Raw genomic sequence first — 55,552 nt, forward strand, 5'->3', positions numbered from 1 at the left:
CAACCCGCAGCGGGAAACAAGAGTATCGGGCGGTGGTGGCACAGTGGAAAGCGCAACAGGCCGCGAAGCGCCCGAAAACTGCGAAACTCGTCTCTCACGTGGTGCTGCGTGAGTATGTGCAGGAGCGACTCTCCGGCAACATTCGCCGTTCTGACGGAACCGTGGTTGATGGGCCGACACCGGTGCCGTGGAAAGGGTTGAACAAGCCGCATCGGGCGGATCGTCGCTGGTCGCTTGCCTGGAGTCCCGAGCAGATCTCTCACCGGTTGACCATCGATTTCCCCGATGACGAATCCATGCGCATCAGCCCGGAGGCGATCTACCAGTCACTGTTCATCGAGGGTCGTGGCGGCCTGAAACGTGAGTTGGTCACCTGCTTGCGTACTGGGCGGGCGCTGCGCCGACCCCGGGAACGGTCACGGAATACACCCCAGGGTCACGTCACCGCGGACGTCGTGTTGTCCGAACGGCCCGCCGAGGCCGCCGATCGGGCGGTTCCCGGACACTGGGAGGGTGATCTGATCATCGGTACGGGCCGGTCGGCGATCGGGACGCTCGTGGAACGCTCGAGCCGTTCCACTATGTTGGTGCATCTGCCCCGCCTGACGGGATGGGGCGAGCAACCCGTCGTGAAGAACGGCCCCGCGTTGGGCGGCTACGGTGCTGGTGCGATGAACGCTGCGCTGAGCACGTCTCTCACAGCGCTGCCTGTTCAGTTACGCAAGACTCTCACCTGGGATCGTGGGAAAGAGCTCTCCGGACATGCGCAGGTCACGCTTGACACCGGAACCAAGGTCTTCTTCGCTGACCCACACTCGCCCTGGCAACGGCCCACGAACGAGAACACGAACGGGCTGCTACGTCAGTACTTCCCGAAAGGCACCGACCTCTCCCGCTGGTCGGCTGAGGACCTCGAAGCCGTCGCCATCGCGCTCAACAACAGGCCCCGAAAAATCCTCAACTGGAAGACCCCGGCCGAGGTATTCGCCGAGCAGCTACAGTTACTCCAACAACCCGGTGTTGCAACGACCGATTGAACCCGCCCAATTCCGCTCGACCCTATTCCAGGACGCCCTCACCGCCCACGGGCTGATCGGGTCCATGGGACAGGTCGGTGCTGCAGGGGACAACGCGGCTATGGAGTCCTTCTTCGCCCTCCTCCAGAAGAACGTGCTGGACCGAGGCGGCTGGGACACCCGGGACGAGCTGCGGGCCGGGATCATCACCTGGATCGAGCGGACCTACCACCGCCGCCGGCAGGTGCGCCTGGGCCGATTGACGCCGGTCGAGTACGAGTTGATCATGGACCACACGCCCGCAGACCCGGCGTGAAGACGACTGTCACCTATGGGTGCATCAGTCCCGGCCCCACCTCCGCACGCACACCATCATGGGTCGCTGACGCCGAGGTCGCCGTCACGGACAAGGACGTCGCCCGCCAGGTCGCCGAGAACGTGCGCGCCCAAGCCCAGGAACACGGATGGACCACCTCCCAGAACCCCGCAGACGTCGGCGACCAGGGCAACGTCGCCGGCACCCGCCTGCTCAGCTCGAAGCTCGACCCCGAATACGGTGCCGCCGACCTCGCCTACGAGGAAACCGCCAGCGTCGACGACGACACCGGCCGGTTCACACCGCTGCCCGCCTCCACCCAGACCCTCGCGCCCTCCGGGCCGCCCGGCGCCACCTCCCGCAGCGGCCTCACCGATTGACACGCGACGGCCCCCTCACCTCCGTGGAGGTGAGGGGGCCGCGGTCGTCGAGGGCAGGGTATCCCGCCGGGTGGGTCAGGCCTGGACGCGGGCCTTCTGCGCCTCGAAGCGCTCGCGGATGACGGACGGCAGGGAGTCGCCGAACTTGCCGAGCCACTCCTCGATGAGCTCGTCCTCCTTGGCCCACTCGGCCGGGTCCACCTTGAGGGCGTCCTCGAGGTCCTCGCCGGAGATCTCCAGGCCGGTCAGGTCCAGGGCCTGGGTGGTGGGGACGTAGCCGATCGGGGTCTCGGCGGCGTCGGCCTTGCCCTCCAGTCGCTCCACGATCCACTTCAGCACGCGGGAGTTCTCGCCGAAGCCCGGCCAGGCGAAGCCGCCCTCACGGTTGCGGCGGAACCAGTTCACCAGGTAGATCCGCGGCAGCTTCTCCGGGTCCGCCTTGGCGGACTCCTCCACCCAGTGCTCGAGGTACTTGCCGGCGTCGTAGCCGATGAACGGGAGCATGGCCATCGGGTCGCGGCGGACCACACCCACCGCGCCGGCCGCGGCCGCCGTCGTCTCGGAGGAGAGGGTGGCGCCCTTGAGGATGCCGTCCTCCCAGTCGAAGGCCTCAGTGACCAGCGGCACGGTGGTCTTGCGGCGGCCGCCGAAGAGGATCGCGTCCAGCTTCACGCCCTCCGGCGCGAAGTACTCCTCGGCCAACATGTCCGTCTGGTCGATCGGGGTGCAGAACCGGGAGTTCGGGTGGGCGGCCTTGGTGCCGGACTCGGGAGTCCAGTCGTTGCCCTGCCAGTCGATGAGGTGCTCCGGGGCCTCCTCCGTCATGCCCTCCCACCACACGCCGCCGTCGTCGGTGAGGGCCACGTTGGTGAAGATCGAGTTGCCCTTGGAGATGGCGCGCATCGCGTTGGGGTTCGTGGACCAGCCGGTGCCGGGGGCCACGCCGAAGTAGCCGGTCTCGGGGTTGATGACCCGGAACTCGCCGTCCTTGCCCTGGCGGATCCAGGTGATGTCGTCGCCGAGGGTCTCGGCCTTCCAGCCCTCCACCGTGGGGCTGATCAGCGCGAGGTTGGTCTTGCCGCACGCTGACGGGAAGGAGCCCGCGATGTGGAAGGCCTTGCCCTCGGGGTTGGTCAGCTTGAGGATCAGCATGTGCTCGGCGAGCCAGCCCTCGTCCCGTGCCATGACGGAGGCGATGCGCAGCGCGTAGCACTTCTTGCCGAGCAGCGCGTTGCCGCCGTAGCCGGAGCCGAAGGACCAGATGGCCCGCTCCTCCGGGAAGTGCACGATCCACTTGGTGGGGTTGCAGGGCCACGGAACGTCTTCCTGGCCCGGCTCGAGGGGCGCCCCCACGGAGTGCACGGCCGGCACGAAGAAGGCCTGCTCACGGGACATCTTGTCGAGGACGTCCTGGCCGATGCGGGACATGATCCGCATGGACATGACCACGTAGGCGGAGTCGGTGATCTCGACGCCGTACTTGGGGTCCTCGGCGTCCAGGTGGCCCATGACGAAGGGGATCACGTACATGGTGCGCCCGCGCATCGCACCGCGGAAGACGTCCTGGAGGATGCCGTGCATCTCCTCCGGGTCCTTCCAGTTGTTGGTGAACCCGGCGTCCTCCTCCTTCTCGGAGCAGATGAACGTGCGGCCCTCGACGCGGGCGACGTCCGCGGGATCGGAGAAGGCGGCGAAGGAGTGCGGGAACAGCTCCTCGTTCAGGCGGGTGAGGGTGCCGGCCTCGACGAGACCGTCCGCGAGGCGGTCGTACTCCTCCTGGGAACCGTCCACCCAGTGCACCTCGTCGGGCTGCGTGAGCTCGGCGATCTCCGCGACCCAGTCGCGCAGCCGAGCGTAGTCCGTGGGGGCGTGCTCCGTAGCGCGCTCTGCGAACGAGGGAATGGCGTTGTCAGCCATGGTGGAGAGTCCTCCCCTAGGGGTCCTGGGCGTTGTCGTCCTGCCACCCACGCACGCGCACATCCGGGGAGCAGAGCCCGCCCGGATGGTGCGCCACGTCCTTGTGGCCGCACGGTGCCCCCATGATACCCGAGCGCCCAAGCCCTCCCGGCGGGAGTCACGACGGCCCGAGGAGGGCGCGAAAGGCCCGTCCTGACGCCGATTTTGCATTCGGCGCGAACCTCGTGTAGTGTTCTACGAGTTCGAGCCGCCGAGAGGCGGAACGGAAGATGCGCCCATAGCTCAGCTGGATAGAGCGTCTGTCTACGGAACAGAAGGTCAGGGGTTCGAATCCCTTTGGGCGCACAGCGAAGAAGGCCCCCACTCGGAAGAGTGGGGGCCTTCGGCGTCTCCGGGGAGGCCAGGGGCGAGGGGAGGGCCCCGACTCGCCCACGGGGACGGTCCGAGCACCTCCCGTTTCTCGAACGGGAGTGGGGTGGGGAGCCCCCGTTTCTCGAACGGGAGTGCGGGGTCAGGTGCCGGGGACGACAAAGTCAATGAGGGCAGCGTCCCGGCCGTCGAGCTCGGCCCACGGGCCCGGCACCCGGAGCACCTGGAGGCCGAGGGGCGGCAGGTGCTCGGCCATCGCCAGGGAGGCGTCCTGGTCCGACTCCAGGCTCATCAGGCGGATGCCGAGGTCCTGCAGCCACGGCATGTGCCCGACCACCATGAGGGTCCGCACCGTCTCCTCGGTCTCGTTGATCACGGCGAGTGCACCGGCGGCGTCGGCCTCGTAGAGGCGCGCGTCGAGGTACGGGGTGGGGGCGTCATCGCCGAGCTCACGGGCCACCCACACCCAGGTCTGCCGGGTGCGCAGGGCGTCGGAGACGACGGCGGCGTCCGGGGCCAGGCCGTGCTCGCGCAGCCAGACGCCGGCCGCGGGGGCCTGGGCGTGGCCTCTCTCGGCCAGCGGACGCTCATGGTCCGGGGCCCCGGCCGACCAGCCGGACGTGGCGTGGCGCAGGAGGATGAGGGTCTTGGCGTCGCCGCGCACGGCGCTCCTCTCGTCGTCCTCCGCACGCCGGTCAGCACACGGAGGGGGCCGGGGCACCGCTCAGATGGAGTACTCGGGCGCCGCCCACACGACCACCTCGGGGTGGCGGTAGAAACGGTAGCCCTGACCGCGGACCGTGCGCACGGTGGAGGCCAGGCGGCCGAGCTTGGCCCGCAGGCGGCGGATGTGGACGTCGATGGTGCGCTCGTTGGGCACCTCGTCCGAGTCCTTCCAGAGGGCCTCGAGCAGCTCCTCGCGGCACACGGTGCGCTCCCCGTTGTCCACGAGGTAGCCGAGGAGCTCGAACTCCTTGTAGGTGAGGTTCAGGGGCTCGCCGTCGAGCTGGACCTCACGGCGGGAGACGTCGATCAGCACACCGGGCTGGCGGGTGGACACCGGCGCGGGGGCGGAGGCCAGGTCCGGGCGGGCGGCGCCGCGGACGGTCGGGTCGCCGAGCACCTGGCGGACGACCTCGAGGTCGTCGCCCTCGGCGCCGGCCGGGGCCAGAGCGACGGCGGCGTGCGAGCTAGAGCCGGGTACGAGGGCCTCCACGTAGTGGCGCAGCTCGTTGGCCAGGCGGGTGAGGGAGGTGCCGGCGGCAGAGGCGGCGAGCTCGTCCATGCCCACGTAGAGGACGAAGCCGCGGGCCTCGTTCTCACGGGAGACGGCCTGCGGGCCGGGCACGCCGGAGGCGGCGAGCACCGGCGTCGGGGCCGTGTTCGGGGCCGTGCGCGAAGGATCGTCCTGAGCGGTGGCTGTGCCACCGGCCAGGCGCAGGTCTCCACGACGGAGCCCGGAGGCGAATGCCCTGCGCTGCGCGTTGCGCACCGAGATGTGCACGTATCCGGCCGACCCACTCATGACCACCACTCCTCGTTGTCCAGCCAGGAGCCGTCCTTCTCAGAGATGCAGGACGGCGACGTCATGTGACAAGAATGTGACGTGAGCGGTGCAAGATGCAAGGCGATCGAAGGCCTGCGTCCCACATAGTGAGCGAATCTGCGTCCATTGTGGGGAGACTCACTATTTCATCCCTCGCATACCTCGGGGGTGTCGCGATATGCAGCGTCCCGCATCACATCGCGCGTGACGGGCGGCGATGCGCGGCGGGGTGAGAATCATCGGAATAGTTATGCAATGAATATTCCGATCACACGCTCGGGCAGCACCGCAGACGGAACGCCCCCCGCACGCCCAGGGGCGCATCGTCCATCAAGTGGACGGGACGGTGGGGCGGCGTCCCCGCCCCCGCGCTCACTCGGCCAGGCCGTAGAGGCGATCGCCGGCGTCGCCCAGGCCCGGCACGATGTACGACTTCTCGTTCAACCGCTCGTCCACCGCAGCCAGGAAGAGGTCCACCTCGCGCCCCTCCACACGAGCCTCCAACCGCTCCAGACCCTCCGGCGCCGCGAGCAGGCACAGGCACGTGACCCGCGCCGCCCCACGCTCGTAGAGGAAGTGGATCGCCTCGGCCAGCGTGCCGCCGGTGGCCAGCATGGGATCCAGCAGGAACACGTGCCGGCCCGTGAGGTCCGCCGGCAGGCGCTCGGCGTAGGTGACGATGTCCAGGGTCTCCTCGTTGCGGGCCATGCCCAGGAAGCCCACCTCCGCCGAGGGTGCCATCTTGGTCATGCCCTCAAGCATGCCCAAGCCCGCCCGCAGGATCGGCACCACGAGCGGGCGCGGACGCGCCAGCGTGCGCCCGACGGCGGCCGCCACCGGCGTCTGCACCTCCACCTGCTCGACCGCGACGTCCCGGGTGGCTTCATAGGCCAGGAGCATCACGAGCTCCTCCGTGAGCTGCCGGAAGATCATGGACGGGGTGTCCCGGTTCCGCAGGACGGTGAGCTTGTGGGCCACGAGGGGGTGATCGACGACATGAACGCGCATGCCGCCCACGCTACCGCCCGGGTCCACGGCGCGCCCGGCCCGCGCCGCCGGGCGGGCCGGACTCACCCGGTTGCATACCCTGGCCCGGTGAGCAGCCCCCGCACTCCCCCGTCCCCGCCGCCCTCGGCGGCCCAGGAGCACGCGTGGATGGGCCTGGCCCTGGACGCCGCCCGTGCCGCCGGCCGGGCCGGGGACGTGCCCATCGGCGCGGTCCTGGTGGGCGGCGACGGCGAGGTGCTGGCCGCCGTCGGGAACGAGCGCGAGCAGCACCACGACCCCACCGCCCACGCCGAGGTCCTGGCCCTGCGCCGCGGCGCCGCCGCCCGGGCCGCCACGGGCGCACACGACGGCTGGCGCCTGGCCGACTGCACCCTCGTGGTGACCCTCGAACCCTGCCCCATGTGTGCCGGTGCCCTGCTGCTGGCCCGAGTGCCGCGCGTCGTCTTCGGAGCCTGGGACCCCAAGGCCGGGGCCTGCGGCTCCGTGCTGGACGTGGTGCGCGACCCCCGCTTCAACCACACCGTGGAGGTCCGAGCCGGGGTGCGCGCAGCCGAGTGCGCCGCCCTGCTGACCGACTTCTTCGCCGCCCACCGGGACCCGGGCACGATGCCACCGAACGCCTGAACCGAGCGGTTTGGGCCGGACCGCCGGGCTCAGGTAGGCTGTGGCGGTCTGGTGACGTGTCCGAGCGGCCGAAGGTGCAGCACTCGAAATGCTGTGTACGGTAACCCCGTACCGTGGGTTCAAATCCCACCGTCACCGCCAGATGTCCGGAAGCCCGGAGGCCTCGAGCCTCCGGGCTTCCGGCGTTCCGGGGCCGCCGGAGCGAGCGATTCCCCGGGCACAGGCCCCAGCGGGAGGGCTTATCCCGTCCGCCCCCGGTGCCATGATGGATGCCATGTCCGTCCGGGTGTTGGCCATTGGCAAGAAGCACGAATCGTGGGTGTCCGAGAGGATCACCCGCTACGAGAAGCGCCTGAAGAAGCCCTGGGACCTCACCTGGCAGCTGCTGCCCCACTCCTCCCGCCAGGAGGATGCGGCCCGCACCGAGGAGTCGGACCGGATCCTCGCGAAGGTCGCCCCCGGCGAACACCTTGTGCTCCTGGACGAGCGCGGCAGGGGCTTCGACTCCCCCGGGCTCGCCCGGCACCTGCAGACACAGTTCGACGCCGGCCGGGCCGTCGTCGTGGTGATCGGCGGCGCCTACGGGGTGGACGAGCGCGTGCACGCCCGCGCGGACCGCGTGTGGTCCCTCTCGCAGCTCGTGTTCCCCCACCAACTGGTGCGGCTGATCCTCGCCGAACAGGTCTACCGAGCCCAGGAGATCGCCGCCGGACGGCCCTACCACCATGCCTGAGCCGGCGCAGGCGTGGAAGAGCCCCCCGGTGCTTCTGCGAGAGGCGTCCGGGGGGCATTCGTATAGTCGACACCATACCGGAGGGGACGGCACGACACCATGAGCACACCTGCTGAACGCGTTCTCGGGCTTCTCCCTCCGCGCCGGCTCGCGCCCTATCTGCATCGTTCGCAGGATCCGGATGCCGCCCTCGAGTTCTACCGGTGGAGCCACGAGATGGCCTCGGAGTGCTGGACGGTCATCGCCCACTTCGAGGTCCTGCTGCGGCACCGCATCGATCAGGCCCTGCAGGCGCACACCAGGGAGAGCAGGACGGGGATCCCGTGGTTCTTCCAGAGTTCGGCCCTGCCCGAAAGCGCACGAGAGCCGCTGCAGAGACAGGTCGCACGACTGGAATCGGAGGGGCGACTGGACCGGGACCAGGTCGTCGCCGGCATGACCTTCGGCTTCTGGAAGTCCCTGTTCTCCTCGGACGACCTGTGGCGAGAGGCCCTCCACCAGGTCTTCCCGAACCGTTCGGGTCTTCAGCGCAAAGACGTCACCGCCCGGCTGGAGAGCATCCGCAAGTTCCGCAACAGGGTCGCCCACCACGATTCCCTGCTCAACGTGGACATCCCCCACGAGGTCCGTTCCCTTCTCGAGCTCACCCGTTCCATGGACGAGGACTACGCCGCGTGGATAGAAGCGAACTCATCGTGGGCGGACCTCTACAGCGAGTCTCCCCATCAGCCCGCCGACACGGTGGTGGTGGCGGCTCGCGACGCCTGGCCCATCTACACCGCACTATGTGCACAGTCGGGCGAGGCGCCTCCCGCCTACATCTGTCAGCCCGGACGGTTCTTCAAACCTGTGGAGCGGCTCGGCTTCTACTCGGATCAGATGATCCACCAGGAGATCCCCCGCGTGCTCGCCCGGTTCGACAACATCGAGTGGACCCTGCAGAACGCAGGGGTGCTGGCCGCGTCCGCCTCCCGCGACGAGAGGAAGATCGCTCGCCTGATCCAGTGGTCGGCGGGCCCGGGAGCCGTGTACTTCGACTTCGACGAGCAGGACGGCCCCGCCGGGCGGTTCCAGGTGTTCCTGCTCTCCGGCCCCGGCCATCCCCATCACAAGACACTGCCTGCCCCCGTCCCCCACCTCTCGCGAGGGCCGGGCAGCGCTTTCACCCAACGTCAGCGCTACGTCTCCGCCCACGCACTGGACACCGCACAGACCACCGGATCCCTCACGCATGCCTGACACCCCCGACGCCGACGCCGTCCTCGCACGCTTCAGCGAGCCCACCCGCACCTGGTTCACGGGGGCGTTCGCCGGACCCACAGCAGCCCAGCTGGGTGCCTGGGATGCGATCTCCTCCGGGCGGCACGCGCTCGTGATCGCCCCCACCGGCTCCGGCAAGACCCTCTCCTCCTTCCTCTGGGCGCTCGACTCGTTCGTGCGCGAGCCCGCAGACCCGGACGTCTCCGCCACCCGGGTGCTCTACATCTCCCCGCTCAAGGCCCTCGGCGTGGACGTCGAGCGAAACCTGCGGGCCCCGCTGATCGGCATCACGCAGACCGCACAACGGATGGGCACCCCCGTGCCGCGCGTGCGGGTGGGCGTGCGCTCCGGGGACACCCCCGCCGCCGAGCGCCGCCGCCTGCTGCAGGACCCCCCGGACATCCTCATCACCACCCCCGAGTCCCTGTACCTGATGCTGACCTCGCAGGCCCGCTCGGCGCTGTCCGGGGTGCGCACGGTGATCGTGGACGAGGTCCACGCGGTGGCCGGCACCAAGCGCGGCGCCCACCTGGCCGTCTCGCTCGAGCGCCTGGACGCCCTGCTGGAGCGGCCCGTGCAGCGCATCGGCCTGTCCGCCACGGTGGAGCCGGCCACGGAGGTGGCCCGGTTCCTCGGCGGGGTGCAGCCGGTGAGCATCGTCCGGCCGGCGTCCACGAAGCGCTGGGACCTGACCGTGGCCGTGCCCGTGGAGGACATGACCGACCTGTCCGCCCCGCCCGCGAGCGCCGCAGCGGCCGAGGGGGTTGCCGGCCCGGAGGCCGGCGCGGTGGGCGGGTCGATCTGGCCTCACATCGAGGAGCGGATCGTGGATCTGGTGGCCCGGCGCCGCTCCACGCTCGTGTTCGCGAACTCCCGCCGCCTGGCCGAGCGCCTGACCGGCCGGCTCAACGAGATCTGGGAGGCCCGCCAGGAGGCCGCGGCCGCCGCCCACCACCCGGACCTGGCGCCCGGGTTCCGGGATCCGGCCTCCCCCGGACCGCAGGCGACGGGCGCACCTGCCCCAACCGACGACGTCGTCCCGCCCACCGCCGGTGAGCTCGTCGCCGACTGGTTGGGCACCGCCGGCGGGGAGACCCCGGCCGGGGCCCCTGAGGTCCGGCGGGGAACCCGCACCCCGGCGACGGGACCGGCCCAGGTGGCCGGGCAGACCGGCACCGCTTCCGGGACGGTGTCCGACTTCGCCCGCGCCCACCACGGATCGGTGTCCAAGGAGCAGCGGGCGATCGTGGAGGAGGCCCTGAAGACCGGTCAGATCCGCTGCGTGGTGGCCACCAGTTCGCTGGAGCTGGGCATCGACATGGGTGCGGTGGACCAGGTGATCCAGGTGGAGTCCCCGCCGTCGGTGGCCTCGGGGCTGCAGCGGGTGGGCCGGGCGGGGCACCAGGTGGGGGAGGTCTCCCGGGGCGTGTTCTTCCCCAAGCACCGCGGCGACCTCGTAGACACCGCGGTGGTGGCCGAGCGCATGGTCGCCGGGCGCATCGAGGCACTGCGCATCCCGCAGAACCCCCTGGACATCCTCGCCCAGCACACGGTGGCGGCCGCGGCCGTGGAGGACCTCGAGGCCGAGGCCTGGTTCGACCTCGTGCGCCGCTCCGCCCCGTTCTCCGCGCTGCCGCACTCGGCCTACGAGTCCGTGCTGGACCTGCTGGCCGGCAAGTACCCCTCCGACGAGTTCGCGGAGCTGCGGCCCCGGGTGGTGTGGGACCGCGAGTCCGGCACCCTCGCCGCACGCCCCGGGGCGCAGCGGATCGCCGTGACCTCCGGCGGCACCATCCCGGACCGGGGCCTGTTCGGGGTGTTCCTGGCCTCCGAGGGGGCACAGGCCCCCGAGGGCTCCGCCTCGGCCGGGGACACCGGGGAGTCCGCCGCGGACGCCGGTTCGGCCCGCTCGGGCGGGCGCCGGGTGGGCGAGCTGGACGAGGAGATGGTCTACGAGTCCCGCGTGGGGGACGTGATCCTGCTGGGGGCCACCAGCTGGCGCATCGTGGACATCACCGCGGACCGCGTCCTGGTGCTGCCCGCCTACGGTCAGCCGGGCAAGCTGCCCTTCTGGCGGGGCGACGCGGCGGGCCGCCCCGCGGAGCTGGGCGACGCCGTCGGGCGTTTCCGGCGTGAGCTCGACGCCGACCCGGACGCCGCCCGCGACCGCCTGGCCGCCGCCGGCCTCGACGAGTGGGCCCGGGAGAACCTGCTCACCTACCTGACGGACCAGCGCGAGGCCACCGGGCAGCTGCCCACCGAGCGCACGCTCGTGGTGGAGCGGTTCACGGACGAGCTCGGCGACTGGCGTGTGGTGCTGCACTCCCCCTACGGGATGGCGGTGCACGCCCCGTGGGCGCTGGCGGTGGGGGCGCGCCTGGCCCAGCGGTACGGGTTGGAGCCGAACTCGGGGGCGGCGGTGGCCGCGGACGACGGGATCGTGCTGCGCATCCCGCTGATGGACGCCGATCCGCCGGGGGCGGAGCTGTTCGCGTTCGCCCCGGAGGAGCTGGACGAGATCGTCACCGCCGAGGTGGGCGGGTCCGCACTGTTCGCCGCCCGGTTCCGGGAGAACGCGGCCCGCGCCCTGCTGCTGCCGCGGCGGAACCCGGGCAAGCGCATGCCCCTGTGGCAGCAGCGGCAGCGCTCGGCCCAGCTGTTGGACGTGGCCCGCCGCTACCCGAGCTTCCCGGTGATCCTGGAGACGGTGCGCGAGGTGCTCCAGGACGTCTACGACCTGCCCGCGCTGAAGGACCTGGCCGCCCGGGTGGCCTCGCAGGACGTGCGGATAGTGGAGGTCACGACGGCGGCGCCCTCGCCGTTCGCCCAGTCCATCCTGTTCGGCTACGTCGCCCAGTTCATCTACGAGGGCGATTCCCCCCTGGCCGAGCGGCGGGCCGCGGCGCTCTCCCTGGACCCGGCGTTGCTGTCCGAGCTGCTGGGCACCGAGGAGCTGCGCGAGCTGCTGGACCCGGAGGTGATCGCCCGGGTGGAGGCCGAGCTGCAGCGCACCGCCGAGGGCCGGCACCTGCGCGGGGTGGAGGGGGTCGCGGACCTGCTGCGGCTGGTCGGCCCGCTCACCCCCGAGGAGGCCGCCGCCCGCGTGGTGGACGAGACCTCCGGGGGCGGGGCCGGGGACGAGGCGGGTGAGGCCGGTGGGACGGCCGGGGACGACGCCGGCCCGGCCGCCCACCGGGAGGCCGTCGCCGGGCACCTGGCCGACCTCGAGCGCACCGGGCGGGCGTTCCGGTTCCGCTCCAGCGGGCAGGAGCGGTTCGCCGCGGTCGAGGACGCCGCCCGCCTGCGGGACACCCTGGGCGCACCGATCCCCATGGGCGTGCCGGTCGCGTTCCACGAGCCGGTGGAGGACCCTCTCGGGGACCTCGTGCGCCGGTACGCCCGTACGCACGGCCCGTTCACCGCGGCCGAGGCGGGGGCCGCGCTGGGACTCGGCGGCGCCGTCGTGCTGCCGGTGCTGCAACGCCTGGCCGCCGAGCGCCGCGTCTCCCAGGGCGCGTACCGCCCGGACGGGACGCCGGGGGCCACCGGCCTGGACGCCGAGTGGATCGACGTGGAGGTGCTGCGCACGGTGCGCCGGCGGTCGCTGGCCGCGCTGCGGGCCGAGGTGGAGCCGGTGGAGCAGGCCGCCTACGCCCGGTTCCTCGCGGACTGGCAGCACCTGCGGCCCCGCCCCGGGCGGCCCTCCCCCGCCACGCTCGAGGGGGTAGACGGGGTGGCCACCGTGCTCGACCAGCTGGCCGGGATGCCGCTGCCGGCGAGCGCCTGGGAGTCCCTCGTGCTGCCGGCACGGGTGCGCGACTACGCGCCGGGGCTGCTGGACGAGCTGCTGGCCACCGGCGAGTACGTGTGGTCCGGGGTGGGGGCCGGTACCGGCAACGACGGCTGGGTGGCCCTGCACCCCGCCGACGCCGTGGACCTCACCCTCCGGCCTCCGCAGGCGCCCCCCGAGGACGTCCCCGCGGCGCGCACGGCCCTGAGGGAGGCCGTGCTGAAGGTGCTCGCCGGAGGCGGGGCCTGGTTCTTCCCTCAGCTTGTCGAACGGGTGCGGGAGGAGGCCGCCCGCCAGGACGCCGCGCCGGAGGGGGCCACCGACCTGCCGCGCGCCCCCGAGGTGCTCGAGGCACTCTGGGACCTCGTGTGGGCCGGCCGCGTGGGCAACGACACCTTCGCACCCCTGCGGGGCCTGCTCTCCCAGGGCCGCACCGCGCACCGCACCGGCCGTCAGACCCCGCGGGCCCGCACCGCCCGCACCGGCGGTGGACTCGGCGGGGGCCGCGGCCTGGGCGGCCGGCTGGCCGGGGTGCGCGGACGCGGCCGGTACGCCGGGCTCACCGCCGGGGACGCCGGCCCCGGCAGGGGCGCGGCCGGCGTCCCCGTGGGCACCGGCGGGCTCTCCGCGGCCGAGCACGCCCGCGCGGCCGGTCGCTGGTCCCTGCTGCCGGCCCCCGAGCAGGACCCGACCATCCGGGCCCACGCCGCCGCCGAGCTCCTCCTGGACCGCTACGGGGTGATCACCCGCGGCTCCGTGGTCGCCGAGGAGGTCCCCGGCGGGTTCGCCGCCCAGTACCAGCTGCTCACCCGCATGGAGGACGCCGGGCAGGTGCGGCGCGGGCATTTCGTGGAGCGCCTCGGCGGCGCCCAGTTCTCCACCGGCGCCGTGGTGGACCGCCTGCGCTCCTTCCACCGGGACGGCCCGGACGATGACGCCGACACCCCCGCCCAGGCACCGCCCCCGTACGACGCCGCCCCCCGCCTCGACGTCTTCGGCATGCCCATCGCCCCACCCCCCGGCGCGACACCCCGCCCCACGGACCCGGCACCGGCCCCGCCGGCGCTCGCGCTCGCGGCCACGGACCCGGCCAACCCGTACGGGGCCGCCCTCGACTGGCCCGAGCTGCCGCCCGGCCCGGACGGTGTGGCCCCCACGGGGCACCGCCCGGGCAGGAAGGCGGGGGCCGTCGTCGTGCTGGTGCAGGGCCGGCTGGTGCTGTACATGGAGCGCGGCGGCCGGACCCTGCTGGGCTTCGAGGAGGACCCCGCCGTGCTGCGTGCGGCCGCGGAGGCGCTCGTGTGGGCGCTGCGCGCGGCCAGGACGGAGCGGCTGAGCCTCGAGAAGCTCAACGGCGGGCCGATCCTGGGCACGCCGCTGGCCGAGGCGATGCTGGCCGCCGGGTTCTACTCGAGCCCGTCGGGGATCCGGTTCCGCAGCTGAGGCGGCACCGGTGCCCTCGTCCCCGGGATGTCTAGGCTGTGTGTGGAGGGGGGGCAGGGCAGCCGGACCGACGGAGAAGAGGAGACGCATGAAGCGATCACCGTGGGGCCTCGGGCGGATCTGCGTTCTGCTCCTCGCGCTGGGGGTGATGGCGTACACCGTGGGAGGCGTCCTCTCACTGCAGGAGTACCGCAGCATGCCCGAGGCCGTCCGCGCGGATGCCCCGACCGGACCCGTGGCCGCGACCCTGCTCTGGACGGGTGTCGGGCTGTGCGCGGCGGGCGGTGCCGCTCTCTGCGTGCTGCTCGTCCGCCGAGTGAGGAGGCTGAGCCGGTGAGGGCGGACGGTCACGTCGTCTCCTGGAACGAGGAGGAGGGCTGGGGTGTGCTCTCCTCCGAGGCGACCCCCGGCGGGTGCTGGGCGCACTTCAGCGCGCTCGAGGGCGACGGGTTCCGGCAGGCACAGCCCGGGGAGCGGGTGCGCTTCACCTTCGCCGCCACCGGCCCGCAGGGGCAGGACGGCTTCTCGTACCGGGCGGAGAGGGTCGAATTCCCGGACCGGGCCCGCACCGACTGACCGCAGGTCCGGCACCGGTGCCGCCCGGTAGGTTCGGGGCATGCCCGAAGGTGACTCCCTGGTCCGTGCCGCGCACCGGCTGCGCCCCGTGCTGGCCGGTCGCACGCTGGCCCACGCGGACCTGCGCGTGCCCCGCCTGGCCACCGCACGCCTGGCCGGGTGGACGGTGGCCGCAGTGGAGCCGCAGGGCAAGTGGCTGCTCCTGCGCCTGACCCCGCCGCCGGGGTCCGCGGCCGCACCCCACACCCTGGCCTCCCACCTGAAGATGGAGGGCCGCTGGCTCGTCACCGGCCGTCAGGCCCGCTGGGCGGCCCCCGGCTGGCAGGTGCGGGCCGTACTGGAGACCGGAGAGCACCGGCTGCTCGGCGCCCAGCTCGGCCGTCTCGAACTGGTGCCCACCGCCCACGAGGACCGGCTGCTCGGCCACCTCGGCCCGGACCTGCTGGACCCGGCCTGGGACGGCGGCGCGCACGGGGCGCGACTGCTGGCCGAGGGGGTGCGCCGCCTGACCGCCCGCCCCGAACGGCCAGTGGGCCTGGCGCTGCTGGACCAGTCCGTGGTGGCCGGCATCGGCAACATCTACCGGTGCGAGTCGCTGCTGCTGGCCGGCCTGGACCCCCACCGGCCGGTCGGCTCCGTCCCGGACGCCCCCGGGCTGCTCACCCTCGCCCGGGACCTGCTGCGCGCGAACGTCCCCCCGGCCGCCCCCTACGTGAGCTGGCCGCGCACCACCACGGGGGTCCGGGCGGACCCTTCCGGCCCCTACGGGCTGCGGGTGGACGTGGTGGACCGCGGCTTCCCGCCCGGGCTGCCGGGCACCGCCCTCGACGACGCCGGCACCCCCCTCGACGCCACGCGCCCGGGCCCGGACGCGGGGACCGGCGGGGCGGCGGCCCCGGAGGCGAGGCCCGCGCGTCGTGCCCAGTACTGGGTGTACGGGCACCGGAACAGCCCGTGCGGGCGCTGCGGCGGGCCCGTGACCTTCGAGGAGTTCGGCTCCCCGCAGGATGACGAGCGCCAGCTGTGGTGGTGCCGCACCTGCCAGCGCTGACCGGGCCGCCGTCGTCGCCGCCGTCGTCGTCCGCCCCCGGCCGCGAGATCCGCTGCGGAAATGACCCCTCTGAGGGCGTCACAAGCACCCGGAAGGGTCGTTCCTGCAGCGGATCCGCCCCGTCCCGGTCGCCCGACCCGTGGCATCGGTCACGTCAGCCGCTAGGTTCTGGGAGAGCACCGGCCCCGACACCGAGCCGGCCCCCGACACCGAGGAGGAACCACCATGGCCGACCCGTTCCCGAACGACCCCGAAGGCCGCACCGTCGCGCTCGTGCTCGCCGGCGGCCGCGGCAGCCGCCTGGCCCCGCTCACGGACGCCCGCTCCAAGCCGGCGACCCCGCTGGCCGGTCAGTACCGGCTGATCGACGTGGTCCTCTCCAACCTCGTGCACTCGGGCCTGGAGGACGTGTGGATCGTGGAGCAGTACCGCCCGTTCACCCTGAACCAGCACCTGGCCGGCGGCCGCCCCTGGGACCTGGACGGCACCCGCCACGGCCTGCGCCTGCTGCCCCCCGCCCAGGGCCGCACCGAGGAGGGCTTCGCGGAGGGCAACGGCCACGCGCTCGCCCAGCAGGTGCCGCTGCTGCGCGAGTTCGGCGCGGACACCGTGGTGGTGCTCTCGGCGGACCACCTCTACCAGCTGGACCTGCGGCCCGTGCTGGAGGGGCACCGGGCCTCGGGGGCCGAACTGACCATGGTCACCACGGTGACGGACGAGGACCCCTCGCGCTTCGGCGTCGTGCAGGTGGACGACGACGGCGCCGTCACCGGCTACGACTACAAGCCCGAGGACCCGGAGGGCTCGCTGGTGGCCACCGAGATCTTCGTGTTCGACGTCGACGTGCTGGAGGACGTGGTGCAGGAGCTCGTGGCCCGGGAGGAGGGTCGACCGGAGGACGACGAGGAGACCGACGACGACGGCGACCCGGTGGCCAGCTCCCTCGGCGACTACGGGGAGACGATCATCCCGGCGTTCGTGGAGCGCGGGTCCGTGCGGGAGCACCGCCTCGAGGGGTACTGGCGGGACATCGGCACCCTGGACGCCTTCCACCGGGCGCACCGCGAGATCCTCGACGGCACCGGGCTGCGCCTGGACTCCCCCGGCTGGCCGCTGCTGACCAACCCGCGCCCGGCCCCACCCGCACGGATCGAGCAGACTGCCCGGATCTCCGGCTCGCTCGTGGGCGCCGGCACCCATGTGGCCGGGGAGGTCGAGGACTCGGTGCTCGGCCCCGGCGTGGTGGTGGAGGAGGGCGCCCGCGTGCGGAACTCCATCCTCTTCGGCGACGTGACGGTGCCCTCCGGCGCCCTTCTGGACACGGTGATCGCGGACGTGGGCGCGGTGATCCCCGAGGGGGAGACCGTCGGGTCCACGGAGTCCGCCGAGGACATCGTGGTGCTCGTGCCGGACGTCACCGACCCGGACGCCGACGACGAGACCACCGGCCAGGGCGTGCACCACGACTGACGGACCGCCCCGGCACATCTGCTGCAGAAACGACCCCTATGGGCGCCTCGAGCAGCCTCAGAGGGGTCGTTTCTGCAGTGGATCTACGCCCGCCGCGCGTTGCCCGCCGCGCGCCACGCGCGGTGACACAATGACGCCGTGCCCGTCCCCTCCCCGCTGCCCCCGCGCCACGGCGTCAACGCCACCCGCCTGCGTCTGCCCACCGTCGGCCCCGGGGAGACCGTCCAGGGGCATGTCCTCCACCGCTTCGGCCACGTGGACCCGGACGGCATCCGCGAGCGCTTCGCCCGCGGGGAGGTGGTGGACCGGCACGGGCGCCCCATCCCGGCGGACACCCCGCTCGGCGTCCACGAGGACCTCTGGTACTACCGCGACGTCCCCCACGAGGCGCCCCTGCCGGTGCAGCACACGCTCCTGCACCGGGACGAGCACCTCGTGGTGATCCACAAGCCGCACTTCCTGCCCACCACCCCCGGCGGACGCTTCGTGCAGGAGACGGCGCTGGTGCGGCTGCGCAACGAGCTGGGCATCGACGACCTCGTCCCCCTGCACAGGCTGGACCGGGCGACGGCCGGCGTCGTGATGCTCTCCTGCGACCCGGCGACCCGCGGCGCCTACCACCTGCTGTTCGAGCGGCGTGCCGTCACCAAGCGCTACGAGGCCGTCTCCGCGCTCCCCGAGGGTGCCGATCCGCACGCCTGGCTGGGCCGCTTCCCCCTGACCGTGCGCAGCCGCATCCGCAAGGACAAGGGCGTGCTGCGCTCGATCACCGAGGACGTCCCCGTGGCCGCCTCCGGCCGACGCGCCGGGGACCGGGTCCGCACCCGCCGGTCCAACATCCCCCACACCGGGGCGAACGCGCAGACGCGGATCGAGGTGCTCGACGTCGGCCCCTCCGCCGGCACCCTCGCCGGGCGCACGGTGGTGCGGTTCGGGCTCTCCCCCGCCACCGGACGCACCCACCAGCTGCGGATCCACCTGGCCGCGCTCGGGGCGGGCATCGCGTTCGACCCCTTCTACCCGGACCTGCTGGATGCCGCCGACGACGACCTCTCCCGGCCCCTCCAGCTGCTCTCCCGCTCCCTCGAGTTCACGGACCCGGTGACCGGCGAGCACCACGTGTTCCGCTCCCCCGCGCAGCTGCAGGAGCGGCCCACGATCGCCGGAGCCGAGGCCACCGGTTCGGTACCCTTGCAGGGCTGAGACCGCGCACCCGGCGGGTCCGGTCCCGACCGCAGGAGAGGGGAGCTCATGACCACGACCTCCCACAACTCCTCCCCCGACGGCACCCCGCCCCAGGGCCGTGAGGACGCCCGTCCCGACGCCGGCCCCACCCCCACCCGCCGCGCGCGCCCCCGCCGGGCGCTCGCCGCCCCCGGCCAGCTGCCCCCCGAGGCCATCGCCCGCCACACCCGGCTGCTGCGCGGCGAACCGGACACCCCCGAGGCGGCCGCACGTCACCGCCGGGACCTCAGCGACCTGCTCCACCGGCTCTCGGGCGCGGCCGCCGGGCAGACCGCCGCCGCGGAGGAGGCCGCCCGCCGGGCCGAACGCGCCGCGGAACAGGAGCGCCGCCGCAAGGCCGCCCAGCTCGCCCGGCGCCGACGCCAGGAACTGCGCCGCCGCCGGCAGCAGGAGGCCGAGCGCCGCCGTCGTGAGGCCGCCGCCCAACGGGAGCGGGCCGCCGCCGAAGCCGAACGCCGCCGTGAGGCCGAGCGGGAACGCCGCCACCACGAGGCCGCAGTCGCCGCCGAACGGGCCCGGGTGCAGGCCGAGCGCCGCCGCCGCGAGGAGGAGGCCGCCGAGGCCGCCCGGCAGGCCCGCGCCCGGGAACGGGCGAGGATCGCCGCCGAACGGGCCGCCGCCGAGGCCGAGCGCCGCCGGATCGCCGCTGAGGCCGCCCGGACCGCAGCCGAGGCCCGCCGTCGCGTCCACGAGGCCGCCCGCCGATACCCCGCCCAGGCGGCCGAGCGGGCCCTCACCCTGGCCCGCCTGACCGAGGACCGACGTCGGGAGCAGGCGGCGCAGGAGGCCGCCGAGATCGAGCGCCGCTGGCAGGAACACCGCGCCCGGGAGACCCGGGCCCTGCTGCGCGCCGCCCGGGAGCTCGACGGGCCCGAAGTGGTCCCCGCCCCCCAGGACAGGCCCCTGCTCTCCACCCCCGAGGAGGACCTGAGCGACGACGCCCTGCTGGCCCGCGCCCGCGCCGCCCTGCCCGAGTGGAGGCGCCGGGACCGCCTGGCCACGAAGGCCGCCGCCGTGCAGGCCCTCTCCCGCAGGGGCCCGGCCTCCTCCGCCGCGGCCCGCCGCGCCCTGATCCCCGGCCATGCGGCCGAGGGCGGCGCCGCCGACCCCACCGGTCCGGCCACCGCCACCGACCGCCGCCGCCAGCTCGCCGTCACCGGTGCCTGGCTGCTGTTCACGCTCTCCAGCGCCTGGGGCCTCGGACTGTTCCGGTTCGTCCCCGGCCTGGACGCCCTGCACGCCGGCACCTACCGGGCCGCACAGGACGGCCGGTACGGGGCCACCACCACGGTCTTCTCCCTGTTCCCCACGGACCTGCTCGTGTGGCCGGTGCTGTGGGCGGCGCTCGCGGTGCACATGGTGCACCAGTGGCGGCCGGGCCAGGGCGGGGCGGCCCGTCAGCGCGCCACGGGACTGGACGTGGCCGGAGCCATGACGGCGCTGGCGCTGTGGTTCCCGCTGGCGATGCTCGTGCCGTGGGGGCTGGACGTGGTGGTCTGGCTGATGGCCCTGGCCCTGATGCTGCGCACGGTGCGCGTGCTCACGGCCGTGCCGGCCGGGGACCGGCGCACGGCCACGGCGCAGGACGGCCCCGTGGGTGCCCTGTTCGCCGTGGTGCTCGTGGGCGCGCCCACGGTGCTGGCGGCCGTGTTCGCCGCCTGGGGTGTGGACCTGCCCTGGTTCCCGAGCGGCCTGGTGGCCACGGTGCTGCTGCTGGTGGTGCTCGCGGTGCTCCTGCGCGTGGTGCTCACCGGGCGCGGCTGGACGGCACCGGCCCTCACCGCCGCGTGGATGCTGTTGTGCCTGGCCCTGCCGCGGCTGCTGCCCGCCCCGCTGGGGGGTCGGCCGAGCGCGGCGGTGGGCCTGACGGCGGCCTTCGGTGCGCTGGCACTGCTGCTGGCCGTGGTGGTGCGCCGCTCGTGGATGCGCGAGGTGGAACGGGGCGCGGGGAACCTCAGCGGGCGTTGAGGGGCACGGGCAGCCAGCGCCCGCCCTCACGGCGGAGCACATCGGTACGGCCCACCCCGGCGACGCCGGCCACCGCCTCCGCCATGCGGGCGGCCACACCGGCGGCCTCCTCGTCCTCGGCCCGGCGGTGGGAGGGAGGCACCGTGAAGCGCAGCACGATGCGTGGCACCCGTGCGACCACCTCGATGTCCTTCGCGGCCAGCTCGTGGGTGGCCTGCACGGCGGCCTCGGCGGTGTCCATGACCTCCTCCGGCCGGTGGCCGGGCAGCAGGTCTCCGATCTCCAGGCGGGCACGGTAGGAGGGCATGGCGTCAGCGTAGCCGGGCTGAGCAGTCGTCTCCGGTGTGCCCCGGGGGCCGGCGTCGGTAAGAATGGGGGCATGAGCGTGCGCACCCCCGACCCCAATCCGGGATGGCTGTCCGAGGAGGACCTCTACGAGGCCCGGCGTCGGCTGCCGATGGTCTATGTGGAGGCGCTGCCGGTGCGGCTGGATGCCCTCGGCTACGTCTCCGAGATCGGCCTGCTCTACGTGGCGGACGAGGCCGGCCGCTTCCAGCGGACGTTCGTCTCCGGCCGCGTGCTGTACCGGGAGACCATCCGGGCGGCCCTGATGCGGAACCTGGAGAAGGATCTCGGCCCGCTCGCGTTCCCGCAGCTGCCGCCGTCGATCGTGCCGTGCGCGGTGGCCGAGTACTTCCCCGCGCCGTCGGAGACGGGCCTCACGGACGAGCGCCAGCACGCCGTCTCCCTGCTGTACGTGGTGCCGGTGACCGGCGAGTGCAGCCCCCGCCAGGACGCGCTCGAGCTGACCTGGCTCACCCCGGAGGAGGCTCTGGGCCAGGGCGTGCAGGACGAGTTCATCGGCGGCCGAGGGAACCTGGTGCGCCAGGCTCTGGCCCATGTGGGATGGGGGCGCTGACATGGCCGGCATCGGTGGATACCTGCGGCACCTGAAGGCCCAGGAGGTGCAGCCCGGGGACTCGTTCCTCACCCGGCGCGGCGAGGACGCCCCGCCTGTGGCCCGCACCCGCGTGGTGCGGGACGACTTCGGCACTCCCGCGGTGGTGGTGGCCACCCTCGAGGGCGGCCGGGACGTCCGCATCGCCTACGGCTCCGTGATCCGGGTGCGCACGGACCGCCCCGAGCCGGTCTCCGCGGCCCCGGACACCACGTTCTCCCCCGTGGACGCCGGCTCCCCCGAGGCCCGCGTGGTGGCCGTGGGCCAGCGTCACCTGGACGATCTCGAGCTCACGACGACGGCCGCGCGCCTCTCGCACGGGCTCAACCTGCGCTCCGGGTCCCAGCTGGAGGACCTCTACGGCATGGCCGAGCGCATGTACCTGCTCCACGAGGACACCGAGGGCACCCTCTCCACGCTGGGCCTGCTGACCAACCTGCCCTGGGACGGGGCCGTGGGCCGTTGGAAGTCCATCCAGGCGGCGCTCGGGCTGGCCGCGCAGATCCTCCGCGAGGAGGGCGATCACATCACCGCCGCGAACCTCGGCTCCCGGCTCAAGGAGGCCGACGAGGTCCCCTCCGAGCCGGGCCGGGCCGCGCGCGTGCTGGAGGTGCGCCAGCGGCAGCTGGACGAGCCGCAGCTCTATGAGCGGGAGATCTCGCGGGCGTTGCAGGCCCGGGATGTGCCGGCCGAGTACCGCTGGCGCCGGGCCCGGTTCGAGCAGCTGCTGTACCTGCGTGGCCGCGGCGGCTCCCAGACGCTCACGGACGCGGATCTGGACTCGCGGATCGCCCGGGAGCTGGGGACGCTGCGTCAGCTGGCCCGGACCCTGGACGCGGCCGCCTCCTGAGGCCCCGCAGGCCCCTCACTCGGCGCGCCACGCTGCCGGAGGCGAGGGCGGGGTCGCGGGCCGGGTCCGGGGAGCGGCGCACCCAGCGGCGCCACGCCCACGGGTAGAGCACGCACACGATGCCCACGATCGCGCCGATCACCGTCTCCACGGCGCGGTCGCGCAGGGAGGCGTGGGCACCGGCGTCGGCCAGGCTCTGTGCGCCGCCCACGGTGACGCCCACCAGCAGGGTGGAGAGCAGGGCCAGCGGCGTCACCACCGTCTGCGCGATCACGTACTGCCGGGCGATGTAGACCTCCGCGAGCACCTGCAGCACCGCCACGATCAGCACCACCGCCAGCACCGGCGGATCCAGCCACACGATGACCGCGGTGAGTCCGAGCCCCAGGAATGTGCCGATGATGCGCTGCAGGCCACGGTTCACCCGGTAGCGGGTGGAGTGCCCCACGAGGGGGACGACGGCGGCCACCATCGCCCAGTAGTTGTGGTGCACCCCGCGCGGGGCGGCCAGAAGGGTGGCCAGCGCCCCGGCGGCGCCGGCGGCGATCACGTACCACATGGCCTCCAGCAGGATCAGGCGACACCGGGCCCGGTCGGGGTGGTCCGACGGCGGCCGGGCCAGCGGAGAGCGCCGGCTCGGCACGGCACGGGAGGACAGGCCCATGGCCATCGCCCAGACGACCACGGCGGCCGCGGTGAGCATGCCCTCCACGGGTGGGGGCTTGACCGGCACGGAGGAAACGGCCGCGAAGGCGAAGATGTGGAACAGGGAACCGGCCGGGCGCAGGTTCCACATGCCGGTGACCACGCTGGCGGCCCCGGCCACCACGGTGGTGCAGGCCACGAGCGTCCATGGGGCGGCGTCTTCGGAGATGCCGAGCTCCCCGGCGAGCGTGGCCGCGGCCAGCACCACGAGCATGAGCGCTCCCGCCCGCGCCTGGGTGCGCAGGCGGACGCTGTGGGGTTCACCCCGGCCGTAGATCCCCGTGAAGGCCGCGAAGATCACGTAGATCGCCAGGTCCATGCGTTCGGCTGCGAGCAGGAGCAGCAGCGGGGCCAGGATGGTGACCCCCACGCGCAACCCGACCTCATGGCCCCCGTCCGCAGGGCCGATGGTGAACATGGCGGGGAACGGGTTCACATCGGACAGACGCACGGGGCGGGGCTCCCTTCGGAGACGGCGGAGCGGTGGGCGGAGCGGCATCCCATTCTCCCCTGGCCCGGCCCCGCCCACGGAACGGGGGTGTGGCGCATCCGACACCGGCCTCTAGTCTGTGGGGCATGATCACGCCCGACGCCGCCCCCGGGACGCCCTCCCGCCCCTTCCTCCTGGTCCAGACCCGGCCCGAGGACGACGCCGCCCTCGCCGAGCTCGAGGCCCTGCGCCGGCTCGGCGGGTTCACCGAGGCCGAGCTGCGTGTGTTGCGCCTGGACCGCGCCGTGGATCGCCACCGCGCCGACCGCCCCGCGGACGGCGGCCCTGCCCACCGGCCCGCCCGTGACGCCGAGGGGCGCGTGGACTGGGAGGCCGAGCTGGCCGACGTCGCCGGGGTGATCCTGCCCGGCAGCCCGTTCACTGGATCGGACCCGGAGGAGTCCAAGACTGCCGTGCAGCGGGGCGTGGAAGCCGAGCTGATGCGGATGCTGGACGCCGTCGCGGACGGCGAGGTGCCGTTCCTGGGGTGCTGCTACGGCGTCGGGACGCTGGGCCGCCACGCCGGCGGCGTCGTGGACACCACCTACCGGGAGCTGCCCGGGGCGATCGACGTGACCCTCACCGACGACGGCGCCGCAGACCCGCTCCTGGCGGGCCTGCCGTCCACCTTCGCCGCCTATGTGAGCCACAAGGAGGCCGTGCGCGACCTGCCCCCGGGGGCGGTGCTGCTGGCCACCGGCGAAGCCTGCCCTGTGCAGATGTTCCGGGTGGGCCGCCACCGCTACGCCACCCAGTTCCACCCCGAACTGGACCAGGACGGGCTGATCGAGCGGCTGAGGATCTACGCCCACCACGGCTACTTCCCGGAGGGCGAGGCCGAGGCCACGTTCGCCGTCATCCGCTCCCGCGACACCCCCCTGGCCCGGCGGATCCTGGAGAACTTCCGCACCCTGTTCGGCTGAGCGGTGAGCGAGTCAACACTGGAGCGCACGGGAGGAGACGAGACTCTTGCGCATCTGTTACCTGGACGAGTCGGAGCAGCAGCAGGACGGCATCTATTACGTCGGTTGCCTGGTGGTGGACGCCGAGCAGGTGCGGGCGATCGATCGCAACCTGGACCAGCTGCATGAGCAGCTGCTGGCGGATCACCCAAACGATGTACCCGATGAACTCGAGTTCCACGGCCATGCCATGTTCCAGGGCGACGAGGGCTGGTCCGGTCTGGCCCCAGGAATCCGTGCATGGGCCAGTCAGAAGGTTGTCGAGCTCATCTGCAGCCACTCGCCCTGGTTCGGGCTGCAGGGCGTGAAAACCGAAGGACTGCGCCGACGCCCTGGCTGGGAGGATCGCGAACCCCACCTTGTGGTGTCCAGTCAGCTTCTCAACCGGGTCCACCGACGCCGGAGGCTGGTCTCAGGAGGCCTGCTGGTGATCGCAGATGACCATCACCTTCGAGAGGACAGCCGCCTGGCCCATCGGCGCATGCGCTCAGAATCAGTGCAGGGCCTGACGGACGGCCAGTTGGCCGACCTCCTGGACACGATCTACTTCGGTCCGTCCAACCGGAGCCGGCTCCTCCAGGCGGTCGACGTGCTGACCTACTTCGAACAACGTCGGCGGCACGTCCAGGAGATACATCCAGAAGCGAGGCGTCGCATGAAGAACATCGGGACCTCACTGGACACCGTGCTTGCGCACTCCTATGTGTGGGAACCCTGATCCGGACACACGAAACCCCCGCACGGCGGCGGGGGTTCGGTTGGACGGAAGACGCTCTGGAGCGCGTCCCGTCCTGCCATTCTAGCGGCGGATGAGCACTTCGGTCCAGGGGCCGGGGATATTGCCACAAGCGGGGCGATACCCTGGACGGCATGGCGGAGACCAGCACGGAGCACAGCAGGACCGAGGGCGAGCAGGGCGGGGCCGAGGACACCTCGTCCTCCGAGCCCGAGCGCGCCGGCTCCCAGGCCTGGCCCTACGCCGTGGCCGCCCTCCTCTACCTCGTGCTGCCCCTGCTGCTGGGAACCCTGGCCGCCCCGGCCACCGCCACCGTGCTGCTGCTGGTCGTGCTGATCGGCGGACCCCTCGTGCTCGGGGCGCTGGACGCCGTCGTGTACCGGCCGGCCTGGACGTTCGCCGTGCTCACCGGCCTGTTCGCCCTCGTGGGCCTGTGGATCTACACCAACCCGGGCACGTGGATCTACGCGATCGGCGTGGTGCTGCTGACCCGGCTCTCCGGTGCGATCGCCGGCGCCCTCCGCCCGGCCCGGAACCGCTGACCCGTGGAGGTCTGGACCCTCGACCACCCGGACCGCGGCCTGATCGAGCTGCGGCAGGGCTTCGACGCCGAGTTCCTCGCCGCGGACCCGGACTGGCCCGTCCCGGAGGGCGTCACCGCCGACGACTCCTCGACCCCCGAGGACCTCGAGCGTGCCCCCGCCGACGCCTCCCTCCCCACCCGCGTCCGCCGATGGCGGGCCACCCCGCCGCTGCGCCTGGAGGTGCGCGTGGACGGCGCCGTCGTCGGGAGGTACCTGAAGACCGGCTCCGTCGACCTGCCGCTCACCCGTCGCCCCGAGGACGGCCCCATCACCAAGCTGGCCGCGCTGCCCTCGGACACCCTGCGCACCGGAGCCCGCCTGCGGGTCCGGGCGACCCGCCTCGGCGAGCTGGTCGAGGCGACCTACCGGGACGAGGACACCGTGGCGGAGCTGGACCCGCCGGCCGACTCCCGCGGGGCCCAGCGCCGCCAGGCCATGGAGGACAGCCCCCTCAAGCGGGTGGCCTACCCGCTCCTGGGCGGCATCGGCAAGGCCGGATGGGTGATCGCCATGATCCTGCTCATCCCGCTGCTGCGGCGCCTGCTGCCCGACTGGGAGCTGCCCTCCGTGCACGTGCCGCAGGTGCACCTGCCCGCCCCGGCCTTCCAGCAGATCCACCTGCCCGCCCCGACCTTCCAGCAGATCCACCTGCCCGTGCCCGGCTGGCAGCTGCCGGAATGGGTGTTCGTGGTGATCGAGCACAACCGGATCTGGATGCCCGTGGTGATCGGCCTGGGCATCGGCGTCGGCGCGGTGCGCAACCACCGCCGCTCCGAACGGCAGAAGGCCTCATGGGCGGCACGTGATCGGCCCCCGCGGCGCCACTACCCTGAAGAGCATGCCTGACACGCCCGCCGTCCCGACGCCGGGGCCCGCCTCCGGTGCGCCCGCCCACCCCTCGCACTTCGGCTTCGAGGTGACCCACCGGGCCGAGGCCACGGGCGAGGCGGCCACCACCGCGGACGGCGCCGGGCTGGCCCGCACCGGCGTCATCACCACACCCCACGGGCAGATCCAGACCCCCGCGTTCATCCCCGTCGCCACCCAGGCCACGGTCAAGGCGGTGCTGCCGGAGTCCATGGCCGGGCTCGGCGCGCAGGCGCTGCTCGCCAACGCCTACCACCTCTACCTGCAGCCCGGGGACGACCTGCTCGACGAGGCCGGCGGCCTCGGCGCGTTCATGAACTGGCCCGGCCCCACGTACACGGACTCCGGCGGCTTCCAGGTGATGTCCCTGGGCTCCGGGTTCAAGAAGGTCATCGACATGAAGGGCCCCGACGCCCCCTCCGGTGCCGGCGCGGACGACGCCGTCGCCCCCGGCAAGGAGCGCCTGGCCAACGTGGACGACGACGGCGTCTGGTTCACATCCCACCTCACCGGGGACCGCCACCGTTTCACCCCCGAGGTGTCCGTGGGGATCCAGCACCGCCTCGGCGCGGACGTGATGTTCGCCTTCGACGAGCTGACCACCCTGCACAACTCCCGCGGCTACCAAGAGGAGGCCCTCGAACGCACCCGCCGCTGGGCCCAGCGCTGCCTCGACGAGCACGCCCGCCTCACCACCGCCCGGGCGAGCCGGCCGTACCAGGCGCTGTTCGGCGTCGTGCAGGGGGCGCAGTACGAGGACCTCCGGCGCAAAGCGTGCCGGGACCTGGCCGCCATGACCGCCGAGTTCGACGCCGAGACCCGCCACGGGTTCGACGGGTACGGGATCGGCGGGGCGCTGGAGAAAGGGAACCTGGGGACCATCGTGGGCTGGTGCGCCCAGGAGCTGCCCGAGGACCGGCCCCGGCACCTGCTGGGGATCAGCGAGCCAGACGACCTGTTCACCGCCGTGGAGAACGGGGCGGACACCTTCGACTGCGTCTCCCCCACACGCGTGGCCCGGACCGGGGCGTTCTACACGCGCGACGGCCGGTTCAACCTGCCCGGGGCGAAGTACCGGCGGGACTTCGGGCCACTGGACCCCGAATGTGACTGCTACACGTGCGAGCACTACTCGCGGGCGTACATCCGGCACCTGATCAAGGCCAAGGAGATGGTGGCGCACACGCTGGTGTCCATCCACAACGAGCGGTTCACCGTGTCCCTCGTGGACCGGATCCGTGCGTCGCTGGCGGACGGGACGTTCGCCGAGCTCAAGGCCGAGACACTGGGGCGGTACTACGCGGCGAAGCGGTGAGAGGTGCTGAGGGTGACACACCCCTCGCCCATCACAGTCGCCCCGCATGTCCCTCTCACTCGCCTCATCTCAACCCACCCATTCCCACCCCTACTCGCCCCACCCGCTCGCACTCACCACATCCCGCGAACCAGAGAGTACGGCTGGGAATCCCCGCAGATTCCAGCCGTACTCTCTGGTTCGCGGGAGAGGGGTGGGCCGATGCACGCATGGTGTGCGTAGCGCGTGCAGGGAAGAGGAAGAGAAGGAGTGCTTGCGCGTTCCTCTTGCCCCATCGCACCTCACCGCCCCCGCACCTCGCCCCCCTCGCCATCCCTTTCCCCCACCACCCCGCACCCCCACCCACCTTCACCCCTGCACAGGCCGCCCCAACACCTCGCCCCTCCACAGTTCCGCGCTCCCCCGCAGCGCCGCACCGGTCCACGCCGCCACGCTGGGGTCATGCCCTCCTCACCCGGCCCCTTGGACGCTCTGCCGCCGCTGTTCACCGTCGCGCAGGCCCGGGACCTCGGCGTGTCCCGCGGGCGGCTACGCGGCCGTCACGTGCAGGCACCCGCCCACGGTCTGCGGGTTCGGACCGGCGGGGCCGTCGGACTCCCCGACCTCGTGCGGGCGCTGCAGTCCCGGGCACCCGGAACCGTCGCCTCCCACACGACAGCCGCGCAACTCTGGGGCATCTGGCTCCCCCGCGAACTCGAGGGCGGCCCCATCCACCTCTCCCGCCCACGTCAGGCGGGCGGCGCACCCCGGCGCCGCGGCGTCGTCGGGCATGAGATGGATCCGCGTGCGGCCGTCGTGGTGCACCGCGGCATCCCCCTCACGACGCCGGCCGCCACCTGGGCGGCGCTGGCAGCGGGTGGCCTGGGGCTGGACGACCTCGTGGCCGCCGGGGACAGCCTGCTGCAGCGGTACGACGGCCCCGCCGGACAGCGGGAGCCCGGTGCTCACCCCCGCTGCACGGTCGAGGAGCTGCGGGCTCTCGTCGAGGAGGCCCGGGGACGCCGCGGTGCCCGGCGTCTGCGGGAGGCCCTCGACCTCCTCCGCCCCGGTGCGGACTCCCGCCCGGAGACCCTGGTGCGCCTCGCCGTCGTGCAGGCCGGGTTCCCGGAGCCCGCGGTGAACCCCCTCGTGCGACTGTCTGACGGGTCCTGCATGCCGGTGGATCTGGTGTGGGAGCGGGAGAGGGTCTGCATCCAGTACGAGGGCGACCACCATCGCACCGACCCGCGTCAGTGGCGGCGGGACATCGAGCGGGACCGCCGCATGCAGGCCGAGGGGTGGATAGTGCTGCGGGTCACCGCGAGCGTGCTGGGGCCGGTGGGGCTGGCGCGACTGGTCGATGACCTCGCCCAGTATCTGCCGCGAGCGCTCGACACCTGAGCCGCGCCCCCACGCTCATCCCACGCACGCCCCGCGCACTCATGCCCCCGCTCCCACACGCCCCCATCTCCCTCGCGAACCCGAGAGTACGGCTGGAAATCCGCGAAGAATCCAGCCGTACTCTCTGGTTCGCGGGATGAGGGCGGAGTGGGAGAGAGGGGTGGGGAGGGGGCGAGCGCGAGGGGTGGGGTGGGGTGGGAAGGTCAGGCGAGGGATGGGTGGGTGATCAGGCGAGGGGTGGGCGCGCTCGGCAGGGGGCGGAGGTCAGTCGATCTGCAGCTCGCCCATCGGGCCGAAGCCCTCGGCGTCGACCTGCTCGGAGATGATCTGCGGGGTCCGCGCGAGCAGCGGGCGCATGGCCTCCAGGCCCTCTTGGAAGTGTGGGGAGGCCACATGGGCCTCGGCGCCGGAGTCGGTGAAGCCCTCGATGAGCAGGAACTCGTTGTCCGTGCCGTCCACGGGGCGGTACCACTCGAAGAAGAGGTTGCCCTCCTCGCCGCGCACGTCCGCGGTGTACGTCGCGACGGCGTCCATCCACTCGTCGGCGTGTTCGGGCTTCACGGTGAACTTGAGGTTGATGAGGATCATGTGGCCATGCTCGCACCGCGCCTGCGGCCGCGTCCTGCCCTGATGCGCGGTGCGATCAGCCCCAGGCCCATCACGACGGCGGCCCCGCACCGGCCGGTGTGACGCGCCGGGGCGCTCACTACGATGTCCCCCATGAGCTCTCCGCAGACCTTCTCCGCCCCCGCGCTCGCCCTCACGATCGCCGGTTCCGAGGCGACCGGCGGCGCCGGTGCCCAGGCCGACCTCAAGACCTTCCAGGAGTTGGGCGTGCTCGGGATCGTGGCGCTGACGTGCATCGTCTCCTTCGATCCGAAGGACGGCTGGAACCACCGCTTCTTCCCCGTGCCCGCCGAGGTGCTCGAGGATCAGCTTGAGGCCGTGCAGGAGGACTACCGGGGCCGGCTGCGCACGGTGAAGCTCGGCATGCAGGGCTCCCCGGAGACGATCCGCACCACCGCCGCGGCGCTGCGCCGCCAGGAGTGGGACCACGTGGTGCTGGACCCGGTGCTGATCTGCAAGGGCCAGGAGGCCGGCCACGCACTGGACACGGACCAGGCGCTGAAGGCGGAGCTGTTGCCGCTGGCCACGTTCGTCACGCCCAACCACTTCGAGACCGAGCAGCTCTCCGGCATGGCCGTCCGCTCGGTGGAGGACCTCACGGCCGCCGCCCGCCGCATCCATGAGGTCTCCGGGGCGGCGGTGCTCGCCAAGGGTGGCATGCACTTGCCGGGCCCGGACGCGGTGGACGTGTTCGTGGACGCCGGCCACGAGGAGGTCCTGGCCGCCCCGAAGGTGGGTGAGGCGGGAGTCTCCGGGGCTGGCTGCTCGCTGGCGGCGGCGGTCACGGCGGAGCTGGCCAAGGGGGCCGAGCCCCTGGAGGCGGCGCGCCGGGCCAAGGGGTTCGTGGCGGCGGGCATCGCGCAGGCGGTGGAGGGGCGCACCCCGTTCGCGGCCCTGTGGCAGGGCGGTCTGCGCGCGCAGGGCTGAGCACGGGGCTGGGCACCGCGCACGACGGCGGCCGGGCCGCGGCGGTGGAGGCGCGTCCGGGCCGCATGCCAGCATGGGAGGCATGGAGACCCCCGCTGACGACGCCCTGACCTTCCGTCCCCGCGCCTGCGCCCCCGGTGGCCGTGTCTACGGGCTGGCGATGGCCGCCCTGTGGGCCGGGGTGGAGCTGCCGGACCCAAACGCCGGCTCCCCGGCACGCCGGCAGGACGTGCAGCGGCTGGTGGCGGCCGCGGGGGCGGTGTACGGCGGGGCGGAGCTGCGGGAGCAGCTGCGTCAGGCCCGGGTGGCCTCGGGCCGCGCACCCGGGTGGTGGGGCCGCCGGGGCCTGGACCTGGCCGGGCTGGCCGGGGGTGCCGCCACGGCGGGGCTGTCCCTCGCCGCCGCGCCGCTGAACCGCCGGGTGGATGCGTGGGCCGTCCGCGCCCTCGCCCGGCTGGGGGTGCCGCGCCCGCGGTGGGCCCTCGCGGGGGCGAGCGCGCTGCTCATGCTGGCCGCCAACGCTTCCACCCGGGCCGGGGCGCGGCAGGCCGCCGTCGTCGCCGCGCTCACGGGCCCGGAGGCGGAGGGCACCCTGGAGCTCATGGAGGTGCCCGCGGACGCCCGGGCCGTGATCGCCGCCCTCCTGGACCCCTCCCGTCCGGGGGCGCGGCACCTGCCGGGCGGGGCGGAGCTGCGGGGCCAGCTGCCGCATCTGCGCGCCGTGGAGGACAGGCCGGGGGTGACGTTCACGGACTGGCTGGCGCTCGTCGTCGACGAGGACGCACCGGTGGAGCGAGCCGTGCCGCACGACTTCACCTGGCCGGTGCGGGCCCGGTTCGTCCATGAGGGGGAGCGGTTCGAGCTGACCCTGCGCGTGGTGGACGGCGAGCTCGGCGCCCTCGCCCTGGAGCCGCTGGACCCGGCCCGGGACGAGGCATGGGAGGCTCGGGGCACGATCGACCGCTGGCCCACGACGGCGGAGCTCACCTGGACGGTGGACGCCCCCTGATCCAGGGGCCGGGCAGCGCCGGCGCACGCCGTCACGACAGAAACGCGTCATGCGGCGTTCATGAACCGGCCCTCGGCTTTAATGGAGGGCATTCAGCCGATCAGGTGGCAGTGTCCGCCGGTCGCCCGGTCAACGGTGATGCGGATCCGACCGGTGGGCCGCAGCGCCTGCGGCGCCCTCGCCCTCGCACCGGGAGGTCCTCATGCCCGTCCCTGCCCTCACCGGCACCGTCGATCCCAGCTCGACGGACATCCTCGCCCTCGCCAACCACCCCCTGCTCTGGCTGTTCGCCCTCGGGGTCTTCGCGATCATCCTGGTCCAGTCCTTCCTGTACGTGCGCGCCGCCCGCCGGGCCGCCCCGGACCTGGACATCCCCGCCTCCGAGCTGCGGACCGCGTTCCGCTCGGGTGCGATCGCCTCCGTCGGCCCGTCGCTGGCCGTCGTCATCGTGGCGATCTCCCTGCTCGCCCTGTTCGGCACCCCCGCGGTGCTCGTGCGCATCGGCCTGATCGGCTCCGCCGCGTTCGAGACGGGCGCGGCCCGGATCGCCGCCGGGTCCGCGGGTGCCCCGCTCGGCGGGCCCGGCTACGACCAGCACATGTTCGCGCTCGCGTTCATCACCATGTCCCTGGGCGGGGCCGGCTGGATCCTCGCCACCCTGATCTTCACCCCCCTGCTGCGCCGCGGTTCCGCGAAGCTCTCCGAGGTCAACCCCGTGGTGCTCACTGTGATCCCGGCCGCGGCCGTGCTCGGCGCCTTCGCGGGCCTCACCTTCGGTGAGCTCGCCAAGCAGAACCCGGGCACGCCCGTCGTGTGGATCACCACCGCCGTGTCCGCAGGGGTGATGCTCCTGCTGCTCCTGACCGCCAGGACGCTCCGGGCCGACTGGCTCAAGGAGTGGGCCCTCGGCATCTCGATCCTCGTGGGGCTGGCCGCGGCGTACTTCGCGCACGTCGCCCTGGTCGCCCCGGCCGCCTGAGGCGAGCCTCCTCCCCCGCACCCCGCCGCACCCCAGGAGCCCTCCCCATGAGCACCACTGCCCCCGCCGCCCGTCCCAGCGCCGCCCACCAGGCCGCCCTCACCGGCTTCGTCCGCAGCACCTCCCGCACCGGCATGTGGACCATGCTGGCCGGGCTGGCCCTGTCCCTGGCCGGGCCCGCCTGGCTCTTCTTCTTCACCGACCTCGGCGTCACCGCCCAGCAGGTCCTCACCGCCTGGATCCTCGTGGCCACCACCTTCGGTGTCCTGTGGGTCGTGGAGCCGATCGCCTACTTCCCCGTCCTGGGCTCCTCCGCGATGTACCAGGCGTTCCTGATCGGCAACATCTCCTCCAAGCTCCTGCCGGCCGCCGTCGTCGCCCAGGACGCCGTCCGGGCCAGGCCCGGCACGGCCCGGGGGGACGTCGCCGCCGTCATGGCGATCTGCGGCGCCGCCACCGTCCACCTGATCAGCCTGTTCACGTTCGTGGGACTGCTGGGCACCTGGCTGGTCTCGTTCCTGCCGCAGGACGTCATGCTCGTGGTGGGCACGTACATCCTGCCGGCGGTGCTCGGCGCCGTGACCGTGCAGGCCATCTGGTCCTACCGGGCCGCGCGCACCACCGTCACCGCGCTGGCCGTGGGTGCCGCCATCGCCTTCCTCGTGGTGCCGGCGCTCGCGCCCCTGTGGACGCCGTTGTCCTTCCTGGGCACGCCCCTGACGGTGATCCTCACCGTGGTGATCGCCTACCTCGTCCGCCCGAAGGCCACACCCTCCGCGGCCGAGGCCAGCGAGCTGCACTACTGACCCGACCGTCGACCGAACCGACCCTGAGGACACGATGACCGACGTCCGCACCGCCCCCACCCCCCTGCCCGAGTCCCTCCGCCTGGACGAGGAGCTCACGCAGACCCTGCACGAGGAGTACGTGCACCTGCACCGCAACCCCGAGCTGTCCATGCAGGAGCACCGCACGGCCGAGTGGATCGAGGCCCGCCTGGACGAGCTCGGAATCGGGCACGAGCGGGTGGCCGGCACCGGCGTCGTGGGTGTGCTGCGCCACCCGGAGGGCGTGGCCGGGCCCACCGTGGCCTACCGCGCGGACTCGGACGGCCTGCCCGTGCAGGAGGACTCCGGCCTGGAGTACGCCTCCACGGCCCGCGGCACCCTGCCGGACGGCACCGAGGTGCCGGTGATGCACGCCTGCGGCCACGACACGCACGTGGCCATGGGCCTGAGCGCGGCCCGCGTGCTCGCCCGCCACCCCGAGGCCTGGGGCGGCACCGTGGTGTTCGTGTTCCAGCCCGGGGAGGAGACCGCCGCCGGCGCCCAGGCGATGCTCGACGACGGCCTCTGGGACCGTGTGCCGCGCCCCGAGGCCGTGATCGGCCAGCATGTGATGCCCGCGAAGGCCGGCACCGTGCACTACGCGCCCGGGGACGCCATGTGCCTGGCGGACTCGTTCAAGGTGACGTTCACCGGCAAGGGTGCCCACGGCTCCATGCCGGAGCGCTCGATCGACCCGATCCTGCTGGCCGCCCACGCCGTGACCCGCCTGCAGGGGATCGTGGCCCGTGAGGTGGCGCCCGCGGACCGTGCGGTGGTGACGGTGGGGACCTTCCATGCGGGGGTGAAGGAGAACGTCATCCCGGACACCGCGGAGATCGCGTTGAACGTGCGCACCCCCACCCCGGAGGTCCGGGAGAAGGTCACCGCGGCCATCCACCGGGTCCTCGCGGCCGAGGCGCTGGCCTCCGGGGCGCCGGAGCCGGCGGTGGAGCGGTACAACTCGTTCCCGCGCATGCACAACGACGCCGAGCTCACCCCCGCGGTGATGGCCTCGATCGCTGCCACCCTGGGTGAGGACGCGGTGCAGCAGATGGCCCCGCTGATGGGCTCGGAGGACGTGGGCGCCCTGGCCGACGCGCTCGGGGTGCCCCTGGTGTACTGGTTCCTGGGGGGATTCGCGGGCGAGAGCTTCGCGGACAACCCTGCGAACCACACCCCGCAGTTCGCCCCGCTCATGGAGCCGACGCTCACCGCCGGCGTCCATGCGGCCCTGGCGGGCCTGCTGCACTTCGTGGGCCGCTGACTAGACTGGGCCCGCCCCGTCGGCCGCGTGCCTCGTATCCCAGTGCCTGAGTGCTGAGTGCCGTGGCCTGCCGGAGCGTCCCCCCGCCCTCACTCCTCGGAGAAGCCCCATGACGACCCCCGCCCCGGTCACCTCCACCGCCCGCGCCCGACGCCGGGCCGCCCGGGCCGACGCCGGCCCCCGGCCCCGCCTGCAGATGGGGGTGGACGGCTTCCTGGTGGCGTGGCTGCTGCCGAACCTGGTGATGGCGGCGGCGGTGGCGGGACTGTCCTTCCTGCCCACGCTGCAGCAGCTCGGCAGCCTCACCCCCCTGCTGACGGTGGTGGGGGTGGCCGGGCTGGTGGTGGGTCTGCCGCTGTGCCTGCTGGCGAACCACGCCTTCCGGCATGTGCTCAACCAGTGGGTGCATGTGCTCGCCTATGCGCTGGTCGGCATGCTGTACGGCCTCGTGGTGCTCACCCAGGGTGCCGGCGGCATCCTGCCGATGCTCATCCCGGTGATCGGCTTCCCCGCGGCGCTCCTGATGGCCCTGGGGCGGTTGCTGGCCCGCCCGCTGGTGCGTGTGGTGGACGCCGCCTGAGAGCTGCCCTCCGGGCACCCTCCTCCGGGCGGGTTTCCCCGGACACACCGAAGGACGGCGATCTGTGGATCACCGTCCTTCTCACTCGACTCGTGGCCGGGGCCCGCATCCCCTCAGGCATGTCTCCCGGCTCGCGAATCGGCTGTGTGCACCGTCTCTGGGCATCTCTGAGTCTAGAGATCCCCTCGGGGGAGCGACAGTGGACAAAAGTACCGTCCCACCACGCCAAATGTGACGCACCTCACATGTCGGACAGCGGCACCGTCGCCCTGACCTGCCAGACCCCATCCTCCGACGGCCCCACCTCGAGGGTCCCCCCGAACGCCTCGATCCGATCCCGCATGGACCGCAGACCCACCCCCGAGGAGTTCTCCTCGACCCTGCCTCCCCCATGCCCCTGGCCCGGCCCCTCGGCGGGCACCGTGTTGCACACCTCGAGGACCACCGCCTCCGGGGTCGTGGAGGCCCGCAGCCACGCCCGCTCCCCGGCACCGCCGTGCTTGGCCGCATTGGTCACCGCCTCCTGCATCACCCGGTAGAGCGCCGCGCGCACGCCCAGGTTCAGGGCCTCGGGCCCGAGGTCGACGTCGCAGCTCACCTCCATGCCCAGCAGGCGGAGGTCCTCGGCCATCCGCTCGGCGCCCTCACCCAGGCGAGCCACGGTGACGGCGTCGTCCGTCGTCCCTCCGCCGGGCACCGAACCCGACTCGACCACGCCCTCCTGCTGGAGCACCGCGAGCATGCGGCGCAGATCCCGCAGGGCGTCCTGCGCGGAGTCTCCGACCACCCGGAGCACGTCCACCGCGGCCTCCGGGGAGCCCACGTACTGGGCGGTGCGCGCCTGCATCGAGATGATCGTGAGGTTGTGGGCCACGATGTCGTGCAGGTCGCGGGCGAGGATGCGGCGCTCCCGCTCCGCCGCTTCACGCGCCCGTCGCTCGGCGTCCCGGATGCGCGCGGCGTCGCGGGCCTGACGGAGGCGAGAGCCCCGCATGGTCGCCCCCACACCGAGACCAGCCAGGGCGAACACCAGGGTGATCCAGAACATCCCCGCCTCGTCCCAGAGCACCGGCACCAGGCCCACCCAGAGCGCCGTGAACCCCAGCGCTGAGAACAAGAAGGCCCGGCTCTGCGCCGTCGCGAACACCTGGGCCAGCAGGAACGGCAGCACCATGGACACCGTCAGCGGATCCACGGCGATGGCCCCGGAGAGGACCCCCGCCACCACAAGCATCGCGAACCCGACGGTGGAACGCACCCACTGCCCCAGGAAGGCGGCCGTCGCCACAAGGACCACCGCAGCCTGCCCCAGGTCACCCTCGGACAGGAACGCCTGAACATCGGAGACTGCGGAGATGAGCAGGACGGCCGACCCCAGGAACAGGTAGATCCGGTTCACCGCGCAGGCATCCCAGAAGCCCACCTCCCCCGGGGAGCGGCCATCCAGCGGGCACAGCAGCTCCCGGAACAGCGGCCCCCTGCCGGAAGAGCCCCCGGCACGGCTCAGCACAGCAGACCCCACCGCCTGCACAGTGCCGAACGCATGCCCGTGACCATCCCCGTCGGCGCGGCGACCCCCTCCCCCTCCTGCACCCACGGGTCCGCCATGGGCAGCGGTGCCACCACAGCACCCGAAGGGGGTTCGGCAGCCTGCTCGAGCGGGATGGCGACGGCGGCCGGCGCGCCCGCGAGCGCGGCGGCGCCGAGGAGCAGTGCGGCGGTGAGGCGGGGGATGACCATGCGCCGATTTTCACACAGCGAACCGCTTCCCTGCCTGCCGACGACGGCCGGCGTCTACCCTGGGACGGTGGCCGACACCCCTGATCTTCGCGTCCTGATCGCCGACGACCAGCCCCTCATGAGCGGCGCCCTGCGCCTGCTCGTGGACTCCACGCCGGGACTGAGCTGCGTGGGCGTGGTGGGGGACGGCATCGAGGCGGTGGAGGCGTGCGCCGCCGTCGAACCGGATGTGGTGCTGATGGACATGCAGATGCCTCGGATGGACGGCGTGGAGGCCACCAGGCGCATCACCCGGGCCCACCCGGCCACCCGGGTGCTGGCCATCACCACGTTCACCTCCGAGGACTACCTCGTCCCCGCCCTGCGCGCCGGTGCCGGCGGCTACCTGCTCAAGGACGCCGAACCCGTCGCCGTGGTCAGCGCCATCCGGGCGGTGCACCGGGGTGAGTCGGTGCTCTCCCCCGTGGTGGCCCAGAAGCTGTTGGCCTCGGTGGAGAGGGACCGGCCGATCGCCGGGCCCACCCACTGCGCGCCCGGGGACCCGGACGGCTCCGACCTCAGCGAACGCGAGCGGGAGGTGCTGGAGCTGCTGGCCCGGGGCCGGTCCAACCCGGAGATCGCCGCGGCCCTGTGCATCTCCGAGTCCACGGTGAAGACGAACCTGGGGCGGATCATGGACAAGCTGGAGGTTCGGGACCGTGTGCAGGTGCTGATCCGTGCCGCGCAGCTGGGCCTGGTGACCCTCAGCCTGGACTGAGTCTCCGGGGCGGTTCCCGACGCCGGCGCAGGGACGTCAGCGGGCGACGAGCTCGTTGCGCTTCTGGTTGAGGTCCCGCAGCACCTGCATCCCCTTCTCCACGGTGGCATCCGCCTCCTGCAGCAGCTCATCCTTCGCCGGCCCGTAGGCGAGGTCCGTGAACGTGGCGCGGGAGGGGTCGGTGGCCGCGATGTCCTGACGGACGAGCCGGACGGCGTCCAGGGCGTCGGCGTACTCCACGGAGCGCTGGTCGATGGCCTGCACGGTGTTGGCCGCGGAGGTGGGCACCTGCTCCAGGGCGAAGGTGGACTCGAAGAGGCGGTACGGGAGCGTGCACCGCTCCTCCACGCTGTACAGGCCGACCTTCTGGCCCCGGGCCACGGCGTTGGCGTCGGCGATCTGCCGTTCGGTGGAGCGGTCCACGCCCAGGCCGGTGGGGGCCACCATGCCCTCCTCGGCCATCGCCACGTTCACGGTGTCCCCGGCAAGGGTGAACACCGCGGCCCGGGTGCCCTCGGGGGCGCCCTCGTCGCTGGTGTCCACGGTGGCGATCGCACCCTGCGGCAGGCGGTCCCGCAGCCAGGCGTAGGCCTGCTCGCCCATGCAGAACTCGGGGCCCACGCGCATGCCGTCGGGGTTGCGGACCGCGGCCCGGACGCCCGCCATGGTGAGGGTCTCCTGCCGGCCACCGCGGTTCACGACCACCGTGTTGCCGTCCACCACGGTGACGATCTCCACGGTGGAGTTCTGGCGCGCGGTCTCCCGCAGGACGGTCATCGCGCCGAGCCCCAGGAGCACGGCCGCGATGATCAGGAAGGCGAGAAGGCCCTTCTTGGGCACGCGGGCCTGGGCGGCGACGTGGGTCATGGCGGCTTCCTCGGAGAGACGGAGGCGGGGCGCCTCGGCGGCGCCGCCCGGGTGGGCCGGGCGGCGGGACTACGGAGGCCGAGTCTAGCGAAGGCCCGGCGCACCGGTTCCCCTCACAGGGGTCCGGGCCCCGCACACAGGTGGGTGCGGGGCCCGGAGGGGTGGACGGCGGGGCGCAGGCCCCGTCCGACTCAGCGCTTGCGCGAGTAGAACGGCAGGGAAACCACGGTGAAGGGCTCACCCCTGCCGCGCAGGTCCACCTGCAGCTCGGTGCCCTCCGCGGAGACGGCCCGGTCCACACGGGCCATCGCCACCGGGTGCCCGAGGGTGGGGCTCGGGGCGCCCGAGGTGACCTCGCCGACCCGGTTGCCCTCGGCGTCGAGCACCGCGTAGCCGTGGCGGGCGGCGCGGCGGCCCTGACCCTTCAGGCCCACGAGGACCTGCTCGACCTCATCCCTGCCCACGAGCGCGTCCCTGCCCACGAAGTCCGCCTCCTTGGAGGCGGGCACCGCGAAGCTCACACCGGAGGCGTGCGGCTGGTGGGCGGTGTCCAGCTCGTTGCCGTAGAGCGGCATGCCGGCCTCGAGGCGGAGGGAGTCGCGCGCGGCCAGACCGCACAGGGTCAGCTCGACGCCGGCCACCTCCGCCGCCTGCGCCACCGCAGTCCACACGGCCGAGCCGCGGTCGCCCGCCTCGGACGGGGAGGAGGCGGGCAGGAACAGTTCGAAGCCGTCCTCACCGGTGTACCCGGTGCGGGCGACGACGGCGGGCACGGCGCCGGCCGCCGTCGGCAGCTCCAGGCTCACATGGCCGTAGTACGTGAGCCCGGAGAGGGTGTCGGCGTGCTCGGGGGCCAGGTGTGCCAGCACCTGCTCGGCCTGCGGGCCCTGCACCGCCACGAGGGCGGTGGTGGCGGACTCGTCCTCCACGGTGGCGTCCCAGCCGGAGGCCCGCTGGGTGAGGGCGGTGACGACGGCGGCGATGTTGCCCGCGTTCGGCACCACCAGGAACACCGGCTCCTCGCCCTCGGCACCGGAGTCCATCCGGTACACGATGAGGTCGTCCAGCACGGTGCCGGCGTCCGTGAGGCAGAGCGCGTACTTGGCGCGGCCCGGCTTCAGCGTGGAGATCACGCTGGACAGGGCGTGGTCCAGCATGGCGGCGGCCTCCGGGCCGGCCACCCGCACCTCACCCATGTGGGAGAGGTCGAACATGCCGGCCGCGGAGCGCACCGCACGGTGCTCGGCCAGCTCGGAGCCGTACTTCAGCGGCATGTTCCAGCCGCCGAAGTCCGTGAAGGAGGCCCCGGCGGCCTCGTGGACGGGGTGCAGCGGGGAGTTACGCGTGGTCTCGGTCATCTCGGGTCCTCTCAGTGGCTGGTCGAGGCGGTCGCCTCGGCGGAGACGGGGGAGGTCTCGTCCAGCCCCGTGGCGGCGGCCTCCTGGAAGGCCTCGGGCGGCGGGCAGGAGCACACCAGGTTCCGGTCGCCGTAGGCGCCGTCGATGCGGCCCACCGGCGGGAAGTACTTGTCCTCCAGCAGCGCCGGCAGCGGGTGCGCGGCCTGGGAGCGGGAGTACGGGCGGTCCCAGTGGTCGGCGGTGAGCACGGCGGCGGTGTGCGGGGCACGGCGCAGCACGGACTCCTCGACGGTCTCCGGGGTGGTGGCCGTGATCTCACCGTGGATGGCGATCATCGCGTCCACGAACCGGTCGATCTCCCCGAGGTCCTCGGACTCGGTGGGCTCCACCATGACGGTCCCGGCCACCGGGAACGCGAGGGTGGGGGCGTGGAAGCCGTAGTCGATCAGGCGCTTGCAGACGTCCTCGGCGGTCACACCGTGGGCGGCGGTGAGCTGGCGCAGGTCCAGGATGCACTCGTGGGCCACGAGGCCCTCGTTGCCCGTGTAGAGCGTGGGGTAGTGGTCCTTGAGGCGCTGGGAGATGTAGTTGGCCCCCAGCAGGGCGTGGCCGGTGGCCTCGGCGAGGCCTTCGCCGCCCATCATGGCGATGTACGCCCAGGAGATCGGCAGCACGCCGGCGGAGCCGTGCGGGGCGGCGGTCACCAGGTGCTCGGCGTCCGGCAGGTACTTCACCAGGTGCTCGGCCACGGCCACCGGGCCGACGCCGGGGCCACCGCCGCCGTGCGGGATGCAGAAGGTCTTGTGCAGGTTCAGGTGGGAGACGTCGCCGCCGAACCGGCCCGGCTGGGCCAGGCCCACGAGCGCGTTGAGGTTGGCGCCGTCGATGTACACCTGGCCGCCGGCGGCGTGGACCTTGTCGCACACCTCGCGCACGTCGGCGTCGTACACGCCGTGCGTGGAGGGGTAGGTGATCATGATGGCCGCCACACGGCCCTCGTTCGCCGCAATCTTCGCGTCGAGGTCCTCGGCGGAGATCGTGCCGTCCTCGGCGGTGGCCACCACCACCACCTTCAGGCCGGCCAGCACCGCGGAGGCCGCGTTGGTGCCGTGCGCGGAGGCCGGGATCAGGCAGACGTCCCGCTCCCCCTGCCCGTTGTCCAGGTGGTAGCGGCGGATCGCCCACAGGCCGGCGAACTCTCCCTGAGAGCCGCCGTTCGGGGCCACAGAGACCCCCGCGTAGCCGGTGATCGCGGCCAGGCGGGACTCGAGGTCCTCGATGAGGAAGCGCCAGCCCTCGGTCTGGTGTGCGGGGGCGAACGGGTGGATGGAGCAGAACTCCGGCCAGGAGATGGCCTCCATCTCCGTGGTCGCGTTGAGCTTCATGGTGCACGAGCCCAGCGGGATCATCGTGCGGTCCAGGGCGAGGTCCCGGTTCGCGAGCTTGGTGACGTACCGCAGCATCTGCGTCTCGGAGCGGTGCGCGGAGAACACCGGGTGCGTCAGGAACGCGGAGCCGCGGCGCAGCGCCGCCGGGATGCCCGGGGTCGCCGCGGCGCCCTCATGCGGGCCCGCCGGCAGATCCGAGGCGGCCAGGCCGAAGGCCGCGACGACGGCCTCGAGGTCCTCGTCCACGGTGGTCTCATCCGTGGCGATCCGCACAGTGTCCGGGTCCACGAGGCGCAGGTTCACGCCGTTCTCCTCGGCGGCGCGCACGATCGCCTCGGCCTCGCCGGGCACACGCACCGTGAGGGTGTCGAAGTGGGCGTCCGCGTTGAGGACCTCACGGCCGGCGCCGGTGAGCGCCTGGGCCAGGCGGCCGGCCTGGGCGTGGGCGTGGCGGGCGATCCGGGTGATGCCCTCGGGGCCGTGGTACACCGCGTACATGGACGCGGTGATGGCCAGCAGCGCCTGGGCGGTGCAGATGTTGGAGGTGGCCTTCTCGCGGCGGATGTGCTGCTCGCGGGTCTGCAGGGCCAGGCGGTAGGCGGGGCGGCCGGCGTCGTCGTGGGAGACGCCCACGAGGCGACCGGGGAGCTGGCGCTGCAGGCCGTCGCGGACGGCCATGTAGGCGGCGTGGGGACCGCCGAAGAACAGCGGGACGCCGAAGCGCTGGGTGCTGCCCACCGCGATGTCCGCGCCCTGCTCACCGGGCGGGGTGATCAGCGCGAGCGAGAGGATGTCCGCGGCCACGGTGACGAGCGCGCCCGCCTCGTGGGCGGCGGCGATGGCGGCGGAGTGGTCGTGGAGGCGGCCGGAGTCGCCCGGCTGCTGGAGCACGATGCCGCACAGGCCCTTCTCCTCGACCTCGGCGCGCACATCCTCCGGGATGCCCGCGGACAGGTCCGCGACCCGCACGTCCAGGCCCACGGCCTGCGCACGCATGGTCACCACGGAGAGGGTCTGCGGGAAGAGGTCCTGGTCCAGGAGGGTGACGCCGTCGCCGTGCTTGCGGTTGGCCCGGTGCATCAGGAGCACGGCCTCGGCGGCGGCGGAGGCCTCGTCCAGGAGGGAGGCGTTGGCGATCGGCAGGGCAGTGAGGTCCTGCACCATCTGCTGGAAGTTCAGCAGGGCCTCGAGGCGGCCCTGGGAGATCTCCGGCTGGTACGGGGTGTAGGCGGTGTACCAGGCCGGGTTCTCCAGCACCTTGCGGAGGATGACGCCGGGGGTCACGGTGTCGTGGAATCCCTGGCCGATCATCTGAGTCTTCATCACGTTGCGGCCGGCGATCTCCCGCAGGGCCTCCAGGGCGGAGGCCTCCGTGAGCGGGGCCGGCAGGTCCAGGGGAGCCTCCTGGCGGATGTCCGCGGGGACGGCGGCGTCCACGAGCTCCTGCACGGAGCTGCGGCCGAGGACCTCGAGCATGCGGGCGACGTCCTCGCCGCGGGGCCCGATGTGGCGGGCAACGAAAGGAGCGGACGCGGTGTCCCGGGGCTCCGAGTGGGTCTGGGATGTGGTCACGGTGGTACCTCCGAGGGGTCCTGCCGAATGAGGCGGCGTGGGCTGGTCCTCCCCGGTCTGTCATGCGCCGTCGCGTTCCAGAGCGTCATGGCCCCCCACGGTCCGTGTGCCTGAGAGATTCCCGGGGAGGTCTTGCTCCTTCGGCGGCCGGCGGGCGGCGGGCGCATGCCCCCGCTCCGGCGCTCTCCCGCGCGGGGCGCTTGTGACGTCGTCGACGACACTAGTCCACCGGCACCACCGGCACCACCGGATCGCCGGGCCGCGGCCCCTTGAGGCCGGGCCCGGCCGCACCCTTACGGTGGACACGACGGGCGGGGCGTCCGCTCCGCCCGCCGAGACGAGTCGAGGAGGTCCGAGCATGTTCACCCGCAGCCGAGCCGACGTCGAGAAGGTCCAGTGGGGCGGAGGCACCAGTGAGCGCCTGGTCACCGCCGACGACGGGATGGGGTTCGCCCTGGCACACACGGTGGTGGCCGCCGGGTCCTCGTCCCGGCTGCAGTACCGCAGCCACCAGGAGGCCTGCTACTGCATCCGCGGGAACGGGTCCGTGGTGGAGCCGGACGGCACCGTCCACGAGATCTCCCCGGGCACCGTGTACGTGCTGCCCGCCCACGAGAAGCACGAGCTGCGCGGCGGCACCGAGGACATGCACCTGGTGTCCGTGTTCAACCCGCCCCTCACCGGGGACGAGGTCCACGAGCTCTCCGAGGACGGCTACTCCAGCTACTGACGGCCGACGACGCCGGCCCCACCCCCGTCAGACGAACGCCGAGACGCCGGTGAGGGCGCGGCCCACGATCAGCGCGTTGATGCTCTGGGTGCCCTCATACGTGTAGATCGCCTCGACGTCGCCCATGAACCGGGCCATCTCGTAGGAGGCGACGATCCCATTGCCCCCCATGGCATCCCGGGCCAGGGCCGCGGACTCACGGGCCAGCCGAGTGGAGGTGGCCTTGGCGGCGGCGGCGTGAACCATCTCCAGGGCGCCTGCATCCTGGAGGCGCTGGACCTGCATCATCAGGCCCTCGCAGGCGGCCAGGTTGCCGGCCACCTGGGCGATGGCGGACTGGACCAGCTGGAACCGGGCCAGCGGTCGGCCGAACTGGGTGCGCTCCAGGGCGTAGTCCCGCAGTACGCGCAGGATGCCCTGCTGCACGCCCACGCCCTGCCAGCCGACCCACGCGCGGGAGTCGCGCAGCATCTCCCGGGTGGCGTCGAAGGAGCCGGCACCGGGGAGCAGGGCGTCGGGGCCGAGGCGGACGTCGTCGAACACCATGTCCGCGTTCTGCATGATCCGCAGACCGAGCTTGCCGGTGATCTTGGTGGCGGTGAAGCCGGGGGTGTCGGTGGGCACGAGGAAGCACTTGACCTCGCCGTCCGTGGTGTCCCGGGCCCACACGAGGGCGACGGCGGCCACTGTGCCCGCACCGATCCAGCGCTTGGTGCCCCGCAGGATCCACCCGTCCCCGTCCGGGGTGGCGGTGGTCTCCACGCCGCCGGCGATGTCCGAGCCGTGGTCCGGCTCGGTGAGGCAGAACGCGCCGAGCGCTTCGAACCGCCGCAGTGCGGGCACCCAGCGTGCCTTCTGCTCCGGGGTGCCGAAGCGTTCGATGGAGCCGATGTTCAGCTCGTTGTGGATGCCCACGAGTGCGGACAGGGAGAGGTCCACCCGGGCGAGGGCCACGTGGGCGAGGTTCTGGAACAGGCGGGACGCGCCGAGGTGGTCGAGTTCGCCGAGGCCCACCTCGGCCAGGCCGGGCAGCAGCTCGACCGGGAGGGTCTCGGTGTTCCAGGGCTCAGCCAGGTGGGGGCGGACGTGCTCCTCGAGGTGCGCCTCGATCCTGGCGAGCCGCTCCTGCTCGTCCGGGGGAAGCAGGGAGCGCAGGTCGAACAGGTCCACATCCGGCAGCGCCGGGGTGCCGGGGGCGGCCGGGGCGGAGCCGTGCCCGGGGCGGACGGTGACGGTGTCGATCGAGCCGGTGGTGGCGGCGGTCTCGGGCGAGGGGGTCATGCGACGGCTCCTTCGGCAGAGGCGGGGGCGACGGCGGAGGGCGCCGTGCGCTGGTCGAGGCGGATGGGGCTGGTGGGGTCGGGGAGACGAAGAAGTCTCTTTACCGACTATCGGATGTCCACGTACATTGACAGTGTTCCACATCACATTCCACCAGACCAGGGAGGCCTCGCCCCGAGGCCCGCAGCACCCCCAGGAGGACCGATGACCGACGCCCCCACCACCACCGCCGACGCCTCCGTCACCGCCCGCCTCCGGGCGGCCCGGGACCTGCTCGTGGACTGCCAGGAGGACTACGAGCGCGCCCGGTCGGAGTTCATCTGGCCACGCTTCGAACACTTCAACTTCGGCCTGGACTGGTTCGACCGCCTCGCCGAGGACCCCGCCCGCCGGGACACCCCGGCGCTGATCATCTCCGAGGCCGGAGGCCCCTCCCTCACCCGCACCTTCGCCGAGCTCGCCGAGTCCTCGAACCGCCTGGCCTGCTGGCTGCGCGAGCGCGGCCTGCGCCGCGGCGACCGCGTGATCCTCATGCTGGACAACCAGGTGGAGCTCTGGGAGTACATGCTCGCGTGCATCAAGCTGCGCGCCGTCATGGTGCCCACCACCACACAGATGACGACGGCGGACCTCACCGACCGCGTGGAACGCGCTGAGGCGCGCTGGGTGGTGGCCTCGGCCGAGAACCTGGCCAAGTTCGCCGGCGTCGGCCAGGGCCTGACCCTCGTGCACATCCCGGGCGTGCACGCCGAGGGCGAGGCCCGCCGGGCCCCCGAGGTGGCCGGGCACACTGTACTCTCCGGGGACGAGGCCCGCACCGCCCCGGCGGAGTTCGTCCCCGAGGGGCCCACCGGCGCGGACGAGACACTGCTGCTCTACTTCACCTCCGGCACCACCTCGAAGCCGAAGCTCGTGGAGCACACCCACACCTCCTACCCCGTGGGGCACCTCTCCACGGTGTACTGGATCGGGCTCGAACCGGGCGACGTGCACCTGAACGTCGCCTCGCCCGGCTGGGCCAAGCACGCCTGGTCCAACTTCTTCGCCCCGTGGATCGCGGAGGCCACGATCTTCGTGCACAACCCGGGCGGGAAGTTCGACCCGGCCCGGCTCATGGCAGACATGGACCGCTTCGGCGTGACCTCCCTGTGCGCCCCGCCCACGGTGTGGCGCATGCTCATCAAGGCGGACCTGTCCCTGCTGCAGACCCCGCCGCGCAAGACGATCTCCGCGGGTGAACCATTGAACGCCGAGGTCATCGACCAGGTGCACCGGGCCTGGGGCACCGTGATCCGGGACGGCTTCGGCATGACCGAGACCACCCTCCAGGTGGCGAACACCCCGGGGCAGAAGCTCGTGATCGGCGCGATGGGCCGCCCCCTGCCGGGGTTCGACGCCGTCCTGGTGGACCCGCTCACCGGCGCCGAGGCGGACGAGGGCGAGCTGTGCCTGCGCCTGGACCCCCGGCCCGTGGGGCTGCTGAAGTCCTACTACGGGAACGAGGAGAAGACCGCCGAGGTGTTCCGCGACGGCCTCTTCCACACCGGGGACATCGCCTCCCGGGACGCCACCGGGGTGCTCACCTACGTGGGCCGGGCGGACGACGTCTTCAAGTCCTCGGACTACAAGATCTCCCCGTTCGAGCTCGAGTCCGTCCTCGTGGAGCACCCGGCGGTGATGGAGGCGGCGATCGTCCCCACCCCGGACGAGCTGCGCCTGGCCGTGCCCAAGGCGTTCGTCACCCTGGCCCCCGGCTACGAGCCCACCGCGGACACCGCCCGGCAGATCCTGCAGCACACCCTCACCCAGCTGCCGCCCTACAAGCGGATCCGCCGCATCGAGTTCCTCGAGCTGCCCAAGACGATCTCCGGCAAGATCCGCCGGGTGGAGTTGCGCCGGGCCGAGGTGGAGCGTGCCGAGACGGGCGCGGCCCCGGAGGGCTTCGGCGTCGAGCACCGGGAGGAGGACCTCGGCCTGCGCCGCTGACCCACCCCCTAGGATGGCCGCGATGAGCGCCCACCAGCCCCTGCCCAAGGACCCGATCGCCGAGGCCCGCCGCAACTGGGAGCGCCACGGGTGGACCACCGTGGCAGCCCCCATGGCGGCGGTCACCTCCATCATGCGCGTGCAGCAGCTGCTGCTGGCCCGCGCCCAGGCGACGTTGAAGCCCTTTGGGCTGACCTTCGCCCGCTACGAGCTGCTCGCGCTGCTGGACTTCTCCCGGGAGCACCGGATGCTGATGTCCCGGGCGAGTGCGCTGCTGCAGGTGCACCCCACCTCGGTGACGAACGCCGTCGACCGTCTGGAGGGGGCGGGGCTGGTGCGCCGGGAGCCGCATGAGACGGACCGGCGCGCTCTCGTGCTCGTCCTCACGGAGGAGGGCCGGCAGGTGGCGGCGGAGGCCACGGCGGCCCTGAACGAGGACGTGTTCGGGCAGACCGGCTTCACGGACGAGGACGTCGAGCACCTGAACGAGATCCTCGCCCGTTTCCGGGCCGGGGCCGGGGACTTCGAGGTGTCCGAGGACTAATCGCGGGGACCCCGGCGCTCAGCTCGCCCAGGGCGCCGCCGCAGACGACCGGCCCCGGATTCCTGCGCAGGGATCCGGGGCCGGTCGTGTGCGCGGGCCGCCTATGCTTCGGCGGCTTCTCCTTCGACGCCCTCCGTACGGTTCCACAGGCGAGAGTGCCAGCCGTAACGTTGTCCGGAGGAGGCCATAGGGTAGCGGCATGACGCTGACCCAGCCCGTCCTCGACCTCCAGCTACCTCGCGTTGCGCGGGTGGACGCTGCGCTGACGCAAGCACGCTCATACCCGCACCTGCGCTACATGGGTTCGAAGTATCGACTCCTGCCCGCTCTGGCCGATACTTTCGCGCAGCTAGGGGGTGAGACTGCGCTCGATCCATTCACAGGATCCGGGGTCGTCTCGTACCTGTTGAAGGCTCAAGGGTTCCACGTCACATCCCGCGACTACCTCAACTTCCCCGTCACTCTGGCCCGCGCGTCCTGCGTAAACCAGACCACCATGCTCACCGAGGAGGACGTGGCACGGATTTCGAGTGGCGAGAACCGCGATGGACGAGATTTCATCTCTAGGACGTACGGGGGGCTCTACTTCACCTCCGGAGATCTTGCCTTCCTTGACTCCGCGTGGTCACAGATCGCCACCATGGAGGGAGCGCAACAAGACCTTGCCATCGCCTCCCTGGTGCTGGCCGCAGCACGAAAGCAGCCGCGAGGCGTCTTCACCGTCACCGGCCTTAGGTACGACGACGGACGGGAAAGCCTGCATCTGCCCTTGGCCGAGCAGTTCCGCCGGTGCGTCGAAGCATGGAACTCCAGCGTATTTGACGGGCCCGCGTGCCAGGCAGAGCGAGGTGACGTGAAGAGCGCAGAGGGGAACTGGGACCTCGTCTACCTGGACCCGCCCTACGCCCCTCCGCGCGACGACAACGACTACATCAAGCGCTACTGGTTCCTCGAAGGGCTGTCCGACTACTGGCAGGATGGCACTGCCGAGATCATGGAGACGACCCGGACCAAGAAGCTCGCCAAACGGGCCACGGCTTTCGGCAGTAAGAGGACCATCGGTGATGCGCTCGCCGCCACGCTCGATCAGTTCTCCGACTCGTCCATCGTCCTCTCCTACGGATCGAACGCGGTACCCGACCTGGACACCCTCACAGGGCTGATCACCGACGTGAAAGGGAGTCGCCCAGAGGTGATCACCCTGCGCCACCGTTATCACTTCGGCACCCACGCCTCGGCCACTCGCCGAGAGGCAGAGGAGTACATCCTCGTCGCCCCCTGAGCCTGTGGGAGACTCCTGGCATGGGGAAAATGACCTTCGAGGAGTACACAGCGTCGCTCGGTCGCCTCACGGCGGCGATCGACCCCACGGCGTCGACGGAAGATGCGGTGGAGATCCAGCGTGCGGTCGCGTCTTTGGAGGCGCTAGATCAGATCGACGAATCCACACTTTTTGCCTGGGTGTCTGAACACCCGTCGGACTCCTTCGTTCTCGCGCTCGCAGTGGGACTGAGTCGGGAGAAGCTTAAGAATCAGCTCCGGGATTGGTTCGGCACGGCCAGCTGGGCCAAGGCCGCCAGAGAACATCCTTCCTCGTTCGTCCAGCGTCTTGACGAGGACTTCGACCTCCTCCGGCTACTGCGTGTTCAACGGAATCAGCAGTACTCGTTCGGCGACCTCCTCGTCGCCCGCGCGGGAACGAGGGCGACCGCCACCAATGCAGGGGCATCAGGGCGCAAGGTGGAGGACATGCTGGAGGCCATTGCCACCGACCTATTGCTTCCCTACGTTCCCCGCACTCGCATGGCGGGGCGCCACGGGAAGACCGCACCGGCCGATCTCGCCATCCCTGCAGCGGGCCCAGACTGCGTCATCGCCGTGGCTGCCAAGGGGTTCGATTCCACGGGCTCCAAGCTGACGGACGCCGTCCGGGAGATCGAGGAACTGGCTGACGCCCGCACCGGCCACCAAGTCGCCCTCGCTGTCGTGGACGGAATCGGCTGGAAGGGACGCATGTCTGACCTCAGGCGCATCTATGACCTATACGACACGGGAGCCATCGACGGCCTCTACACCCTTGGCACGCTGGACCGCTTCCGTGCAGACCTGGATTCCTTCGCCTCCTTGCGGAGGATCCGCCGCCGACCGACCTCTTCATGAGCACTCCTCCGTCTGGCTCCAACGACGGCGGGACATCCTCCCAGGGGAGGATGTCCCAACCCGCGCCAGCCGCCGCCTGATTCAGCGCGGCTCGAGGCGGACGGCGCCGTCGAGGCGGATGGTCTCCCCGTTGAGGAACGGGTTGGCGAGGATCTGCTCCACGAGCAGGGCGTAGTCCTCGGGCCGGCCCAGGCGGGCCGGGTGCGGGGTCTTGGTGGCCAGGGACTGCCGGGCGGTCTCGGGCAGCCCGGCCATCATGGGGGTCTCCATAAGCCCGGGGGCGATCGTCACCACGCGGATCTGGGAGGCGGCGAGCTCACGTGCGGCCGGCAGCGTCAGGGAGTGCACGGCCCCCTTGGAGGCGGAGTAGGCGATCTGCCCGATCTGCCCGTCGAAGGCGGCCACGGAGGCGGTGTTGACGATCACGCCGCGGTCCTCGCCCCAGAGTTCCTGCTCCTTCATGGCGGCTGCGGCGTGGCCCATGAACACCACGGTGCCGCCCACGTTGATGGACAGGACCCTCATCAGCGCGTCCGCAGGCAGCGGGCCGTCCCGGCCGACGAGCTTGCCGGGGGTGGCCACGCCGGCGCAGTTGACGAGCACACGCAGCGGCCCGGCCTCGCAGGCGGCGGCGACGGCGTCGGCCGCGGTCTGCTCGGAGGTCACGTCCCCGGGGACGAACCGGGCCCGCTCCCCCAGCGCGGCGACGGCGTCGGCGCGGAGGCTCTCGCCCTCGCGGTCCGGCAGGTCCACCACCACGACGGCGGCACCCGCCTCGGCGAGGCGGCGCGCGGTGGCGTGCCCCAAGCCGGAGGCCCCTCCGGTGATGATCGCACTGGTGCCCTGCAGCTGGAGGCCCTGACGGCTGTTCTTCGCCATGGTTCCGCCCTCTCCGCCTCCGGGGATCCTCCCGAGGCTGATAGTTGCATGTCCTAGATTCCGGCCCTAGATTACCTCGTGAGTGAACCAGATCACATCCCCCTGAGGAGTCCGCCATGACCACCGACCACCCCGTGATCCCCCACTTCATCGACGGCGCCCGCACCACCGCCCCCGAGCCCCGCACCAGCGACGTCTTCGACCCCTCCACCGGACGCGTCCAGGCCCGGGTGGCCCTGGCCTCCGAGGACGAGGTGCGTGCCGCCGTCGACTCCGCCGAGCGCGCCTTCGGCACCTGGTCCGCCCTGAATCCGCAGCGGCGGGCCCGGATCCTCCTGCGCTGGGTGGACCTGATCAACGAGCACGCCGACGAGCTCGCCCGGACGCTCTCGAAGGAGCACGGCAAGACCTTCCCGGACGCGAAGGGGGACATTCAGCGCGGCGTGGAGGTGGTGGAGTTCGCCGCCGGCGCCCCCCACCTGCTCAAGGGGGAGTTCTCCTCCGACGCCGGCACCGGCATCGACGTGCACAGCCTGCGCCAGCCGCTCGGCGTCGTCGCAGGCATCACCCCGTTCAACTTCCCGGCGATGATCCCGCTGTGGAAGGCCGGCATCGCCCTGGCCGCCGGCAACACGTTCGTGCTCAAGCCCTCCGAGCGGGACCCCTCCGTGCCCGTGCGCCTGGCCGAGCTGGCCCTCGAGGCCGGCATGCCCGCCGGTACCCTCAACGTGGTTCACGGGGACAAGTCCGCCGTGGACGCGCTCATCGACGACCCGCGCGTGCAGGCCGTGGGCTTCGTGGGCTCGACGCCGATCGCCCAGTCCATCTACGAGCACGCCGCCCGGCGCGGCAAGCGCGCCCAGTGCTTCGGCGGAGCCAAGAACCACGCCGTGATCCTCCCGGATGCGGACCTCGAGATGGCCGCGGACGCCCTGGTCGGGGCCGCCTTCGGCTCCGCGGGCGAGCGCTGCATGGCGATCTCCGTGGCCGTGCCCGTGGGCGAGGAGACCGCAGACCGGCTCGTGGCCCTGCTGCGCGAGCGCATCCAGGCCCTGACCGTGGGGCCCTCGCTCGAGGAGTCCTCGGACTTCGGCCCGGTGGTCTCCGCGCAGGCCAGGGCGCGGATCGAGGAGCTGATCCAGGTCGGCGTGGACGAGGGCGCTGAGCTCGTCGTGGACGGCCGGGGTGTGCAGGTGCCCGACCACGAGGACGGCTTCTACGTGGGAGCCACCCTCTTCGACCGCGTCACCCCGGGCATGCGCATCCACCGCGAGGAGATCTTCGGTCCCGTGCTCTGCGTGGTCCGCGCGAAGGACTACGAGGAGGCCCTGGCCCTGCCCAGCGAGCACGAGTTCGGCAACGGCGTGGCCGTGTTCACGCGCGACGGCGACGCCGCCCGGGACTTCGCCACCCGGGTGGACGTGGGCATGGTCGGCGTCAACGTGCCGATCCCGGTGCCGATCGCCTACTACACGTTCGGCGGCTGGAAGGCCTCCGGGTTCGGGGATCTCAACCAGCACGGCCCGGACGGCTTTCGCTTCTACACCAAGACCAAGACCGTCACCACGCGCTGGCCCTCGGGCGTGCGCGAGGGCGCCAGCTTCGTGATGCCCGCCGGCTCCTGACCGCCGGCACCCCACCGCTCGACTCGGAGGAGAACACCATGACCACCGTCCTGTTCCTCGGCCTGGGCCACATGGGCGGCCCCATGGCCGCCAACCTCGTGGCCGCGGGGCACCGCGTGCTGGGCTTCGACGTCGTGCCCGCCGCCCTGGAGGCCGCCCGCACCGCCGGCGTGGAGGTCGTCGCGGACACCGTCGCGGCCGCCGCGGAGGCGGACGTGGTGCTCACGATGCTGCCCAACGGGGCGCTCGTGCACGAGGTCTACCGGGGCCCGGCCGACGGGAGCGCCCCCGGCCTGCTGGCTGCCGCCCGCCCGGGCACGGTGTTCCTGGACTGCTCCACGATCGACGTCGCCCAGGCCCGGGAGGCGGCCGCGATGGCTGAGCAGGCGGGCATGCGGGCCGCGGACGCCCCCGTCTCCGGCGGGGTGGTGGGGGCCGAGGCCGGCACACTCGCGTTCATGGTGGGCGCCTCGGACGAGGTGTTCGCCGAGGTCCTCCCGCTGCTGGAGGTGATGGGCCGGCGGATCGTGCACTGCGGCGGGCCGGGCCTGGGCCAGGCCGCGAAGGTGTGCAACAACATGGTGCTGGGCATCACGCAGATCGCGGTGGCGGAGGCGTTCGTGCTCGGCGAGCGGCTAGGCCTGGAGCACCAGGCGCTGTACGACGTGATGAGCGAGGCCTCCGGCCAGTGCTGGGCGCTGACCACCAACTGCCCCGTGCCCGGGCCGGTGCCCGGCTCCCCCGCGAACCGGGGTTTCCAGCCCGGGTTCGCCGGGGCCCTGATGCTCAAGGACCTCACCCTTGCCCTGCAGGCCCTGGACAGCCAGGGTGTTGAGGGAGGCCTGGGCCGCGCCGCCCAGGCGATCTACGCGGAGTACGCGGCCGGCGAGGGCGCAGGCCGAGACTTCTCCGGGATCATCGAGACCATCCGCGCCGCCGAGAAGGAGCACTGAACCATGGCCGAGCAGCCCGCCGCACCGCAGACCGACCCCGAGCCCCAGGCCGACCCCGACTCCCCCGTGATCGTGGAGCAGGACGGCCGGGTGGGCCGCATCCGGCTGAACCGGCCGAAGGCGCTGAACGCGCTGAACGCGGCGACCATGGACGCGGTGGTGGGGGCCGCCGTCGCCTTCGACGCGGACCCGGAGGTCGGCGCGATCCTGCTGCTGGGCTCCGAGAAGGCCTTCGCCGCCGGCGCCGACATCAAGGAGATGAAGGACAAGTCCGCAGCCGAGATGTACGCTGCGGACTGGTTCCGCCGCTGGGAGGATCTCACCCGCCTGCGCACCCCGATCGTGGCGTGCGTGCAGGGCTACGCCCTGGGCGGCGGCTGCGAGCTGGCGATGATGGCGGACGTGCTGATCGCCGCCCGGTCGGCACAGTTCGGCCAGCCGGAGATCACCCTGGGCGTGATGCCCGGCATGGGTGGCTCCCAGCGGCTGACCCGTTCGGTGGGCAAGGCCAAGGCCATGGACATGGTGCTCACCGGCCGGAGGGTCGGGGCTGAGGAGGCCGAGCGCATGGGTCTGGTCTCCCGGCTCGTGGAGGATGAGGAGGCGGTGGCCGTGGCCGAGGAGGTCGCCGCCACGATCGCCGGGTTCTCCAAGCCGGCCGCGCAGATGAACAAGGAGGCGGTGCTCGCCGCGTTCGAGACCCCGCTCACCCAGGGGCTGGTGTTCGAGCGCCGGATCTTCCACGGACTGTTCTCCTCGGAGGACCAGGCCGAGGGCATGGCCGCGTTCGCTGAGAAGCGCCGCCCCGTGTGGACCCACCGCTGAACTCCCGTTCGAGAGACGGGAGCTCCCCCAGGCACTTCCGTTCGAGAAACAGGAGGTCTCCGGCCCCTTCCCGTTCGAGAAACTGGAGACCCCACACCGACGACGACGCCCCCACCCCAGGAGCCCCACCATGACCGACACCCCCCAGCCCGCCTCCGCCGACGAGATCCTCGTCGAGACCGCCGACGGCGTCGCACTGCTCACCCTGAACCGCCCTCACGCCCTCAACGCGCTCTCCCACGGCATGGTCGTGGCGATCCGCGAGCGCCTCGAAGACTGGGCGCAGGACGATGCGGTGCGGGCCGTCGTCGTGCGCGGGGCAGGGGAGCGCGGGCTGTGCGCCGGCGGGGACGTGGTGTCCCTGCGGCAGAGGATCGTGGCCGGCCACCCCGAGGAGGCGATGGAGTACTTCCGGGACGAGTACCGGATGAACCACCTGATCTCCGTGTTCCCCAAGCCGTACGTGGCGTTCATGGACGGGTTCGTGCTCGGCGGCGGGGTGGGCGTCTCGGCGCACGGCACGCACCGGGTGGCCACCGAGCGCACCCGCCTGGGCATGCCGGAGACCGGCATCGGCTTCACGCCCGACGTCGGCGGGTCCTGGCTGCTGGCCCGCGCACCGCACCGCCTGGGCCGGCACCTGGGCCTCACCTCGGAGTTCGCGACCGGTGCCGACGCCGTGGCCCTCGGGTTCGCGGACGTGCTGGTGCCCTCCGGCTCCCTCGACGCCGTCCTGGCGGACCTGCGCGCCGCCCTCCGGGACGCGGACGCCGGGCAGGAGACGGCCGACGCTGTGGACGCGGTGCTGGCCCGGCACGCCCAGGACCCGGGTGAGGCCCCCCTGCTGACCGCCGCAGCCTGGCTCGAACAGGCCTACGGGCACGACACCGCCGCCGAGGTGATCGCCGCCCTGGAGGCCGTCGCCGCCGAGCATGAGGACGAGGCCGCCCGCGAGCACGCCCGCACCACCGCCGAGACCCTGCGGGCGAAGTCCCCCACCTCGGTGGCCGTGACCCTCGAGGCGCTGCGCCGGCTCGAGGCACGCACGGGTGAGGCCGGCCGCCGTGAGGGTGCCCGGCTGGGCCTGGAGCAGGAGTTCGACGTGGCCGCCCACA

The 55,552-nt window shown here is 72.7% G+C and carries 50 protein-coding genes, 2 tRNA genes, 1 pseudogene and 1 riboswitch (1 of these 54 cut by a window edge); of the genes and pseudogenes, 39 read left to right on the forward strand and 14 right to left on the reverse strand.

Going from position 1 to position 55,552, the window contains the following annotated elements; all coding sequences use genetic code 11:
* The 3 genes and pseudogenes from SPI96_RS09275 to SPI96_RS09285 form a co-directional block, all read left to right on the forward strand.
* Nucleotides 1-1,037: IS30 family transposase (locus SPI96_RS09275; RefSeq protein ID WP_321082083.1), on the forward strand; the 1,037-nt coding region annotated here is incomplete at its 5' end.
* Nucleotides 1,038-1,041: 4 nt separating this feature from the next.
* Nucleotides 1,042-1,332: pseudogene (locus SPI96_RS09280) on the forward strand (integrase core domain-containing protein); the annotation flags it as partial.
* The gene (locus SPI96_RS09285; RefSeq protein ID WP_321082084.1) at nucleotides 1,329-1,712 is read left to right on the forward strand and encodes a hypothetical protein; all 384 of its coding nucleotides are present in this window, start codon (nucleotides 1,329-1,331) and stop codon (nucleotides 1,710-1,712) included. The pseudogene SPI96_RS09280 and the gene SPI96_RS09285, both read left to right, overlap by 4 nt.
* 75 nt (nucleotides 1,713-1,787) lie before the next feature.
* Here SPI96_RS09285 and SPI96_RS09290 read toward each other — a convergent pair whose 3' ends face one another.
* A complete protein-coding gene (locus tag SPI96_RS09290) occupies nucleotides 1,788-3,629 on the reverse strand; it encodes a phosphoenolpyruvate carboxykinase (GTP) (RefSeq protein ID WP_321082085.1) in 1,842 nt (613 codons plus the stop codon).
* A 271-nt stretch (nucleotides 3,630-3,900) separates the two neighbouring features.
* Here SPI96_RS09290 and SPI96_RS09295 point away from each other — a divergent pair.
* Nucleotides 3,901-3,974 (forward strand) — tRNA-Arg (locus SPI96_RS09295).
* 166 nt (nucleotides 3,975-4,140) lie between these two features.
* Here the strand turns inward: SPI96_RS09295 and SPI96_RS09300 are convergent.
* From SPI96_RS09300 to upp, 3 genes are all read right to left on the reverse strand, one after another.
* On the reverse strand, nucleotides 4,141-4,662 hold the full coding sequence (locus SPI96_RS09300) for a SixA phosphatase family protein (RefSeq protein ID WP_321082086.1): 522 nt from the start codon (nucleotides 4,660-4,662) through the stop codon (nucleotides 4,141-4,143).
* Nucleotides 4,663-4,722: 60 nt separating this feature from the next.
* Nucleotides 4,723-5,523 (reverse strand): winged helix-turn-helix domain-containing protein, encoded by an 801-nt coding sequence (locus SPI96_RS09305; RefSeq protein ID WP_321082087.1) that lies wholly within the window; start codon nucleotides 5,521-5,523, stop codon nucleotides 4,723-4,725.
* Between the two features lie 393 nt (nucleotides 5,524-5,916).
* Nucleotides 5,917-6,552, reverse strand: coding sequence for a uracil phosphoribosyltransferase (upp, locus tag SPI96_RS09310; protein ID WP_321082088.1), 636 nt, complete (start codon nucleotides 6,550-6,552; stop codon nucleotides 5,917-5,919).
* A gap of 87 nt (nucleotides 6,553-6,639) precedes the next feature.
* Here upp and tadA point away from each other — a divergent pair, with 87 nt between their 5' ends.
* The 11 genes from tadA (at nucleotide 6,640) to SPI96_RS09365 (ending at nucleotide 20,712) form a co-directional block, all read left to right on the forward strand.
* Complete coding sequence (tadA, locus tag SPI96_RS09315) at nucleotides 6,640-7,176, forward strand: tRNA adenosine(34) deaminase TadA (RefSeq protein ID WP_321082089.1); 537 nt, start codon at nucleotides 6,640-6,642, stop codon at nucleotides 7,174-7,176.
* A gap of 50 nt (nucleotides 7,177-7,226) precedes the next feature.
* Nucleotides 7,227-7,317: transfer RNA gene (locus tag SPI96_RS09320), tRNA-Ser, on the forward strand.
* A gap of 133 nt (nucleotides 7,318-7,450) precedes the next feature.
* Nucleotides 7,451-7,909, forward strand: coding sequence for a 23S rRNA (pseudouridine(1915)-N(3))-methyltransferase RlmH (locus SPI96_RS09325; RefSeq protein ID WP_321082090.1), 459 nt, complete (start codon nucleotides 7,451-7,453; stop codon nucleotides 7,907-7,909).
* A 216-nt stretch (nucleotides 7,910-8,125) separates the two neighbouring features.
* Complete coding sequence (locus tag SPI96_RS09330; RefSeq protein WP_321082091.1) at nucleotides 8,126-9,148, forward strand: hypothetical protein; 1,023 nt, start codon at nucleotides 8,126-8,128, stop codon at nucleotides 9,146-9,148.
* The gene (locus SPI96_RS09335; RefSeq protein WP_321082092.1) at nucleotides 9,141-14,402 is read left to right on the forward strand and encodes a DEAD/DEAH box helicase; all 5,262 of its coding nucleotides are present in this window, start codon (nucleotides 9,141-9,143) and stop codon (nucleotides 14,400-14,402) included. Before SPI96_RS09330 ends, SPI96_RS09335 begins: the two co-directional genes overlap by 8 nt.
* A gap of 88 nt (nucleotides 14,403-14,490) precedes the next feature.
* Complete coding sequence (locus SPI96_RS09340) at nucleotides 14,491-14,739, forward strand: hypothetical protein (protein ID WP_321082093.1); 249 nt, start codon at nucleotides 14,491-14,493, stop codon at nucleotides 14,737-14,739.
* On the forward strand, nucleotides 14,736-14,978 hold the full coding sequence (locus tag SPI96_RS09345) for a cold-shock protein (RefSeq protein WP_321082094.1): 243 nt from the start codon (nucleotides 14,736-14,738) through the stop codon (nucleotides 14,976-14,978). Before SPI96_RS09340 ends, SPI96_RS09345 begins: the two co-directional genes overlap by 4 nt.
* 40 nt (nucleotides 14,979-15,018) lie before the next feature.
* On the forward strand, nucleotides 15,019-16,029 hold the full coding sequence (locus SPI96_RS09350; protein ID WP_321082095.1) for a DNA-formamidopyrimidine glycosylase family protein: 1,011 nt from the start codon (nucleotides 15,019-15,021) through the stop codon (nucleotides 16,027-16,029).
* 225 nt (nucleotides 16,030-16,254) lie between these two features.
* Nucleotides 16,255-17,499: a glucose-1-phosphate adenylyltransferase family protein gene (locus tag SPI96_RS09355; protein ID WP_321082096.1), complete on the forward strand. Its 1,245-nt coding sequence runs from the start codon at nucleotides 16,255-16,257 to the stop codon at nucleotides 17,497-17,499.
* Between the two features lie 138 nt (nucleotides 17,500-17,637).
* Nucleotides 17,638-18,702, forward strand: a complete 1,065-nt coding sequence (locus SPI96_RS09360; RefSeq protein WP_321082097.1) for a pseudouridine synthase — start codon at nucleotides 17,638-17,640, stop codon at nucleotides 18,700-18,702.
* Between the two features lie 48 nt (nucleotides 18,703-18,750).
* Nucleotides 18,751-20,712: a hypothetical protein gene (locus SPI96_RS09365; protein ID WP_321082098.1), complete on the forward strand. Its 1,962-nt coding sequence runs from the start codon at nucleotides 18,751-18,753 to the stop codon at nucleotides 20,710-20,712.
* Here SPI96_RS09365 and SPI96_RS09370 read toward each other — a convergent pair.
* Entirely contained in the window at nucleotides 20,699-21,019 is a 321-nt protein-coding gene (locus tag SPI96_RS09370) for a hypothetical protein (RefSeq protein ID WP_321082099.1), read from the reverse strand. The genes SPI96_RS09365 and SPI96_RS09370 overlap by 14 nt on opposite strands.
* A gap of 72 nt (nucleotides 21,020-21,091) precedes the next feature.
* On the opposite strand from SPI96_RS09370, the gene SPI96_RS09375 reads away from it, so the two are divergent.
* Nucleotides 21,092-21,631 (forward strand): NUDIX hydrolase family protein, encoded by a 540-nt coding sequence (locus SPI96_RS09375; protein ID WP_321082100.1) that lies wholly within the window; start codon nucleotides 21,092-21,094, stop codon nucleotides 21,629-21,631.
* 1 nt (nucleotide 21,632) lies between these two features.
* Nucleotides 21,633-22,520: a DUF6707 family protein gene (locus SPI96_RS09380; protein WP_321082101.1), complete on the forward strand. Its 888-nt coding sequence runs from the start codon at nucleotides 21,633-21,635 to the stop codon at nucleotides 22,518-22,520.
* Here SPI96_RS09380 and SPI96_RS09385 read toward each other — a convergent pair.
* Nucleotides 22,432-23,676 carry an FUSC family protein gene (locus SPI96_RS09385; protein ID WP_321082102.1) on the reverse strand — a complete coding sequence of 415 codons (1,245 nt, stop codon included), beginning with the start codon at nucleotides 23,674-23,676 and terminating at the stop codon, nucleotides 22,432-22,434. The genes SPI96_RS09380 and SPI96_RS09385 overlap by 89 nt on opposite strands.
* A 125-nt stretch (nucleotides 23,677-23,801) precedes the next feature.
* Between SPI96_RS09385 and SPI96_RS09390 the strand changes: the two genes are divergently transcribed.
* From SPI96_RS09390 to SPI96_RS09415, 6 genes are all read left to right on the forward strand, one after another.
* Nucleotides 23,802-24,638: a glutamine amidotransferase gene (locus SPI96_RS09390; protein ID WP_321082103.1), complete on the forward strand. Its 837-nt coding sequence runs from the start codon at nucleotides 23,802-23,804 to the stop codon at nucleotides 24,636-24,638.
* 46 nt (nucleotides 24,639-24,684) lie between these two features.
* Entirely contained in the window at nucleotides 24,685-25,395 is a 711-nt protein-coding gene (locus SPI96_RS09395) for a DUF3800 domain-containing protein (protein ID WP_321082104.1), read from the forward strand.
* Nucleotides 25,396-25,547: 152 nt separating this feature from the next.
* Nucleotides 25,548-25,955, forward strand: coding sequence for a hypothetical protein (locus SPI96_RS09400; protein ID WP_321082105.1), 408 nt, complete (start codon nucleotides 25,548-25,550; stop codon nucleotides 25,953-25,955).
* 3 nt (nucleotides 25,956-25,958) lie between these two features.
* Nucleotides 25,959-26,843: a hypothetical protein gene (locus SPI96_RS09405; protein WP_321082106.1), complete on the forward strand. Its 885-nt coding sequence runs from the start codon at nucleotides 25,959-25,961 to the stop codon at nucleotides 26,841-26,843.
* On the forward strand, nucleotides 26,836-28,179 hold the full coding sequence (gene tgt, locus SPI96_RS09410) for a tRNA guanosine(34) transglycosylase Tgt (protein ID WP_321082107.1): 1,344 nt from the start codon (nucleotides 26,836-26,838) through the stop codon (nucleotides 28,177-28,179). The genes SPI96_RS09405 and tgt overlap by 8 nt, the downstream gene beginning before the upstream one ends.
* Nucleotides 28,180-28,620: 441 nt before the next feature.
* Entirely contained in the window at nucleotides 28,621-29,559 is a 939-nt protein-coding gene (locus tag SPI96_RS09415) for a hypothetical protein (protein WP_321082108.1), read from the forward strand.
* Nucleotides 29,560-29,823: 264 nt separating this feature from the next.
* On the opposite strand, the gene SPI96_RS09420 is transcribed toward SPI96_RS09415, so the two are convergent.
* On the reverse strand, nucleotides 29,824-30,147 hold the full coding sequence (locus tag SPI96_RS09420; protein WP_321082109.1) for a putative quinol monooxygenase: 324 nt from the start codon (nucleotides 30,145-30,147) through the stop codon (nucleotides 29,824-29,826).
* A gap of 123 nt (nucleotides 30,148-30,270) precedes the next feature.
* Here SPI96_RS09420 and SPI96_RS09425 point away from each other — a divergent pair, with 123 nt between their 5' ends.
* From SPI96_RS09425 to SPI96_RS09450, 6 genes are all read left to right on the forward strand, one after another.
* Nucleotides 30,271-31,113, forward strand: coding sequence for a hydroxymethylpyrimidine/phosphomethylpyrimidine kinase (locus SPI96_RS09425; protein WP_414601938.1), 843 nt, complete (start codon nucleotides 30,271-30,273; stop codon nucleotides 31,111-31,113).
* A gap of 82 nt (nucleotides 31,114-31,195) precedes the next feature.
* Nucleotides 31,196-32,122 carry a hypothetical protein gene (locus SPI96_RS09430; protein WP_321082111.1) on the forward strand — a complete coding sequence of 309 codons (927 nt, stop codon included), beginning with the start codon at nucleotides 31,196-31,198 and terminating at the stop codon, nucleotides 32,120-32,122.
* A gap of 202 nt (nucleotides 32,123-32,324) precedes the next feature.
* The gene (locus SPI96_RS09435) at nucleotides 32,325-33,101 is read left to right on the forward strand and encodes a DUF5058 family protein (protein WP_321082112.1); all 777 of its coding nucleotides are present in this window, start codon (nucleotides 32,325-32,327) and stop codon (nucleotides 33,099-33,101) included.
* 47 nt (nucleotides 33,102-33,148) lie between these two features.
* Nucleotides 33,149-33,907 (forward strand): hypothetical protein, encoded by a 759-nt coding sequence (locus tag SPI96_RS09440; RefSeq protein ID WP_321082113.1) that lies wholly within the window; start codon nucleotides 33,149-33,151, stop codon nucleotides 33,905-33,907.
* A gap of 34 nt (nucleotides 33,908-33,941) precedes the next feature.
* Nucleotides 33,942-35,192, forward strand: a complete 1,251-nt coding sequence (locus tag SPI96_RS09445; RefSeq protein ID WP_321082114.1) for an amidohydrolase — start codon at nucleotides 33,942-33,944, stop codon at nucleotides 35,190-35,192.
* A 109-nt stretch (nucleotides 35,193-35,301) separates the two neighbouring features.
* Nucleotides 35,302-35,772 (forward strand): hypothetical protein, encoded by a 471-nt coding sequence (locus tag SPI96_RS09450; protein WP_321082115.1) that lies wholly within the window; start codon nucleotides 35,302-35,304, stop codon nucleotides 35,770-35,772.
* 241 nt (nucleotides 35,773-36,013) lie between these two features.
* On the opposite strand, the gene SPI96_RS09455 is transcribed toward SPI96_RS09450, so the two are convergent.
* Complete coding sequence (locus SPI96_RS09455) at nucleotides 36,014-37,294, reverse strand: sensor histidine kinase (RefSeq protein WP_321082116.1); 1,281 nt, start codon at nucleotides 37,292-37,294, stop codon at nucleotides 36,014-36,016.
* Nucleotides 37,276-37,512, reverse strand: a complete 237-nt coding sequence (locus SPI96_RS09460) for a hypothetical protein (RefSeq protein WP_321082117.1) — start codon at nucleotides 37,510-37,512, stop codon at nucleotides 37,276-37,278. Before SPI96_RS09460 ends, SPI96_RS09455 begins: the two co-directional genes overlap by 19 nt.
* Nucleotides 37,513-37,579: 67 nt before the next feature.
* Between SPI96_RS09460 and SPI96_RS09465 the strand changes: the two genes are divergently transcribed.
* A complete protein-coding gene (locus SPI96_RS09465) occupies nucleotides 37,580-38,269 on the forward strand; it encodes a response regulator transcription factor (protein WP_321082118.1) in 690 nt (229 codons plus the stop codon).
* Between the two features lie 36 nt (nucleotides 38,270-38,305).
* On the opposite strand, the gene SPI96_RS09470 is transcribed toward SPI96_RS09465, so the two are convergent.
* The 3 genes from SPI96_RS09470 to gcvP form a co-directional block, all read right to left on the reverse strand.
* Nucleotides 38,306-39,136, reverse strand: a complete 831-nt coding sequence (locus SPI96_RS09470) for a nuclease (protein ID WP_321082119.1) — start codon at nucleotides 39,134-39,136, stop codon at nucleotides 38,306-38,308.
* A gap of 191 nt (nucleotides 39,137-39,327) precedes the next feature.
* Nucleotides 39,328-40,494 (reverse strand): glycine cleavage system aminomethyltransferase GcvT, encoded by a 1,167-nt coding sequence (gene gcvT, locus SPI96_RS09475; RefSeq protein ID WP_321082120.1) that lies wholly within the window; start codon nucleotides 40,492-40,494, stop codon nucleotides 39,328-39,330.
* Nucleotides 40,495-40,505: 11 nt separating this feature from the next.
* Nucleotides 40,506-43,358: an aminomethyl-transferring glycine dehydrogenase gene (gcvP, locus tag SPI96_RS09480; RefSeq protein ID WP_321082159.1), complete on the reverse strand. Its 2,853-nt coding sequence runs from the start codon at nucleotides 43,356-43,358 to the stop codon at nucleotides 40,506-40,508.
* Between the two features lie 184 nt (nucleotides 43,359-43,542).
* Nucleotides 43,543-43,654: riboswitch (glycine riboswitch) on the reverse strand.
* 158 nt (nucleotides 43,655-43,812) lie between these two features.
* On the opposite strand from gcvP, the gene SPI96_RS09485 reads away from it, so the two are divergent.
* Nucleotides 43,813-44,184, forward strand: coding sequence for an ectoine synthase (locus SPI96_RS09485; RefSeq protein ID WP_321082121.1), 372 nt, complete (start codon nucleotides 43,813-43,815; stop codon nucleotides 44,182-44,184).
* 27 nt (nucleotides 44,185-44,211) lie between these two features.
* Here SPI96_RS09485 and SPI96_RS09490 read toward each other — a convergent pair whose 3' ends face one another.
* On the reverse strand, nucleotides 44,212-45,465 hold the full coding sequence (locus tag SPI96_RS09490) for an acyl-CoA dehydrogenase family protein (protein ID WP_321082122.1): 1,254 nt from the start codon (nucleotides 45,463-45,465) through the stop codon (nucleotides 44,212-44,214).
* Between the two features lie 204 nt (nucleotides 45,466-45,669).
* Between SPI96_RS09490 and SPI96_RS09495 the strand changes: the two genes are divergently transcribed.
* The 4 genes from SPI96_RS09495 (at nucleotide 45,670) to SPI96_RS09510 (ending at nucleotide 50,155) form a co-directional block, all read left to right on the forward strand.
* Nucleotides 45,670-47,451: an AMP-binding protein gene (locus SPI96_RS09495; RefSeq protein ID WP_321082123.1), complete on the forward strand. Its 1,782-nt coding sequence runs from the start codon at nucleotides 45,670-45,672 to the stop codon at nucleotides 47,449-47,451.
* Between the two features lie 22 nt (nucleotides 47,452-47,473).
* Nucleotides 47,474-47,995, forward strand: coding sequence for a MarR family transcriptional regulator (locus tag SPI96_RS09500; protein ID WP_321082124.1), 522 nt, complete (start codon nucleotides 47,474-47,476; stop codon nucleotides 47,993-47,995).
* A gap of 199 nt (nucleotides 47,996-48,194) precedes the next feature.
* Complete coding sequence (locus tag SPI96_RS09505) at nucleotides 48,195-49,277, forward strand: DNA adenine methylase (protein ID WP_321082125.1); 1,083 nt, start codon at nucleotides 48,195-48,197, stop codon at nucleotides 49,275-49,277.
* A gap of 29 nt (nucleotides 49,278-49,306) precedes the next feature.
* On the forward strand, nucleotides 49,307-50,155 hold the full coding sequence (locus SPI96_RS09510; RefSeq protein ID WP_321082126.1) for a hypothetical protein: 849 nt from the start codon (nucleotides 49,307-49,309) through the stop codon (nucleotides 50,153-50,155).
* Between the two features lie 81 nt (nucleotides 50,156-50,236).
* Here the strand turns inward: SPI96_RS09510 and SPI96_RS09515 are convergent, their stop codons facing one another.
* A complete protein-coding gene (locus SPI96_RS09515; protein ID WP_321082127.1) occupies nucleotides 50,237-51,034 on the reverse strand; it encodes an SDR family NAD(P)-dependent oxidoreductase in 798 nt (265 codons plus the stop codon).
* A gap of 116 nt (nucleotides 51,035-51,150) precedes the next feature.
* On the opposite strand from SPI96_RS09515, the gene SPI96_RS09520 reads away from it, so the two are divergent.
* From SPI96_RS09520 to SPI96_RS09535, 4 genes are all read left to right on the forward strand, one after another.
* Nucleotides 51,151-52,659 (forward strand): CoA-acylating methylmalonate-semialdehyde dehydrogenase, encoded by a 1,509-nt coding sequence (locus tag SPI96_RS09520; RefSeq protein WP_321082128.1) that lies wholly within the window; start codon nucleotides 51,151-51,153, stop codon nucleotides 52,657-52,659.
* A gap of 38 nt (nucleotides 52,660-52,697) precedes the next feature.
* A complete protein-coding gene (gene mmsB / locus SPI96_RS09525; RefSeq protein WP_321082129.1) occupies nucleotides 52,698-53,612 on the forward strand; it encodes a 3-hydroxyisobutyrate dehydrogenase in 915 nt (304 codons plus the stop codon).
* Between the two features lie 3 nt (nucleotides 53,613-53,615).
* Nucleotides 53,616-54,437, forward strand: a complete 822-nt coding sequence (locus SPI96_RS09530; RefSeq protein WP_321082130.1) for an enoyl-CoA hydratase-related protein — start codon at nucleotides 53,616-53,618, stop codon at nucleotides 54,435-54,437.
* Nucleotides 54,438-54,567: 130 nt separating this feature from the next.
* On the forward strand, nucleotides 54,568-55,552 hold the 5' portion of the coding sequence (locus SPI96_RS09535; protein ID WP_321082131.1) for an enoyl-CoA hydratase/isomerase family protein. It continues 158 nt past the right edge of the window; 985 of the gene's 1,143 nt are visible here — the first part of the coding sequence; it begins with the start codon at nucleotides 54,568-54,570; its stop codon lies beyond the right edge, outside the window.

Origin of the sequence: Micrococcus sp., assembly GCF_034179925.1 — a bacterium.
Classification (GTDB): Bacteria; Actinomycetota; Actinomycetes; order Actinomycetales; family Micrococcaceae; genus Micrococcus.

Excerpts from the sequence above, each read along its gene's own strand:
- SPI96_RS09340 (WP_321082093.1), top strand. The coding sequence starts at position 14,491 with ATGAAGCGATCACCGTGGGGCCTCGGGCGGATCTGCGTTCTGCTCCTC.
- SPI96_RS09485 (WP_321082121.1), top strand. The coding sequence starts at position 43,813 with ATGTTCACCCGCAGCCGAGCCGACGTCGAGAAGGTCCAGTGGGGCGGA.
- SPI96_RS09365 (WP_321082098.1), top strand. The coding sequence starts at position 18,751 with ATGACCACGACCTCCCACAACTCCTCCCCCGACGGCACCCCGCCCCAG.
- SPI96_RS09400 (WP_321082105.1), top strand. The coding sequence starts at position 25,548 with ATGGCGGAGACCAGCACGGAGCACAGCAGGACCGAGGGCGAGCAGGGC.
- SPI96_RS09370 (WP_321082099.1), bottom strand. The coding sequence starts at position 21,019 with ATGCCCTCCTACCGTGCCCGCCTGGAGATCGGAGACCTGCTGCCCGGC.
- SPI96_RS09430 (WP_321082111.1), top strand. The coding sequence starts at position 31,196 with ATGGAGACCCCCGCTGACGACGCCCTGACCTTCCGTCCCCGCGCCTGC.
- SPI96_RS09510 (WP_321082126.1), top strand. The coding sequence starts at position 49,307 with ATGACCTTCGAGGAGTACACAGCGTCGCTCGGTCGCCTCACGGCGGCG.
- SPI96_RS09500 (WP_321082124.1), top strand. The coding sequence starts at position 47,474 with ATGAGCGCCCACCAGCCCCTGCCCAAGGACCCGATCGCCGAGGCCCGC.
- SPI96_RS09375 (WP_321082100.1), top strand. The coding sequence starts at position 21,092 with ATGAGCGTGCGCACCCCCGACCCCAATCCGGGATGGCTGTCCGAGGAG.
- SPI96_RS09515 (WP_321082127.1), bottom strand. The coding sequence starts at position 51,034 with ATGGCGAAGAACAGCCGTCAGGGCCTCCAGCTGCAGGGCACCAGTGCG.
- upp (WP_321082088.1), bottom strand. The coding sequence starts at position 6,552 with ATGCGCGTTCATGTCGTCGATCACCCCCTCGTGGCCCACAAGCTCACC.
- SPI96_RS09380 (WP_321082101.1), top strand. The coding sequence starts at position 21,633 with ATGGCCGGCATCGGTGGATACCTGCGGCACCTGAAGGCCCAGGAGGTG.
- SPI96_RS09490 (WP_321082122.1), bottom strand. The coding sequence starts at position 45,465 with ATGACCCCCTCGCCCGAGACCGCCGCCACCACCGGCTCGATCGACACC.
- SPI96_RS09505 (WP_321082125.1), top strand. The coding sequence starts at position 48,195 with ATGACGCTGACCCAGCCCGTCCTCGACCTCCAGCTACCTCGCGTTGCG.
- SPI96_RS09495 (WP_321082123.1), top strand. The coding sequence starts at position 45,670 with ATGACCGACGCCCCCACCACCACCGCCGACGCCTCCGTCACCGCCCGC.
- gcvP (WP_321082159.1), bottom strand. The coding sequence starts at position 43,358 with ATGCTCGAGGTCCTCGGCCGCAGCTCCGTGCAGGAGCTCGTGGACGCC.
- SPI96_RS09415 (WP_321082108.1), top strand. The coding sequence starts at position 28,621 with ATGCCCTCCTCACCCGGCCCCTTGGACGCTCTGCCGCCGCTGTTCACC.
- SPI96_RS09450 (WP_321082115.1), top strand. The coding sequence starts at position 35,302 with ATGACGACCCCCGCCCCGGTCACCTCCACCGCCCGCGCCCGACGCCGG.
- mmsB (WP_321082129.1), top strand. The coding sequence starts at position 52,698 with ATGACCACCGTCCTGTTCCTCGGCCTGGGCCACATGGGCGGCCCCATG.
- SPI96_RS09420 (WP_321082109.1), bottom strand. The coding sequence starts at position 30,147 with ATGATCCTCATCAACCTCAAGTTCACCGTGAAGCCCGAACACGCCGAC.
- tgt (WP_321082107.1), top strand. The coding sequence starts at position 26,836 with ATGCCTGACACGCCCGCCGTCCCGACGCCGGGGCCCGCCTCCGGTGCG.
- SPI96_RS09350 (WP_321082095.1), top strand. The coding sequence starts at position 15,019 with ATGCCCGAAGGTGACTCCCTGGTCCGTGCCGCGCACCGGCTGCGCCCC.
- SPI96_RS09425 (WP_414601938.1), top strand. The coding sequence starts at position 30,271 with ATGTCCCCCATGAGCTCTCCGCAGACCTTCTCCGCCCCCGCGCTCGCC.
- SPI96_RS09290 (WP_321082085.1), bottom strand. The coding sequence starts at position 3,629 with ATGGCTGACAACGCCATTCCCTCGTTCGCAGAGCGCGCTACGGAGCAC.
- SPI96_RS09460 (WP_321082117.1), bottom strand. The coding sequence starts at position 37,512 with ATGGTCATCCCCCGCCTCACCGCCGCACTGCTCCTCGGCGCCGCCGCG.
- SPI96_RS09530 (WP_321082130.1), top strand. The coding sequence starts at position 53,616 with ATGGCCGAGCAGCCCGCCGCACCGCAGACCGACCCCGAGCCCCAGGCC.
- SPI96_RS09445 (WP_321082114.1), top strand. The coding sequence starts at position 33,942 with ATGACCGACGTCCGCACCGCCCCCACCCCCCTGCCCGAGTCCCTCCGC.
- SPI96_RS09355 (WP_321082096.1), top strand. The coding sequence starts at position 16,255 with ATGGCCGACCCGTTCCCGAACGACCCCGAAGGCCGCACCGTCGCGCTC.
- SPI96_RS09305 (WP_321082087.1), bottom strand. The coding sequence starts at position 5,523 with ATGAGTGGGTCGGCCGGATACGTGCACATCTCGGTGCGCAACGCGCAG.
- SPI96_RS09390 (WP_321082103.1), top strand. The coding sequence starts at position 23,802 with ATGATCACGCCCGACGCCGCCCCCGGGACGCCCTCCCGCCCCTTCCTC.
- SPI96_RS09330 (WP_321082091.1), top strand. The coding sequence starts at position 8,126 with ATGGCCTCGGAGTGCTGGACGGTCATCGCCCACTTCGAGGTCCTGCTG.
- SPI96_RS09335 (WP_321082092.1), top strand. The coding sequence starts at position 9,141 with ATGCCTGACACCCCCGACGCCGACGCCGTCCTCGCACGCTTCAGCGAG.
- gcvT (WP_321082120.1), bottom strand. The coding sequence starts at position 40,494 with ATGACCGAGACCACGCGTAACTCCCCGCTGCACCCCGTCCACGAGGCC.
- SPI96_RS09520 (WP_321082128.1), top strand. The coding sequence starts at position 51,151 with ATGACCACCGACCACCCCGTGATCCCCCACTTCATCGACGGCGCCCGC.
- SPI96_RS09440 (WP_321082113.1), top strand. The coding sequence starts at position 33,149 with ATGAGCACCACTGCCCCCGCCGCCCGTCCCAGCGCCGCCCACCAGGCC.
- SPI96_RS09470 (WP_321082119.1), bottom strand. The coding sequence starts at position 39,136 with ATGACCCACGTCGCCGCCCAGGCCCGCGTGCCCAAGAAGGGCCTTCTC.
- SPI96_RS09325 (WP_321082090.1), top strand. The coding sequence starts at position 7,451 with ATGTCCGTCCGGGTGTTGGCCATTGGCAAGAAGCACGAATCGTGGGTG.
- SPI96_RS09435 (WP_321082112.1), top strand. The coding sequence starts at position 32,325 with ATGCCCGTCCCTGCCCTCACCGGCACCGTCGATCCCAGCTCGACGGAC.